At 69.6% G+C, this 53,287-nt stretch carries 63 protein-coding genes and 1 pseudogene (2 of these 64 cut by a window edge); 36 read left to right on the top strand and 28 right to left on the bottom strand.

Features of this window, described 5'->3' with window-relative positions; translation table 11 throughout:
* Together VGR32_RS01840 and VGR32_RS01835 are read left to right on the top strand one after the other, a co-directional pair.
* Window positions 1–160, top strand: partial view of a hypothetical protein gene (locus tag VGR32_RS01840; RefSeq protein ID WP_327447449.1) — the 3' portion only. It extends 110 nt beyond the left edge of the window; the window shows 160 of its 270 coding nt (coding positions 111–270); its start codon lies off the left edge, out of view; its stop codon occupies window positions 158–160.
* 51 nt (window positions 161–211) lie between these two features.
* Window positions 212–634 carry a VOC family protein gene (locus VGR32_RS01835; protein WP_327447447.1) on the top strand — a complete coding sequence of 141 codons (423 nt, stop codon included), beginning with the start codon at window positions 212–214 and terminating at the stop codon, window positions 632–634.
* A 33-nt stretch (window positions 635–667) separates the two neighbouring features.
* Here the strand turns inward: VGR32_RS01835 and VGR32_RS01830 are convergent, their stop codons facing one another.
* The 5 genes and pseudogenes from VGR32_RS01830 to VGR32_RS01810 form a co-directional block, all read right to left on the bottom strand.
* Window positions 668–949, bottom strand: a complete 282-nt coding sequence (locus VGR32_RS01830) for a peptidase inhibitor I78 (protein ID WP_327447445.1) — start codon at window positions 947–949, stop codon at window positions 668–670.
* Entirely contained in the window at window positions 946–1,230 is a 285-nt protein-coding gene (locus tag VGR32_RS01825; RefSeq protein ID WP_327447443.1) for an I78 family peptidase inhibitor, read from the bottom strand. The genes VGR32_RS01830 and VGR32_RS01825 overlap by 4 nt, the downstream gene beginning before the upstream one ends.
* A 31-nt stretch (window positions 1,231–1,261) precedes the next feature.
* Window positions 1,262–1,522 carry a hypothetical protein gene (locus tag VGR32_RS01820; protein ID WP_327447441.1) on the bottom strand — a complete coding sequence of 87 codons (261 nt, stop codon included), beginning with the start codon at window positions 1,520–1,522 and terminating at the stop codon, window positions 1,262–1,264.
* 86 nt (window positions 1,523–1,608) lie between these two features.
* Complete coding sequence (locus VGR32_RS01815; protein ID WP_327447510.1) at window positions 1,609–2,067, bottom strand: DNA polymerase III subunit chi; 459 nt, start codon at window positions 2,065–2,067, stop codon at window positions 1,609–1,611.
* A gap of 93 nt (window positions 2,068–2,160) precedes the next feature.
* Window positions 2,161–2,478: pseudogene (locus tag VGR32_RS01810) on the bottom strand (endonuclease domain-containing protein); the annotation flags it as partial.
* A 132-nt stretch (window positions 2,479–2,610) separates the two neighbouring features.
* Here VGR32_RS01810 and VGR32_RS01805 point away from each other — a divergent pair.
* Together VGR32_RS01805 and VGR32_RS01800 are read left to right on the top strand one after the other, a co-directional pair.
* Window positions 2,611–3,852, top strand: coding sequence for a putative DNA modification/repair radical SAM protein (locus tag VGR32_RS01805; RefSeq protein WP_327447439.1), 1,242 nt, complete (start codon window positions 2,611–2,613; stop codon window positions 3,850–3,852).
* On the top strand, window positions 3,852–5,285 hold the full coding sequence (locus tag VGR32_RS01800; protein WP_327447437.1) for a UdgX family uracil-DNA binding protein: 1,434 nt from the start codon (window positions 3,852–3,854) through the stop codon (window positions 5,283–5,285). The genes VGR32_RS01805 and VGR32_RS01800 overlap by 1 nt, the downstream gene beginning before the upstream one ends.
* On the opposite strand, the gene VGR32_RS01795 is transcribed toward VGR32_RS01800, so the two are convergent.
* A complete protein-coding gene (locus VGR32_RS01795) occupies window positions 5,277–5,555 on the bottom strand; it encodes a hypothetical protein (RefSeq protein ID WP_327447435.1) in 279 nt (92 codons plus the stop codon). The genes VGR32_RS01800 and VGR32_RS01795 overlap by 9 nt on opposite strands.
* Window positions 5,556–5,689: 134 nt before the next feature.
* On the opposite strand from VGR32_RS01795, the gene ettA reads away from it, so the two are divergent.
* Window positions 5,690–7,357, top strand: a complete 1,668-nt coding sequence (ettA, locus tag VGR32_RS01790; protein ID WP_327447434.1) for an energy-dependent translational throttle protein EttA — start codon at window positions 5,690–5,692, stop codon at window positions 7,355–7,357.
* Window positions 7,358–7,410: 53 nt separating this feature from the next.
* Here ettA and VGR32_RS01785 read toward each other — a convergent pair whose 3' ends face one another.
* The gene (locus VGR32_RS01785) at window positions 7,411–9,207 is read right to left on the bottom strand and encodes a PHA/PHB synthase family protein (RefSeq protein WP_327447432.1); all 1,797 of its coding nucleotides are present in this window, start codon (window positions 9,205–9,207) and stop codon (window positions 7,411–7,413) included.
* A gap of 3 nt (window positions 9,208–9,210) precedes the next feature.
* Window positions 9,211–9,426, bottom strand: coding sequence for a hypothetical protein (locus VGR32_RS01780; RefSeq protein ID WP_327447430.1), 216 nt, complete (start codon window positions 9,424–9,426; stop codon window positions 9,211–9,213).
* Between the two features lie 65 nt (window positions 9,427–9,491).
* Between VGR32_RS01780 and VGR32_RS01775 the strand changes: the two genes are divergently transcribed.
* Window positions 9,492–10,403 (top strand): LysR family transcriptional regulator, encoded by a 912-nt coding sequence (locus VGR32_RS01775; RefSeq protein ID WP_327447428.1) that lies wholly within the window; start codon window positions 9,492–9,494, stop codon window positions 10,401–10,403.
* A 31-nt stretch (window positions 10,404–10,434) separates the two neighbouring features.
* Window positions 10,435–11,361, top strand: coding sequence for a 2-hydroxyacid dehydrogenase (locus tag VGR32_RS01770; RefSeq protein WP_327447426.1), 927 nt, complete (start codon window positions 10,435–10,437; stop codon window positions 11,359–11,361).
* On the opposite strand, the gene VGR32_RS01765 is transcribed toward VGR32_RS01770, so the two are convergent.
* A complete protein-coding gene (locus tag VGR32_RS01765) occupies window positions 11,358–11,705 on the bottom strand; it encodes a hypothetical protein (protein WP_327447424.1) in 348 nt (115 codons plus the stop codon). The genes VGR32_RS01770 and VGR32_RS01765 overlap by 4 nt on opposite strands.
* Before the next feature lie 109 nt (window positions 11,706–11,814).
* Between VGR32_RS01765 and VGR32_RS01760 the strand changes: the two genes are divergently transcribed.
* From VGR32_RS01760 to metH, 5 genes are read left to right on the top strand one after another with little or no spacing between them, the layout of a single operon-like run.
* Entirely contained in the window at window positions 11,815–12,777 is a 963-nt protein-coding gene (locus tag VGR32_RS01760) for a metalloregulator ArsR/SmtB family transcription factor (protein WP_327447422.1), read from the top strand.
* Complete coding sequence (gene metF, locus VGR32_RS01755; RefSeq protein WP_327447420.1) at window positions 12,774–13,727, top strand: methylenetetrahydrofolate reductase [NAD(P)H]; 954 nt, start codon at window positions 12,774–12,776, stop codon at window positions 13,725–13,727. The genes VGR32_RS01760 and metF overlap by 4 nt, the downstream gene beginning before the upstream one ends.
* A complete protein-coding gene (locus VGR32_RS01750) occupies window positions 13,724–14,788 on the top strand; it encodes a homocysteine S-methyltransferase family protein (protein ID WP_327447418.1) in 1,065 nt (354 codons plus the stop codon). Before metF ends, VGR32_RS01750 begins: the two co-directional genes overlap by 4 nt.
* A gap of 11 nt (window positions 14,789–14,799) precedes the next feature.
* Window positions 14,800–15,180 carry a DUF4259 domain-containing protein gene (locus tag VGR32_RS01745; RefSeq protein WP_327447417.1) on the top strand — a complete coding sequence of 127 codons (381 nt, stop codon included), beginning with the start codon at window positions 14,800–14,802 and terminating at the stop codon, window positions 15,178–15,180.
* Window positions 15,180–17,846, top strand: coding sequence for a methionine synthase (gene metH, locus VGR32_RS01740; protein ID WP_327447415.1), 2,667 nt, complete (start codon window positions 15,180–15,182; stop codon window positions 17,844–17,846). Before VGR32_RS01745 ends, metH begins: the two co-directional genes overlap by 1 nt.
* Window positions 17,847–17,849: 3 nt before the next feature.
* Here metH and VGR32_RS01735 read toward each other — a convergent pair whose 3' ends face one another.
* The 3 genes from VGR32_RS01735 to VGR32_RS01725 form a co-directional block, all read right to left on the bottom strand.
* Window positions 17,850–18,404, bottom strand: coding sequence for a hypothetical protein (locus VGR32_RS01735; RefSeq protein ID WP_327447413.1), 555 nt, complete (start codon window positions 18,402–18,404; stop codon window positions 17,850–17,852).
* Window positions 18,405–18,512: 108 nt separating this feature from the next.
* Window positions 18,513–21,797 carry a TonB-dependent receptor gene (locus VGR32_RS01730; RefSeq protein ID WP_327447411.1) on the bottom strand — a complete coding sequence of 1,095 codons (3,285 nt, stop codon included), beginning with the start codon at window positions 21,795–21,797 and terminating at the stop codon, window positions 18,513–18,515.
* A 321-nt stretch (window positions 21,798–22,118) separates the two neighbouring features.
* Complete coding sequence (locus VGR32_RS01725) at window positions 22,119–22,265, bottom strand: hypothetical protein (protein WP_327447409.1); 147 nt, start codon at window positions 22,263–22,265, stop codon at window positions 22,119–22,121.
* A gap of 60 nt (window positions 22,266–22,325) precedes the next feature.
* Between VGR32_RS01725 and VGR32_RS01720 the strand changes: the two genes are divergently transcribed.
* A complete protein-coding gene (locus VGR32_RS01720) occupies window positions 22,326–23,225 on the top strand; it encodes an MBL fold metallo-hydrolase (RefSeq protein WP_327447407.1) in 900 nt (299 codons plus the stop codon).
* Here the strand turns inward: VGR32_RS01720 and VGR32_RS01715 are convergent.
* Window positions 23,210–23,917: a DUF1499 domain-containing protein gene (locus tag VGR32_RS01715; RefSeq protein WP_327447405.1), complete on the bottom strand. Its 708-nt coding sequence runs from the start codon at window positions 23,915–23,917 to the stop codon at window positions 23,210–23,212. The two genes, VGR32_RS01720 and VGR32_RS01715, sit on opposite strands and share 16 nt — an antisense overlap.
* Before the next feature lie 4 nt (window positions 23,918–23,921).
* On the bottom strand, window positions 23,922–25,556 hold the full coding sequence (locus VGR32_RS01710; RefSeq protein ID WP_327447403.1) for a long-chain-fatty-acid--CoA ligase: 1,635 nt from the start codon (window positions 25,554–25,556) through the stop codon (window positions 23,922–23,924).
* Window positions 25,557–25,693: 137 nt separating this feature from the next.
* Between VGR32_RS01710 and VGR32_RS01705 the strand changes: the two genes are divergently transcribed.
* The 3 genes from VGR32_RS01705 (at window position 25,694) to VGR32_RS01695 (ending at window position 27,458) form a co-directional block, all read left to right on the top strand.
* A complete protein-coding gene (locus VGR32_RS01705) occupies window positions 25,694–26,083 on the top strand; it encodes a hypothetical protein (protein WP_327447401.1) in 390 nt (129 codons plus the stop codon).
* A gap of 31 nt (window positions 26,084–26,114) precedes the next feature.
* Window positions 26,115–26,774, top strand: coding sequence for a uridine kinase (gene udk / locus VGR32_RS01700; RefSeq protein WP_327447399.1), 660 nt, complete (start codon window positions 26,115–26,117; stop codon window positions 26,772–26,774).
* A 108-nt stretch (window positions 26,775–26,882) separates the two neighbouring features.
* On the top strand, window positions 26,883–27,458 hold the full coding sequence (locus tag VGR32_RS01695; RefSeq protein ID WP_327447397.1) for a TetR/AcrR family transcriptional regulator: 576 nt from the start codon (window positions 26,883–26,885) through the stop codon (window positions 27,456–27,458).
* Between the two features lie 4 nt (window positions 27,459–27,462).
* Here VGR32_RS01695 and pdxH read toward each other — a convergent pair whose 3' ends face one another.
* Window positions 27,463–28,137 carry a pyridoxamine 5'-phosphate oxidase gene (gene pdxH / locus VGR32_RS01690; RefSeq protein WP_327447395.1) on the bottom strand — a complete coding sequence of 225 codons (675 nt, stop codon included), beginning with the start codon at window positions 28,135–28,137 and terminating at the stop codon, window positions 27,463–27,465.
* 85 nt (window positions 28,138–28,222) lie between these two features.
* Here pdxH and VGR32_RS01685 point away from each other — a divergent pair, with 85 nt between their 5' ends.
* From VGR32_RS01685 to VGR32_RS01670, 4 genes are all read left to right on the top strand, one after another.
* Complete coding sequence (locus tag VGR32_RS01685) at window positions 28,223–28,942, top strand: DnaJ C-terminal domain-containing protein (RefSeq protein ID WP_327447393.1); 720 nt, start codon at window positions 28,223–28,225, stop codon at window positions 28,940–28,942.
* Window positions 28,943–28,955: 13 nt separating this feature from the next.
* Window positions 28,956–30,053, top strand: a complete 1,098-nt coding sequence (gene aroC / locus VGR32_RS01680) for a chorismate synthase (protein WP_327447391.1) — start codon at window positions 28,956–28,958, stop codon at window positions 30,051–30,053.
* Window positions 30,054–30,117: 64 nt separating this feature from the next.
* A complete protein-coding gene (locus tag VGR32_RS01675; protein ID WP_327447389.1) occupies window positions 30,118–30,813 on the top strand; it encodes a pirin family protein in 696 nt (231 codons plus the stop codon).
* A 75-nt stretch (window positions 30,814–30,888) separates the two neighbouring features.
* Window positions 30,889–31,158 carry a hypothetical protein gene (locus VGR32_RS01670; RefSeq protein ID WP_327447387.1) on the top strand — a complete coding sequence of 90 codons (270 nt, stop codon included), beginning with the start codon at window positions 30,889–30,891 and terminating at the stop codon, window positions 31,156–31,158.
* Here VGR32_RS01670 and VGR32_RS01665 read toward each other — a convergent pair.
* The 3 genes from VGR32_RS01665 to queC are packed head-to-tail and all read right to left on the bottom strand — an operon-like array spanning window position 31,155 to window position 32,874.
* Complete coding sequence (locus VGR32_RS01665; RefSeq protein WP_327447385.1) at window positions 31,155–31,523, bottom strand: 6-carboxytetrahydropterin synthase; 369 nt, start codon at window positions 31,521–31,523, stop codon at window positions 31,155–31,157. The genes VGR32_RS01670 and VGR32_RS01665 overlap by 4 nt on opposite strands.
* On the bottom strand, window positions 31,520–32,152 hold the full coding sequence (gene queE, locus VGR32_RS01660; protein ID WP_327447384.1) for a 7-carboxy-7-deazaguanine synthase: 633 nt from the start codon (window positions 32,150–32,152) through the stop codon (window positions 31,520–31,522). The genes VGR32_RS01665 and queE overlap by 4 nt, the downstream gene beginning before the upstream one ends.
* On the bottom strand, window positions 32,149–32,874 hold the full coding sequence (queC, locus tag VGR32_RS01655; RefSeq protein WP_327447382.1) for a 7-cyano-7-deazaguanine synthase QueC: 726 nt from the start codon (window positions 32,872–32,874) through the stop codon (window positions 32,149–32,151). The genes queE and queC overlap by 4 nt, the downstream gene beginning before the upstream one ends.
* A 178-nt stretch (window positions 32,875–33,052) precedes the next feature.
* Between queC and VGR32_RS01650 the strand changes: the two genes are divergently transcribed.
* The gene (locus tag VGR32_RS01650) at window positions 33,053–34,675 is read left to right on the top strand and encodes a response regulator (protein ID WP_327447380.1); all 1,623 of its coding nucleotides are present in this window, start codon (window positions 33,053–33,055) and stop codon (window positions 34,673–34,675) included.
* On the opposite strand, the gene VGR32_RS01645 is transcribed toward VGR32_RS01650, so the two are convergent.
* Complete coding sequence (locus VGR32_RS01645; protein WP_327447378.1) at window positions 34,672–35,700, bottom strand: ligase-associated DNA damage response exonuclease; 1,029 nt, start codon at window positions 35,698–35,700, stop codon at window positions 34,672–34,674. The genes VGR32_RS01650 and VGR32_RS01645 overlap by 4 nt on opposite strands.
* Window positions 35,701–35,745: 45 nt before the next feature.
* On the opposite strand from VGR32_RS01645, the gene VGR32_RS01640 reads away from it, so the two are divergent.
* The 6 genes from VGR32_RS01640 (at window position 35,746) to VGR32_RS01615 (ending at window position 38,617) form a co-directional block, all read left to right on the top strand.
* Window positions 35,746–36,216, top strand: coding sequence for a PaaI family thioesterase (locus tag VGR32_RS01640; protein ID WP_327447376.1), 471 nt, complete (start codon window positions 35,746–35,748; stop codon window positions 36,214–36,216).
* Window positions 36,213–36,599: a PaaI family thioesterase gene (locus tag VGR32_RS01635; RefSeq protein WP_327447374.1), complete on the top strand. Its 387-nt coding sequence runs from the start codon at window positions 36,213–36,215 to the stop codon at window positions 36,597–36,599. The genes VGR32_RS01640 and VGR32_RS01635 overlap by 4 nt, the downstream gene beginning before the upstream one ends.
* 72 nt (window positions 36,600–36,671) lie before the next feature.
* On the top strand, window positions 36,672–37,037 hold the full coding sequence (locus VGR32_RS01630) for a hypothetical protein (protein WP_327447373.1): 366 nt from the start codon (window positions 36,672–36,674) through the stop codon (window positions 37,035–37,037).
* Window positions 37,038–37,074: 37 nt separating this feature from the next.
* A complete protein-coding gene (locus VGR32_RS01625; protein ID WP_327447371.1) occupies window positions 37,075–37,434 on the top strand; it encodes a hypothetical protein in 360 nt (119 codons plus the stop codon).
* An 86-nt stretch (window positions 37,435–37,520) separates the two neighbouring features.
* Window positions 37,521–37,949 (top strand): hypothetical protein, encoded by a 429-nt coding sequence (locus VGR32_RS01620; protein WP_327447369.1) that lies wholly within the window; start codon window positions 37,521–37,523, stop codon window positions 37,947–37,949.
* A gap of 44 nt (window positions 37,950–37,993) precedes the next feature.
* Window positions 37,994–38,617 carry a helix-turn-helix transcriptional regulator gene (locus VGR32_RS01615; RefSeq protein ID WP_327447367.1) on the top strand — a complete coding sequence of 208 codons (624 nt, stop codon included), beginning with the start codon at window positions 37,994–37,996 and terminating at the stop codon, window positions 38,615–38,617.
* A gap of 58 nt (window positions 38,618–38,675) precedes the next feature.
* On the opposite strand, the gene VGR32_RS01610 is transcribed toward VGR32_RS01615, so the two are convergent.
* The 3 genes from VGR32_RS01610 to VGR32_RS01600 form a co-directional block, all read right to left on the bottom strand.
* The gene (locus VGR32_RS01610) at window positions 38,676–39,140 is read right to left on the bottom strand and encodes an SH3 domain-containing protein (protein ID WP_327447365.1); all 465 of its coding nucleotides are present in this window, start codon (window positions 39,138–39,140) and stop codon (window positions 38,676–38,678) included.
* Between the two features lie 92 nt (window positions 39,141–39,232).
* Window positions 39,233–40,903 (bottom strand): lysine--tRNA ligase, encoded by a 1,671-nt coding sequence (locus VGR32_RS01605; protein ID WP_327447363.1) that lies wholly within the window; start codon window positions 40,901–40,903, stop codon window positions 39,233–39,235.
* A 43-nt stretch (window positions 40,904–40,946) separates the two neighbouring features.
* A complete protein-coding gene (locus tag VGR32_RS01600) occupies window positions 40,947–41,399 on the bottom strand; it encodes a MaoC family dehydratase (RefSeq protein ID WP_327447361.1) in 453 nt (150 codons plus the stop codon).
* 99 nt (window positions 41,400–41,498) lie between these two features.
* Here VGR32_RS01600 and queA point away from each other — a divergent pair, with 99 nt between their 5' ends.
* The 3 genes from queA to VGR32_RS01585 all read left to right on the top strand — a co-directional run bounded on the left by queA (window position 41,499) and on the right by VGR32_RS01585 (window position 44,282).
* Window positions 41,499–42,596 (top strand): tRNA preQ1(34) S-adenosylmethionine ribosyltransferase-isomerase QueA, encoded by a 1,098-nt coding sequence (gene queA, locus VGR32_RS01595; protein ID WP_327447359.1) that lies wholly within the window; start codon window positions 41,499–41,501, stop codon window positions 42,594–42,596.
* Window positions 42,597–42,714: 118 nt separating this feature from the next.
* The gene (tgt, locus tag VGR32_RS01590; protein ID WP_327447357.1) at window positions 42,715–43,830 is read left to right on the top strand and encodes a tRNA guanosine(34) transglycosylase Tgt; all 1,116 of its coding nucleotides are present in this window, start codon (window positions 42,715–42,717) and stop codon (window positions 43,828–43,830) included.
* Window positions 43,831–43,910: 80 nt separating this feature from the next.
* Window positions 43,911–44,282 carry a hypothetical protein gene (locus VGR32_RS01585; protein ID WP_327447355.1) on the top strand — a complete coding sequence of 124 codons (372 nt, stop codon included), beginning with the start codon at window positions 43,911–43,913 and terminating at the stop codon, window positions 44,280–44,282.
* Between the two features lie 6 nt (window positions 44,283–44,288).
* On the opposite strand, the gene VGR32_RS01580 is transcribed toward VGR32_RS01585, so the two are convergent.
* The 4 genes from VGR32_RS01580 to thiE are packed head-to-tail and all read right to left on the bottom strand — an operon-like array spanning window position 44,289 to window position 47,400.
* A complete protein-coding gene (locus VGR32_RS01580) occupies window positions 44,289–44,969 on the bottom strand; it encodes a hypothetical protein (protein ID WP_327447353.1) in 681 nt (226 codons plus the stop codon).
* 42 nt (window positions 44,970–45,011) lie between these two features.
* Entirely contained in the window at window positions 45,012–46,484 is a 1,473-nt protein-coding gene (locus tag VGR32_RS01575) for a sensor histidine kinase (protein WP_327447508.1), read from the bottom strand.
* A complete protein-coding gene (locus VGR32_RS01570) occupies window positions 46,450–46,701 on the bottom strand; it encodes a hypothetical protein (protein WP_327447351.1) in 252 nt (83 codons plus the stop codon). Before VGR32_RS01570 ends, VGR32_RS01575 begins: the two co-directional genes overlap by 35 nt.
* A 48-nt stretch (window positions 46,702–46,749) precedes the next feature.
* A complete protein-coding gene (thiE, locus tag VGR32_RS01565) occupies window positions 46,750–47,400 on the bottom strand; it encodes a thiamine phosphate synthase (RefSeq protein ID WP_327447349.1) in 651 nt (216 codons plus the stop codon).
* A gap of 115 nt (window positions 47,401–47,515) precedes the next feature.
* On the opposite strand from thiE, the gene VGR32_RS01560 reads away from it, so the two are divergent.
* Together VGR32_RS01560 and bfr are read left to right on the top strand one after the other, a co-directional pair.
* Window positions 47,516–47,701 (top strand): (2Fe-2S)-binding protein, encoded by a 186-nt coding sequence (locus VGR32_RS01560; protein WP_327447347.1) that lies wholly within the window; start codon window positions 47,516–47,518, stop codon window positions 47,699–47,701.
* Between the two features lie 134 nt (window positions 47,702–47,835).
* Window positions 47,836–48,336: a bacterioferritin gene (gene bfr / locus VGR32_RS01555; protein ID WP_125257569.1), complete on the top strand. Its 501-nt coding sequence runs from the start codon at window positions 47,836–47,838 to the stop codon at window positions 48,334–48,336.
* A gap of 6 nt (window positions 48,337–48,342) precedes the next feature.
* Here bfr and VGR32_RS01550 read toward each other — a convergent pair whose 3' ends face one another.
* Window positions 48,343–49,068, bottom strand: a complete 726-nt coding sequence (locus VGR32_RS01550) for an ABC transporter permease (protein ID WP_327447343.1) — start codon at window positions 49,066–49,068, stop codon at window positions 48,343–48,345.
* Window positions 49,068–50,009 (bottom strand): ABC transporter ATP-binding protein, encoded by a 942-nt coding sequence (locus VGR32_RS01545; RefSeq protein WP_327447341.1) that lies wholly within the window; start codon window positions 50,007–50,009, stop codon window positions 49,068–49,070. The genes VGR32_RS01550 and VGR32_RS01545 overlap by 1 nt, the downstream gene beginning before the upstream one ends.
* 88 nt (window positions 50,010–50,097) lie before the next feature.
* Between VGR32_RS01545 and VGR32_RS01540 the strand changes: the two genes are divergently transcribed.
* The 4 genes from VGR32_RS01540 to cydB all read left to right on the top strand — a co-directional run.
* Window positions 50,098–50,598, top strand: a complete 501-nt coding sequence (locus VGR32_RS01540; protein WP_327447339.1) for a DUF2975 domain-containing protein — start codon at window positions 50,098–50,100, stop codon at window positions 50,596–50,598.
* A complete protein-coding gene (locus VGR32_RS01535; protein WP_327447337.1) occupies window positions 50,598–50,834 on the top strand; it encodes a helix-turn-helix transcriptional regulator in 237 nt (78 codons plus the stop codon). The genes VGR32_RS01540 and VGR32_RS01535 overlap by 1 nt, the downstream gene beginning before the upstream one ends.
* A 101-nt stretch (window positions 50,835–50,935) precedes the next feature.
* On the top strand, window positions 50,936–52,354 hold the full coding sequence (locus tag VGR32_RS01530; RefSeq protein WP_327447335.1) for a cytochrome ubiquinol oxidase subunit I: 1,419 nt from the start codon (window positions 50,936–50,938) through the stop codon (window positions 52,352–52,354).
* Window positions 52,351–53,287, top strand: the 5' portion of a protein-coding gene (gene cydB / locus VGR32_RS01525) for a cytochrome d ubiquinol oxidase subunit II (protein WP_327447333.1). The gene runs 95 nt beyond the window's last position; only the first 937 of its 1,032 coding nucleotides appear in the window; it begins with the start codon at window positions 52,351–52,353; the stop codon falls past the right edge of the window. Before VGR32_RS01530 ends, cydB begins: the two co-directional genes overlap by 4 nt.

Here is a 53,287-nt window from a genome sequence, read left to right as displayed (position 1 = left end):
CGGCGGCGCTCAAGCCGCCCCCACGGGACGGCAGACGGGCGACGCGCGGCGGGATTACGCCTGCAGAGGCGCACATGCGCCCAGAGAGGCCAACGTCACCCGCAGCGGAGCGGCCCGTTCGACGGCCATTGACCGCGCCCAGGCGGGCAGGATCAACTAGATCGCCCGTCACGAGGCTTTCGCGCCGCGCCCCGCCGGGCGATAAGACCGCATGACCGATCCGAACACGATCCAGCCGGGCGGCGTGACGCCGTATCTGACCATTCCCTCGCGCGGCGGACAGGCGGCGGTGGAGTTCTATCGGGCGGCGTTCGGGGCCGAGGAGCAGTTCCGGAATCTGGCCGAGGACGGCGAGCGTCTGATGCACAGCCGGCTGGTCATCAACGGCGGCGTGGTCATGCTGTCGGACGAGTTTCCGGAATATGGTCACGAGGGCGACGTGGAGCCGAAGGCCGTCACCCTGCACCTGCAGGTCGACGACGCCGATTTCTGGTGGGAACGGGCCATGAAGGCGGGCTGCGTGCCCGTCATGCCGCTGGCCGACCAGTTCTGGGGCGACCGCTACGGGCGGCTGACCGACCCGTTCGGCCACTGCTGGTCGATCGGGGCGCCGATCCTGCGCGGCGGCGGCTGAGGCGGAGCCCGCAGGCCCCGCCCCGCCGGCGGGTCAGCCGCAGTCGACCGACCGGATGATGCCCGTGGCCTCGTCGAAGCGGACGTTGAGGCGGTCAGGACGGAAGTCCTTGGTCGTCGGGCAGGTGGTGCAGACGATGCGCACCGGCTTGTCCGGCGCGAAGGTGACGGCGCCCACGTGGCTGCCGATCAGGGACTTCGCGTCCTCGGCGTCGCACTGATGCGGGCTGGGCGCGCCGGCGTCCGGCATCGGCGCGCAGGCGGCCGCGACCGCGCCGGTCAGGCCGGCCAGGGCGATGAGCGCGAGCGTCTTCATCCGCAGTTCACCGATTTCACGACGCCGGTGCGGGTGTCGAAGATCACGTTCACGCGGCCGGCATTGTAGTCCATGGTCACGGCGCAGGTGTCGCACACCACGCGGCGCACCTCGCCCGCCGAGGCCGCGGGCAGTTCGGACTGCTGACGACCGATGTAGGGACGATATTTGGCGGCCGGACACTGCTCGGCGCCGCCGGCGGGCGGCTCCATGCCGTCCATGGGCGCGCAGGCGGCGAGGGCGAGCAGCCCCAAGGGAGCGAGGAAGGCGAGACGGCTCATGGGCGGGTCCTTTGCTGCATGACGCCGCGGCTCAGCCGCAGCGGACGGTTTCGACCTTGTTGGAGTCCTGGTCGAAGAAGATGTTCAGGCGGGTCGGCGAATAGTCCTCGGTCACCGCGCAGGTCGTGCAGGTGACGCGGCGGGCGTAGGGGTTGACCGGCACGGGGATCTCGCTGCGATCCTTGCCGACGAGCCATTGCAGCTCGTGCGCGCCGCACTGATCCCGGCCGGCCCCGGGAATGCCGGCGGCGGAGGCGGACGTCAGATCGTCGACGGGAATGGCGGAGGTCACGACCGCGGGCTGGACCTCGCCGTCGCGGGCGTTGGACGCCGGTGCGTCGGAGGAGGCGCAAGCCGTCGCGCACAGAGCGAGCGCGATCAGGCCGCCTTTTGCCAGACGCCCTCCGGCGACTGCTTCCAGTAGGCCAGGTTGGCGCCCTGCCCCTTCAAGGCCTTCCAACGGTCGCGCTCGGCCTGAACCGCCACGTCGTCGCGTCCGTCGAACAGGATGAAGCATCGTTCGTACCCTTCCGTGCGGCCAAGCTCTGCGCCGTCCAGGATGAACAGCGCCTGAGCGCCGTTCAGGTTCTCCGCCGATTGCGACAGAAGGATGGGCTGGCGCTCCGCATGAGGCCGATCGGCGCGGCCGTGGGCCATGAAGGCGTCGTCGCGAAAAGTCCAGAGGTCCCGATCCACCGCGTCCAGCCGGTCGGGGGATCCGACCCTGACCAAGGCCTTCCACCCGCGCTCGCGCGTCTTTTCAAGCAGCCCGGGCAGCACCTGTTCCAGGCTGGACCGCTCAAGGTGGTAGAACCAGATTTCGGGAGACGACGTCATCGCCTTCCCCCCTTGCGGGGGAAGGTGGCTCGCGGAGCGAGACGGACGGGGGGTGATTCCACCGGTTCGAGCGGCATGGTCACTTATGGCCTGAAGGACGAGGTTCGGATTCTTCGAAAAGGCCGAGTTGCTGAATCGCAGAATGACGAAGCCGAGGCCGCGAAGCCAGTCGTCGCGCGCGGCGTCGTCAGCCTCGCGTAAACGGTGCACGCCGCCGTCGAGTTCGACGATCAGCTTGGCGCTCGGACAGCAGAAGTCCACGACGTAAGGGCCGATCGGGTGTTGGCGGCGGAATCGCAGGTTGGCGACCTGACGGTTGCGCAACAGGCTCCAGAGATTCTGCTCGGAGACGGTGGTCGACTTTCGAAGCCGCCGGAACGTCGCGTGAGCGCGCTCGAAGTGCAGCGTCATGCCTGAGCCTCCACTTCATTGGGCGGTGTTTCACCCCCCATCCGTCTCGCTCCGCGAGCCACCTTCCTCCGCAAGGGAGGAAGGAAAACCGTGACGCTTGCATAACATGAAACGCGAACATATCAAGAACGCATGGCGCGTCTGGATCTGCGTAAGAAGCTGGAAATATTGGCGGATGCGGCGAAGTACGACGCCAGCTGCGCCTCGTCGGGATCGAGCAAGCGGAACTCGGTCGGCGGCACGGGGGTGGGGTCAACCGAGGGCATGGGCATCTGTCACGCCTACACGCCCGATGGCCGGTGCGTGTCCCTGCTGAAGATCCTGCTGACCAACTTCTGCATCTTCGACTGCGCCTACTGCATCAACCGGACGAGTTCGAACGTGCCGCGCGCGCGGTTCAGCGTGCAGGAGGTCGTGGACCTGACGCTGAACTTCTATCGCCGGAACTACATCGAGGGACTGTTCCTCTCGTCCGGCATCGTGAAGTCGTCGAACCACACGATGGAGGAGATGGTGCGCGTGGCCCGGTCGCTGCGCGAGGACCACGACTTCCGCGGCTACATCCATCTGAAGCTGATCCCCGAGGCCGATCCGGCCCTGGTCGAGCAGGCCGGTCTCTATGCCGACCGCCTGTCGGCCAACGTCGAGCTGCCGCGCGACGAGGCGCTGGAGCGACTGGCCCCGCAGAAGGACGCGGGCGTGATCAAGCAGGCCATGGGGCGCGTGCGGCTGAAGGTGGAGGAGGCGAAGGGCGGCAAGAAGGATCGTGCCAGGCCGCCCCGGTTCGCGCCGGCGGGGCAGTCGACGCAGCTGATCATCGGCGCCGACGGCGCGCCCGACGCGGAAATTCTCGACCGCTCGGCATCGCTGTACGGCGGATACGGACTGCGTCGCGTCTACTACTCCGCCTTCAGCCCCATTCCGGATTCGTCGTCCGCCCTGCCGCCGTCGAAGCCGCCGCTGATGCGCGAGCATCGGCTGTACCAGGCGGACTGGCTGATGCGGTTCTACGGTTTCTCGGCGCCCGAGATCGCCTCGGCCTCCCCGGACGGGATGCTGGATCTGGCGGTCGATCCGAAGCTGGCCTGGGCGCTGGCCAACCGCGACCAGTTTCCCGTCGACGTGAATCTGGCTGAGCGCGACATGTTGCTGCGCGTGCCCGGGCTGGGCGTGAAGTCGGTCAACCGTATGATTTCGGTGCGACGTTACCGGACGCTGCGGCTGGAGGACGTGCAGCGGCTGACGCGCGGCATCGACAAGGTGCGGCCGTTCATCACCACGCTGGACTGGACGCCCGGCGGACTGACCGACGCGGTGGACCTGAAGACGCGGCTGGCGCCCGCCCGCGCGCCGGAGCAGCTGAGCCTGTTCTGATGCGGACGGTGAGCCTGACGTCGGAGACGGACCTGACCGGCTGGCGCGAGGCGGCGCGCGGGTTGCTCTCGGCGGGGGTGGAGCCGCAGGCGGTGCGGTTTCGGGTGGGCGGACAGGAGGGGCTGTTCGACCTCCCTTCCCCCACGCCGCCCGTGTCCGACAAGGCGCGGCCGATCACCGTTCCCCGCGCCTTCCTGGATCTGGCCGCGGAGGTGGCGCTGCACCGGTCCGACGACCGGTTCGACCTGCTGTACCGCATGCTGTGGCGGCTGCAGTCCGAGCGCGACCTGATGAAGGTGGCGTCGGACCGCGACGTCGCCGACGCGATGGAGCGGGCGAAGAACGTCAGCCGCGCCAGCCACAAGATGAAGGCCTTCGTCCGGTTCCGGCAGGTCGAAGACGACACGGGCGAACGCTGGATCGCATGGTTCGAACCGGCGCATCGCGTGCTGGAGAAGACCGCGCCCTTCTTCCAGCGGCGGTTCACGACCATGCGCTGGACCATCCTGACGCCCGACGGCACGGCCGACTGGGACGGCGCGGCGCTGTCTTTCGGCCCGCCCGCCACACGAGACATGGCCCCGCAGGACGACGAGATCGAGGAGTTCTGGAAGACCTACTATGCCTCGACCTTCAACCCCGCGCGGCTGAAGACGAAGACCATGCAGGGCGAGATGCCCAAGCGGTACTGGGCCAATCTTCCCGAGGCGTCGCTGATCCCGGAACTGGTGGCGCGGGCGGAGGTTCGGGAAAGGGAGATGGTCGCCGCCCCCGCTTCCTTGCCCAACCCCAAGCTGATCCACGCCGTCGCCCCCGTCGTGGAGCGCGCCGTGCAGGACGCCCAGCCGCCCGAGACGCTGGAGGCGCTGGATCGCGCGGTGCAGGGCTGTCGCCGCTGCCCCCTGTGGCGCGACGCGACGCAGGGGGTGTGCGGACGTGGGCCGACGCGCGCCGACCTGATGATCGTCGGGGAGCAGCCGGGCGATCAGGAGGATCTGGCGGGCGAGCCGTTCGTCGGGCCGGCGGGTCAGGTGCTGAACGCGGCCATGGCCGAGGCGGAGGTCGACCGAAGCCACGCCTTCGTCACCAATGCGGTGAAGCATTTCAAGCACGAGCCGCGCGGCAAGCGTCGCATCCACCAGACCCCGAACACGAGCGAGGTGCAGGCCTGCCGCTGGTGGCTGGACGCCGAGCGGGCGATCGTGAAGCCGAAACTGATCGTGACGCTCGGCGCCACCGCCGCCTATGGCGTGCTGGGCCGCAAGGTGGCGGTGACGAAGGAGCGCGGCCGTCCGGTCGCGCTGGAGGACGGGTCGACGGTCCTTCTGACCGTCCACCCCAGCTATCTGCTGCGCATCCCCGACAAGGCCGCCGCGGCGGCGGAACGGGCGCGGTTCGTGGAGGATTTGAACGCTGCGCGAGCCCTAATGTGAGGGATCGGACTGGTCCGATCCCAAGGCGACCTGTTCGCCGCGGGAAAACTTCGCAAGCCCCGCCACGTGACGCCAGATCAGGAGCGCGCCGCCTCCGATAGCCGCTGCTGTCGCAAAAGCGAACGCCGTCGCGAGGCGATCTTCCTGTTCTGGATGGAAGGCGGCCAGGAGGAAGCCAAGGCCGCCGATGATGAGCCAGCACCAGAGGACGAAGCGCGTCATCACGCGGAACATCTTCCAGTGAAATTGCTGGTGGCTCGCCCAGTTCATTAACTCACCATAGTGAGTAGAACGCCGCCTTCAAACCGCCGCGTCGGCCCCCTAGCGTTTGCCCATCCGGCCGCGGCCCGCTATGTCCCGCGCCGACCTCCCCATACTCCAGACGACAGGGCTGAACGCACCCCATGGCGCAGCAGTACATCTTCCAGATGCAGGGCCTGACCAAGGCCTATCCCGGCGGCAAGAAGGTCTTCGAGAACATCTGGCTGAGCTTCTACAACGACGCCAAGATCGGCGTCGTCGGCGTCAACGGCTCGGGCAAGTCGACGCTGCTGAAGATCATGGCCGGGCTGGACACCGAGTTCCAGGGCGAGGCCAAGGCGGCCGACGGCGTCAAGCGCGGATATCTGGAGCAGGAGCCGCAGCTGGATCCCGCCATGAACGTCCGCGAGAACGTCGAGGCCTGGTGCGAGGAGAAGCAGTGGGTCAACCGCTTCAACGCCATCGCCGCGGAGATGGCCGAGAACTACACCGACGAGCTGATGGAGGAGATGACCGCCCTCCAGGAGAAGATCGACGCGGGCGACGTCTGGGACATCGACAGCCGCATCGAGATGGCCATGGACGCCCTGCGCTGCCCGCCGGACGACTGGGAGGTGACCAACCTTTCGGGCGGCGAGAAGCGCCGCGTGGCGCTGGCGCGCCTGCTGCTGTCCAAGCCCGACATGCTGCTGATGGACGAACCGACCAACCACCTGGACGCCGAGTCGGTGGCGTGGCTGCAGCACCATCTGGAGAACTTCCCCGGCTGCGTCATCCTGGTCACCCACGACCGCTATTTCCTGGACCAGGTCACCAAGTGGACGCTGGAGCTGGACCGCGGCAAGGGCCACCCGCACGAGGGCAACTATTCCAGCTGGCTGGAAGCCAAGCAGAAGCGCGTGGTGCAGGAGCAGTCGGAGAGCGAGGCCCGCCAGCGGGCCCTGACCCGCGAACTGGAATGGGTGCGCTCCGGCGCCAAGGCCCGGCAGGCGAAGTCAAAGGCGCGTCTGGCCGCCTATGAACGCATGGTGGCCGAGCAGGAGAACGCGACCAAGGCCCAGACCCACGCGGTCATCCAGATCCCGCCCGGCCCGCGCCTGGGCAACGTGGTGCTGGAGGTCGAGGGGCTGGAGAAGTCCTACGGCGACAAGCTGCTGTTCAAGGACCTGACCTTCAAGCTGCCGCCCAACGGCATCGTCGGCGTGATCGGCCCGAACGGCGCCGGCAAGTCGACCCTGTTCCGCCTGATCACCGGTCAGGAGCAGCCCGATGCGGGCAAGATGCGCCTCGGCGAGACGGTCAAGCTGGCCTACGTCGACCAGTCGCGCGACGACCTGAACCCCAGCCACACGATCTGGGAGGCCATCTCGGGCGGCACCGACGTGATGATGGTCGGAAAGCGCGAGATCAACACGCGCGCCTACGTCGGCAGCTTCAACTTCAAGGGCGGCGACCAGCAGAAGAAGGTCGGCCTGCTGTCGGGCGGCGAGCGCAATCGCGTGCACCTGGCCAAGACGCTGGCGACGGGCGGCAATCTGATCCTGCTGGACGAACCGACCAACGACCTGGACATCGAGACGCTGCAGAACCTCGAGGAGGCGCTGGAGGAGTTCGCCGGCTGCGCCGTGGTGATCAGCCACGACCGCTGGTTCCTGGACCGTCTGGCGACGCACATTCTGGCCTTCGAGGGCGACAGCCACGTCGAATGGTTCGAGGGCAACTTCGAGGCCTACGAGGAAGACAAGAAGCGGCGTCTCGGCGCCGACAGCCTGATCCCGCACCGGATCAAGTTTCAGAAGTTCGGGCGGTAAGAGACCGGGCCGAAAAGAGAAAGGGCGGCAGGATCACCTGCCGCCCTTTTTCGTCAGTGCCGGACCCGGACGTAGTCGCCGGGGGCGGCGGTCAGGGCCTTGAGCTTGCCCGAGCCCGGCTTGCGCGCCTTGACCTTTTCGTCGGCGGCCATCTCGCCCAGCCAGCCCTGCCATTCGGGCCACCATGAGCCGTCCTTCTTCTGCGCCCCGGCCAGCCAGGCCTCGGGATCGGCGGGCGCCTCGGCGTTGACCCAGTAGCCGTGCTTGTTGGCCGCCGGCGGATTGATCATGCCGGCGTTGTGGCCCGAACCGCCCATGAGGAAGCGCGTCGGCCCGCCGAAGAGCGTGCGCTGGGCGTAGGTCGACTTCCACGCCGAGACGTGGTCGTCCTTCAGCGCGATCAGCATGACGGGCGTGCCGATCTTCGACAGGTCCAGCGCCACGCCGTCGATGGTGACGCCGCCCGCGTCCTTCAGCCGGTTGCCGGCCAGGACGTCGCGGCCATACTCCTTGAGAAAGCGGGCCGGGATGCGCGCACCGTCGTCGAACCACCACAGAAGGTCTGAGGCGCGCGCCTCGTCGCCCAGCAGATAGTGGGTCACGACGGAGGACCAGATCAGGTCGTTGGCGCGGACGGTGGCGAACAGCTTGGTCAGGTCGTGGGCCTCGACGAAGCCTTTGCGGTCCAGATACCGGTCGAAGGCGTCCAGATCGCCCTTGCCGGTGAAAACGGACCACTCGCCCATGTCGCCGAAGTCGACCAGGGCCGCGATCAGGGTGGCGGAGGCGACGCGGTCGCCCTGCCCCGTCTGCGCCAGATAAGCCAAAGCCATGGCCGTCAGCGTGCCGCCGAGGCAGTAGGACACAAGATCGACGTCCGCCTCGCCGGTCGCGGCGGCGACGGCGTCCATGGCGGCGATGACGCCGTCCTTCACGTAGGCCTCGAGCCCCTTGTCGGACATCGCCGCGTCGGGGTTCGCCCACGAGACGACGAAGACGGTGTGGCCCTGGTCGACCAGCCACTTCAGGTAGCTGGCCTTGGGCGTCAGGTCGAAGAGATAGTACTTGTTGACCAGCGGCGGCACGAAAAGCAGCGGCCGGCGGAAGACCCTGTCGGTCGTGGGCGCGTACTGGATCAGCTCCAGCAGGTCGTTGCGGAAGACGACGGCGCCCGGCGTGGCGGCGACGTTGCGGCCCAGTTCGAAATCGTTGGGCGCGCGGCGCGAGATCAGGCCGTCGCCGCGGGCGACGTCGTCCAGCAGGTTGGTCAGACCGGTCAGCAGGCTGAGCCCCCCGCTCGCGATCGTCCGGCGAGCCACCTGCGGGTTGGTGTGGGCCCAGTTCGAGGGCGACAGGGCGTTCATCAGCTGACGGCCGGCGAAGTCGACCTGGGCGCGGGTCGCGTCGTCGACCGGGGCGGCGGCGACGAAGTCCTGCATGCGCCTGGCCGAAAGCAGATAGGCCTGCTTCAGCCAGTCATACACGGGCTCCTCGGTCCAGGCCGGGTCGGAGAAACGACGGTCGCCGCGTTCAGGCGTCGCCACCGGCTCGGGATTGCCGCCCATCATCCGCTCGCCGAAGCCGCGCCACAGGGCCGACCAGTCCTGCCAGCCCTGCATCTGGGCCTGCATCAGGGCCGCCGGGCTGGTCATGACCGCGGTGTTGAAATCCAGCCACGCGCGCGCGACGGTCGTCGGGTCGTAGGGCAGCGGGTCTGGCGACATGGCCTTCTGCGCCGTGGCGCGCACGGCGGCGGCGGCGCTGGTCATCAGGCCCGTCAGGGCTTCTGCGACGACCTCCGGGTCAGGCGGGATCGTCAGCGGCGGGTCGCGGCGCGTCGTGTCGGTCACGGATCAGGCCTCCAGCGCGGTGAGCACGTCGACGGCGTCGCAGTCCTGCGGCGACACGAACAGCAACGCCAGGGCGCGGTCAGGGTTCTCGGCGGTCCAGACGGGGCACGGAGCCGGCGCCGTCGGAACGGGAGCGGCGACGGGGCGGAAGTCGGCGGCGTCGAAGGCCATGGCGGGCGATCCGGGTTGGGTGAACTCTGGTCGGGCGGCGTATGCCATGGTCTTTTCGCTCTGACGATGCCACTATCTGCTCATTCATTGTGCATTTTTGCACAGGAGTGACGTTGGGCGACGATTTCAACTGGAACGACCTGCGCGCGTTTCTGGCGGTGGCGCGCACCGGACGGCTGACGGCCGCCGCGGGCCGCATGGGCGCGGATCACACGACCGTGGCCCGCCGCATCGCCGCCCTGGAAGGCGCGCTGGGCGCCCGTCTGTTCGACCGCAGTCCGCAGGGCTACGCGCTGACGGCCCACGGTGAAGCGCTTCTGCCGCACGCCGAGCGGATCGAAAGCCTGTCGCTGCGGGCGGCGGCACAGCTGGCGGAGGCGGATCAGGCCCTGACCGGCGCAGTGCGGATCGGCGCGCCGGAGGGCTTCGGCAGCTATTTCCTCGCTCCCCTGATGGTCAGACTGGCCGAGCGGCATCCGCAGCTGGAGATCCAGCTGGTCGCCATCCCGGGCGTGGTCAGCCTGTCGAAGCGCGAGGCCGACATCGCGGTCACGCTGAGCCCGCCGCGCGAGGGGCGGCTGGTGTCGCGCAAGCTGACGGACTACGGCCTGGGCCTCTATGCCGCGCCGTCCTACCTCGACGCGCGGCCGCCGATCGTGACCCGCGCCGACATGGCAGGTCACCGTTTCGTCGGCTACATCGGCGACCTGCTGTATGCGCCGGAGCTGGACTACATGCAGGCTCCGGACGTGGACATTCACGTGGCCCTTCAGAGCTCGAACCTGATCGCCCAGCTGCAGGCGGCGCTGGCCGGGGCGGGCCTTTGCGTCCTGCCAGACTTCATCGCGCGGAAGGAGGCGGGGCTGCGGCGCGTGCTTCCGAACGACGTCGGGCTGGAGCGCAGCCTGTGGCTGGTGGTCCATGCGGACCTGAAGACGCTGGCGCGGATCCGGGCCGTCATGTCGATCATCGTCGAGGCGGTGCGGGCCGAACGCGCCAGCTTCATGCGCCCGACGGAGGGCTGACGGCGCGGATCGCGCGGCCTAGTCTCGGGCAATGAGCGACCGACCCGCCGTCCTGATCGTGCAGCCCCACCTGGGGCCCATCGCGCCCTTCATGGAGAGCGCCTACGACGTTCACCGCCTGTGGGAAGGGCCGCCCGTCGAGGCCGAGGCACTGATCGAGGCGGTGGTGGTGGCGGGCGAGTTTCCGCTGGATGCCGCCCTGATCGAACGTCTGCCGAAACTGAGGCACGTCGCATGCTTCACCGCAGGCTACGACGGCATCGATCCAGCCTGGTGCCGCGCGCGGGGACTGGAGGTCACGCATGCGCCCGGCGTGAACCACGAGGACGTGGCGGATCACGCGATCGGTCTGATCCTGGCGGCGCACCGACGCATCGCGTCCGGTGACGCCGACGTGCGGGCCGGACGGTGGACCCCGCAGTCGAAGACGATCACGCGCTCGCTGGGCGGGCTGAAGCTGGGCGTCGTCGGCCTGGGCGCGATCGGCGAAGCCGTGGCGCGGCGGGCGGAAGCCATGCGGATGTCGCCGGCATGGTGGGGGCCAAGGCCGAAGGACGCCGCCTGGCCGCGCGCGGAAAGCCTGATGGAGCTGGCGAGGCGCAGCGACGTGCTGGTCGTGGCCTGCCGCGCCGACGACGCCAGCCGCGGTCTGATTTCCGGGGACGTCCTGCAGGCGCTGGGGCCGGACGGTCTGCTGGTCAACGTCTCGCGCGGGCAGGTGGTGGACGAGGACGCCCTGATCGCCGCGCTGAAGTCGGGCCGACTGGGCGGCGCGGCGCTGGACGTGTTCGAGACCGAGCCCACCGACGCCGCGCGGTGGGCCGACGTGCCCAACACGGTCCTGACGCCGCACACGGGCGGCGCCACGACGCAGGCGGTTCAGGCCATGCTGGGGCTGCTGCTGCAGAATCTCGACGCCGTCCTGAACGGGCGTCCGGCGGTGACGCCCGCGCCCTAATAGTGGGGCCGCTCGTCCTCGGTGATGCGGCCGTCGCCGTTCAGATCCTTTCCGGGACCCACGGCCGGTCCGACGGGCCGGTCGGGGTCGGCGGGCGCGCCCTGCGGAGCGGGGTCCGGAAGATCGGACGGCGACGGGGGCGCGGCGCCGTCGGCGCCGTCGGTCGGCGCAGGCCGTCGCCGGGGCGCCGGGGCCTGCGGGTCGGCCGGGTCGGCGGGCGCCGTCGGGGATGCGGCCGCGGGAGCCGAGCCGGCCGGGTCCAGGACCTCGGGGGCAGCCGGGGTCTCGCCCGGCGAACAGGCCAGCAACGGCAGGGCGACGACAGGCGTGAGAAAGCGGATCATGACGGGCTCCGGGTGTGCCTCGAAGCTTCGCGCGCCAGCCGGCGAGCTTCAACCCGGACAGGCCGGATTCTGCTTGCATAACCATATAAGGATATCCTTATATGACCTCATGACGTACCGGGCGGAACATCTCGTGGAGGCGCTGCGGGGCGCGGGTGAGCCCACGCGCCTGCGCATCCTCGCCCTGCTGGCGACCGAAGAGCTGTCGGTCATGGAGCTGTCGCGGGTGCTGGAACAGAGCCAGCCCCGGGTCAGCCGGCACCTCAAGCTGATGAACGACGCGGGCCTGATCGAGCGCTTTCCCGACGGCGCGCGAGTCTTCTACCGCCTGTCGTCCGAGACGTCGTCCCGGCGGTTGGTCGACGCCGTGCTGGACCTGCTGGACGACTGCGACGGGGACGGCGACCGGCGGCGGCTGGACGCCGTGCGGCGCGAGCGGGCGGCCGAGGCCGAGGCGTGGTTCGATCAGATCGCGCCGAGCTGGGACCGCATCCGGTCGCATCATGTGCGGGAGAGCGCGGTGGAAGAGGCCATTCTGGCCGCCGCGGGCGAAGGACCGTTCGACCGGGTCGTCGATCTGGGCACCGGCTCGGGCCGCATGCTGACCCTGCTGGGGCGCAAGGCGAAGACGTCGATCGGACTGGATCTGAGCCAGAACATGCTGAACGTCGCCCGCGCCAATGTGGCGAAGGCGGGCCTGGAAAAGGTCGAGCTGCATCACGGCGACGTCTTCGCCACGCGCCTGCCGGACAGGACCGCGGACCTCGTCGTGGTTCATCAGGTTCTGCACTACCTGGGCGATCCGGCGGCGGCCGTGACCGAGGCGGCGCGACTGGTGCGGCCCGGCGGCCGCCTGCTGATCGTGGACTTCGCCCCCCACGCCCTCGAACAGATGCGCGACGAACACCAGCATCGCCGCCTCGGCTTCGACGATGCCGAGATGCGCCGCTGGCTGGCCTCGGGCGGGCTGGAGGCCGCGCCTGCGACCGTCCTGCCGCCCGACCGCGAGGGGCTGACCGTCTGCATCTGGACCGGCCGCCGCGCCGCCCTGAAGGAAGCGAAGGCCGCATGAGCGCCGAACCCCTCAGCCTGTCGCAGGCCCGCGCCCTGCTGCTGTCGCCGCTGGGGCCTGTGGCGCGCGCCGGCCGTGACGCCAGCCGCCCGCGCGTGTCGTTCGAATTCTTTCCACCCAAGACCGACGAGGCCGAGGCCAACCTGTGGAAGGCCATTTCGCGCCTGGCCCCGCTGAAGCCCGAGTTCGTCTCGGTGACCTACGGCGCCGGCGGCTCGACGCGTGAGCGCACGCACCGGACTGTGTCGCGCATCCTGTCCGAAACCAACCTGAAGCCCGCGGCGCACCTGACCTGCGTCGAGGCGAGCCGGGGCGAGATCGACGCGGTGATCCAGGACTACAAGGCCGCCGGCGTGCGCCACATCGTGGCCCTGCGCGGAGATCCGCCGGGCGCGGCCGGCATCGGCGGCGCCTACGCCCCGCGCGCCGACGGCTACGCCAACGCCACCGAGCTGACGGCCGCGATCAGCCGCGTGGGCGGGTTCGAGATCACCGTCGGCGCCTATCCGGAGAAGCATCCGGAAAGCCCGTCGATCGCGCACGACGTCGAAGTGCTGAAGGCCAAGGTCGACGCCGGTGCGACGCGCGCGGTCAGCCAGTTCTTCTTCGACATGGACGCCTTCCTGCGCTTCCGCGACCGGGTGCGCGCCGCCGGCGTGGAAATCCCGCTGATCCCGGGGGTCATGCCGGTGTCGAACTTCACCGGCCTGAAGCGCATGAGCGCGGCGTGCGGCGCGTCCGTGCCCGACTGGCTGGCGGCGCATTTCGACGGGCTGGACGACGATCCGGAGACCCGCAAGCTGCTGGCCGCCTCGGTCGCCGCCGAAACCTGCGCGCGACTGCAGGAGGAAGGCTTTCAGGACTTCCACTTCTACACGCTGAACCGGGCGGACCTGGTCTACGCCATCTGCCGGGTGCTGGGCGTGCGCGAAGACAAGGCCGCCGCATGACCCGCGCCGAGCGCATCGACGCCCTGAAGGCGGCCGCCGGCGAGCGCATCCTTGTGCTTGACGGCAGCTGGGGCGTGATGATCCAGCGCCAGAACCTGTCGGAGCCGGACTTCCGCGGCGAACGGTTCCGGGATCACGGCCACCCGCAGCAGGGCAACAACGACCTGCTGATCCTGACGCGACCCGACGTCGTCGCCGACCTGCACGACCGGTACTACGCCGCCGGCGCGGACATTTCGGAGACCAACACCTTCTCCTCCACCCGCATCGGCCAGGCCGACTACGGCATGGAAGACGCCGTCCACGACCTGAACTTCGAAGGGGCCCGCATCGCGCGCGAGGTGGCCGATCGCTGGACCGAAAAGGAGCCGCACAAGCCGCGCTTCGTCGCCGGGTCGATCGGCCCGACCAACCGGACGCTGTCGATCAGCCCGGACGTCAACGATCCCGGCTTCCGCGCCGTGACGTTCGACGAGGTCCACGCAGGCTACAAGCAACAGGCGCGTGCCCTGCACGAGGGCGGAGTCGATCTGTTTCTGGTCGAGACCATCTTCGACACGCTGAACGCCAAGGCGGCGATCAAGGCGATCCTGGACCTTGAGGACGAGGGGTATGAGCCCCTGCCCCTGTGGATCTCGGGCACCATCACCGACCGGTCGGGGCGCACGTTGTCGGGCCAGACGGCGGAGGCGTTCTGGAACTCGATCCGGCACGCGAAGCCCTTCGCCGTGGGCTTCAACTGCGCGCTGGGGGCCGATCTGATGCGGCCCTACGTCGCCGAACTGGCGCGGCTCGCCGACACCCTGGTGGCCGCCTTCCCCAACGCCGGCCTGCCCAACGCCATGGGCCAGTACGACGAGCGGCCCCACGAGACGGCGCACGCCATCGAGGAGTGGGCCAAGTCGGGCCTGGTCAACATAGTCGGCGGCTGCTGCGGCACGACGCCGGATCACATCGCCTGCGTGGCCCGGCAGGTCGCCGACGTGCCGCCGCGCGAGATTCCGGAGCGGCCCGTCGCCATGCGCCTGAGCGGGCTGGAACCGTTCGAGATGGCCAGCTGAAGGGGGATGCCGTGGGAGCCTGGGGACCTGGACCCTTCGAAAACGACGACGCGCTCGACCTCGTGGGGGATGTGTCGGATAACCCGACGTGGGAGCGCATGACCACATTTCTCGGGCGAGTGGCCTCGCACGCGGAATACCTTGAGGCACCCGACGGCTCGCGAGCCGTAGCGGTGGCGGCGCTTGTCTGCGGCCAGGCGCCTGAGGGTTCGGAGGACTTGTTGGCGCGCCTGGGGCCGCCGCCGGCCAAAGCCGGCCTGCATGTGGTCGCCGCGCTGAACCGCGTATTGGCCGAACACTCCGAACTCGACGAGCTTTGGCGGGAGACCGACGAGCATGAGGCGTGGCGAGCCACCGTCGCCCAATTGCAGGCGAAGCTCGGCACCGACTGATGCGTCCCACCTTCATCAACGTCGGCGAGCGGACCAACGTCACCGGCTCGGCGAAATTCCGGAAGCTGGTCGTCGAGGGCGACTATGCCGCGGCGCTGGACGTGGCGCGGCAGCAGGTCGAGGCCGGAGCCCAGATCATCGACGTCAACATGGACGAGGGTCTGCTGGACGGCGTGGCCGCCATGCGGACCTTCCTGAACCTGATCGCAGCCGAGCCCGACATCGCGCGCGTGCCGGTGATGATCGACAGCTCGAAATGGGAGGTGATCGAGGCGGGGCTGAAGTGCGTCCAGGGCAAGCCGATCGTGAACTCGATCAGCATGAAGGAGGGCGAGGCCGCCTTTCGCGAACAGGCGGTCAAATGCCTGCGCTACGGCGCCGCCGTGGTGGTCATGGCCTTCGACGAGCAGGGCCAGGCCGACACCGCCGCGCGCAAGATCGAGATCTGCACCCGCGCCTATCGAATCCTGGTCGACGAGGTCGGGTTTCCGCCTGAGGACGTCATCTTCGATCCCAACATCTTCGCCGTGGCGACCGGGATCGAGGAGCACGACAACTACGCCGTCGACTTCATCGAGGCGACGCGCGTCATAAAAGCCACCCTGCCCCACGCCCACGTCTCGGGCGGGGTGTCGAACGTGTCGTTCAGCTTCCGCGGCAACGAGCCGGTGCGCCGGGCCATCCACAGCGTCTTCCTGTATCACGCCATCGCCGCGGGCATGGACATGGGCATCGTCAACGCGGGCGACCTGCCCGTCTATGACGACATCGATCCGGAGCTGAGGGAGGCCGTCGAGGACGTCATCCTGAACCGGCCGCAGCGCACGAACGTGTCGAACACCGAGCGGCTGGTCGACATGGCGCCGCGGTGGAAGGGCGAGAAGGGCGCCGCCCGCTTCGTCGACCTGAGCTGGCGCGAACAGCCGGTCGGCAAGCGCATCGAGCACGCCCTGGTCCACGGCATCACCGAGTACATCACCGAAGACACCGAGGAGGCGCGGCTGGGGGCCGAGCGTCCGCTGCACGTCATCGAGGGTCCGTTGATGGACGGGATGAACGTGGTCGGCGACCTGTTCGGCGCAGGCAAGATGTTCCTGCCGCAGGTGGTGAAGTCGGCCCGCGTGATGAAACAGGCCGTGGCCTGGCTGGAGCCCTTCATGGAGGCCGAGAAAGCCGGCCGGCCGCGTCAGCAGGCGGGCAAGATCCTGATGGCGACGGTCAAGGGCGACGTCCATGACATCGGCAAGAACATCGTCGGCGTCGTGCTTCAGTGCAACAACTACGAGGTCATCGACCTGGGCGTCATGGTCCCGGCCGACCGCATCCTGGACGAGGCGGAGAAGCACGGCGTGGACGTCGTCGGCCTGTCGGGCCTGATCACGCCGTCGCTGGACGAGATGGTCTTCGTCGCGCGCGAGATGGAGCGGCGCGGCTTTTCCATTCCCCTGCTGATAGGCGGGGCGACGACCAGCCGGACGCATACGGCGGTGAAGATCGAGCCGGCCTATCGCCGCGGTTCGACCACCTACGTCGTCGACGCCAGTCGCGCGGTCGGCGTGGTCTCCGGCCTGCTGTCGCCGACCGAGAAGGCGAAGAACGAACAGGCGACGCGCGACGAATATGTGCGCATCCGCGAGCAGTACGCGCGCGGGCAGGAGGTGAAGGCCCGCGCGACACTGCAGCAGGCCCGCGCGAACCGCTGGCGGCCCGATCCGGCCCAGCCCCCGCCCCCGGCCCCGTCGTTCACCGGGGTGCGGGCCTTCGACGCCTGGGACCTGCAGGACCTGGCCGACCACATCGACTGGACGCCCTTCTTCGCCAGCTGGGAGCTGATCGGTCGGTACCCCCAGATCCTGGAGGACGAGATCGTCGGCGAGGCCGCGCGCGACCTGTTCCGTGACGCCCGGGCCATGCTGAAGCGGATCATTGACGAGCGCTGGTTCACGGCGAAGGGCGTGGTCGGCTTCTGGCCCGCCAACGCGCGCGGCGACGACGTGGTGGTCTGGGCCGACGAGGCGCGCACGACCGAGCTGGCGCGTTTCCACGGCCTGCGCCAGCAGATCGCCAAGTCGAACGGCAAGCCGAACCTGTGCCTCTCCGACTTCGTGGCCGAGGACGGCGACGACTGGCTGGGCGCCTTCGCCGTCACCGCCGGGCACGGCGAGCTGGAAAAGGCGGCGGAGTTCAAGGCGGCGGGGGACGACTACTCCGCCATCCTGGCGACGGCCTTGGCCGACCGGCTGGCCGAAGCCTTTGCCGAGCGCCTCCACAAGGAGGTGCGGACCACCCTGTGGGGCCATGCGCCGGCCGAGGACCTCTCGGTGCAGGAGCTGATCGAGGAGAAGTATCAGGGCATCCGCCCGGCGCCGGGCTATCCGGCTCAGCCCGACCACACGGAAAAGGCGACGCTGTTCCGCCTGCTGAACGCGGGCGAGACCGCCGGCATGGCGCTCACCGAGAGCTATGCCATGACGCCACCGGCGTCGGTCAGCGGCCTCTACTTCGGCCATCCCGGCAGCCACTATTTCGGCGTCGGCAAGATCGATCGCGATCAAGTCGAGGACTATGCGGCGCGCAAGGGGATGACGGTCGAGGAGACCGAGCGCTGGCTGGCGCCGATCCTGAACTACGATCCGGCGTCCGCCGGACGCGCCGACGCGGCCTGAGGCCTATTCCAGCCCGACGTCCTTGAGGCTGGGCGGCGCGTCGGTGATGTTCAGGGAGATCCGCCGCGCGGCGTGCTCGCAACGTCCCGGCAGGCCGAAGAACAGGCCGAAGGTCTCGTTGCGCAGCGCCTGATCGCCCGTCAGAACGGGCGCCCACATGCGGCGTGCGCCGTCGGCGGCGGCTTCGGCTTCCGCCAGGGCTTCGGTCGACTGGAAGGCGCGGCCGGCGTCGAGCGCGGCGCGGAACTTGACCTGCTCCGCGCGGCCCAGGTCGATCAGGCGAAGGTCCAGTTCGTCCGTCGTCCCCAGGCTTTCGCCGGTCGCCACGTGGCCGGCGACCAGCGCCTCGCACCAGGCCACCAGCGAATAGTCGGCCGTGGGAGCCCCGGGCGGCAGGGGCGTCGCGTAGGCCAGGGCCTCCAGCGTGCGGCGCGAGCGCTCGGCGTCGGCCGCGGAGTACTGGGTGCCGCCGGTGCGGATCACCTCATCCTGCGCGAGGGCGGGCGAGGCGACGGTCAGCAGGGCGACCGAGGACAGGGCGAGAAGCAGCGGGCGCATGGAAACTCCGACGGGAACCCGCCGCATACGACGCGCGCCGGGCGCGGGGCAAGAAAAAGGCGGCGGGTCCGAAGACCCGCCGCCCCGTTCTTTCGGCGTTTCCGCTGATTAGAAGCGGTAGGCCAGGCTGAAGCGAACCGAGCGAGGCGCCTGATAGGCGGTCACCTTGCCATAGTTCGGATCACGCGGGTCGACGGTGGCGCTGTCGAGACCCAGATCGCCGAACTCGTTGAAGTCCAGTTCGGCGTCGGCATCGAAGACGTTGAACACGTCGGCGCGCAGCACCAAGGATTCGCCCGGAACCGTGAAGACCTGCGCCAGATCGTAGGAGAAGGTCAGGTCCAGGTTGGTTTCCCAGTCGCTCTCGAACGACTCGCCCCGCGGGGTGGCGACGCCGTCGACGAGGCCGTTGTCGGTGAAGTCACAGAAGAACGACGCCGCGGCGTAGGCCTGAGCGAACGCATCCGTCGGGTGGTAGCCGATGCAGCCGAACTGACGCGGCGAGGTGATGCGCAGGTTGGCACCAATGTTGAACGCCGGGGTCACCTGCCAGTTACCGAACGCCTTGAACTGGTGCGCGCGGTGGTTGGGCAGGAAGCCGTAGGCGTTGTCCAGCAGGCCGGGCTGGTCGAAGTCCTGCGACAGACCGGGGTCGGTCTGGCCGTTGTCGGACTTCAGGGCGCCTTCGTAGTTGCCCTTGTTCTCCGACCAGACGTAGCTGAAGCGAGCGCCCCACACGCCGTCGAAGGATTTCTCCATCGACAGTTCGACCGCCTTGTAGGTGCGGTCCGGCGTCGGATAGCCCAGATCCGCGGCCGTCAGGGTGATCTCGCGATCCGCCGTGACGCGTCCGCCCGTGGCGCGCGACAGGTCGTCGCCGTCCAGGGTGATGACCATGTCCTCACCGGGGTTGGTCAGGACGTACTGGTGGAAGCCATACCACACCGAATAGCACTCGGCGTAGGTCAGGTTGTCCGGATCGGCGCCAGCGCAGTAAGCCAGAACCGCGGCGTCGATGGCGACGTCGTCGATGGCCGTGCCCAGCTCGCGATAGGTGCCCTTGATGCCGAAGGTCCAGTCGCCGAACACTTCCTGCTCATAGCCGAGGATGAACTCGTCCACGTACATCGGATCGATGTCGCGATCGACCGAGGCCGCCGTCGACTTCACGTCGCCGCCGCCGAAGTTGCCGCCCGAAACGAACCCGGCGTTGGTCGTGCCGTAACCCAGCAGGATCGGCTCGTCGGTGTTGTCGTCGATGCCGTCGCGATTGGCGTCGGGGCGACCCGGAACGGCGCCCGAGAAGTCCAGATCCCACAGGTCTTCCGTGAACAGTTCGGCGCCGGCCAGACGCTGGTTCGTGTTCACGGCGACAGGCAGGAAGTAGCGGCCGTAGAAGCCGAACAGCTTCGAGGTCCGGTCACCGGTGACGTCGTAGGTGAAGCCCAGGCGCGGAGCCCACTGGTTGTCCAGGCTGAGGAATGTTTCGCCGTTGATGTTGGCGTTCTCGAAGCTCTCGTTCCGCACGCCCAGGTTCAGGGTCAGGCGGTCGGTGACCTCCCAGCTGTCCTGCAGGTAGAAGGCGTTCTGTTCCGAGGTCCAGCCGCCGTCGTTGTCGTACGACCGGATGCGAACCCGACGGGGAGCACCCACCAGGTCGGTGCGCCCCGCAAGGTACGGATAGGTGGCCAGGAACGTCGCGTTCGTCAGGTTCGCTGCGGTGATCAGCGTCTGATAGCGATACCAGAGACCGCCCGTGCGATCGCCGGTGCAGTTCACCACCGAGCTGATCGGCACGAAGGCCGGGTTGTTGCGGCCAGCCGGCCGGCAATAGTTGTAGCCGGCGCCCGAGTAATCGAGTTCCTGCGTGGAGGTCAGGGTTTCGTTATCCAGACCGAGGCGGAAGTGGTGGGCGCCGAAAAGGTCGACGTAAATGTCGACGTCCGCACGCAGAACTTCACGCTCGTCCTCATTCACGTACGGCTGACCCACGCCCCAGATGCCGCGGCGCGGGAAACCGGGCAGCTGATCGGTGATCAGGGCGCCGGCGTCGCCGGGCGAGAAGGCCGACTCGTTGTACTCGTTGACGCCGTAGGCGATCGAGGTCGTCAGCCAGTCGGTCCAGATGCCGGTATAGCGCGCGATCCAGTTTTCGCCGCCGAACTTGAAGGTCGAAGGCGTGAACTCGCCGACCGCCTCGCCATTGACGTTGTAGAACAGGTTGCGGGTCTGCTGCTCCTGCTCGTCCGAGAACCAGGTGAACTCCAGACGATGGTCGTCGGTGACGAGGTAGTCGAGCTTGGCGCCGTAGAACGGGTCGTCCGAGGTGACGACGGTGCCGTTCGCGCCGATCACTCCGAAGTCGGGATTGGCGGTCGCCCCGTTGATGCCGACGTTGGTCGATTCCCGGTCGCGCCAGTTATACAGGCCGAAGAAGAACAGGCGATCGCGGATGATCGGGCCGCCGATGTCCAGGACGATGTCGGAGGACTCGACCTCGTCGAAGTTGTTCTGGGCCAGATAGGTGTTCGGCGAGTCCGAACGCAGGCTGTCCGGCGACCAGTAGCCGGTGATGCCGAACTCCCACTCGTTGCCGCCCGACTTGGTCGTGCCGTTCAGCACGCCGCCGGTGCCGCGGCCGAACTCCGAGGAGTAGCCGCCGGTCTTGGTTTCCAGCGTCTGGTAGAACTCGAACGGAACGATAGACGAACCCGTGAAGTCACGGAATTTCGTGATGTTCAGGCCGTTGATGAAGTAGGTGTTCTCACCGGCCGACGAGCCGCCGATGGTCGGGATGTTGCCGAAGGCGCCGTCCGAGGACGTCACGCCCGGGGCCAGCAGGGCCACGGCGTTGGCGTCACGCGCGATCGGCACGTTGCGGGCGAGCTCTTCGACGTTGACGGTCAGACCCGTGGTCGTGGCGTCGAACTCGGAAACGGCCTGACGCACGCCGACGACGACGATGTCGTCGACCGAGGTGGCGCCCGAGGTGTCGATGCCGCCGACGGCGCCGACCGTGAAGGTCAGGGAGGTCGTGCCGCCCGCGCCGACCGAAACGGTGTCGGTCAGGGTCTCATTGCCCGAGGAGGTGACGGTGGCGACGTACTGGCCCTGCGGCAGGGCGACGGCGCGGAACGAACCGTCGGCGCCCGTGGTGTAGGTGCGGGTGAAGCCCTGCGCCACCGACTGCAGCGTCACGGTCGCGCCGGCGACCGGAGCGCCGGTCTGGGTTTCGACGGTGCCGGCGACGGCGCCCTGCACCAGGTTCTGGGCGGCGGCCTGCGTCGGCGCGAGCAGAACGGCGGCGGCCGGGACGGCGACGAGCGCCATCAGCGACGCGGAACCGATCATCGTCGAATGCAGCAGACGCTGCTTGATGGTCTGGGTCTTCAAGAGACATCCTCCTAGGGCCGACGCGAAGCTTCCCGTTCCCGGGCCCCTCGTCGCGCCGACGATGAGCATCCACGAGCCCCAATGCACGCAGATTGCCCTCAGGCTAGCCCAACTACTGCCGCGCCGACACCACAATTACGGTCCCGTAATCCAATCGTCGCGACAATGTCGCAATCGAGCCACACCGACGCAAGCTGCTGTTTCCGTTGGGCAATCTCCGTCCGGCGAAGCGAGTGCTGAGCGACCGGCGATCGCCGAGCAACAACCCTTCGCCGCGGTGAAGCCGCTTGGCGGAGCCTTCCGGTCGCCAGGGATTCGCCCTCAGCGGACGATCATCGTCCGCGCCGCGTAGGGCGCCGGTTCCGGCGTGCACGAAGCCGCCGCCAGCTGCGCCGCCATGATACACAGCAGGGCGGCGGCCGCGGTCAGGAGCCGATTTGAGACATGAAAGGCGGCGGCGACGGCCATGACGAGCATCCTGAAGGGCGTTTACCTCCCGTTAAGGCAAGGCCCGGGCCAGGTGCGGCCGTGATCCCCTTCGTCCGCGAGTTCGACGCCCGCCATGGCGAGGAAGTGCGGCTGACCCCGCTGGTCAGCCGGGTGACGGCGGCCAATCCCGGCCCCTTCACATTCACCGGAACCAACAGCTTCATCGTGGGGCGGGCGGAGGGCGGCTCAGGCGTGGCGGTGATCGACCCCGGGCCCGGCGACCCCCGGCACCTCGAAGCCCTGCTGAAGGCGCTGGCGGGCCGGCGCGTCTCGGCCGTCCTGCTGACGCACACGCATCGGGACCACGCCCCCCTCGCCCACCCGCTGGCGAACGCGGTGGGGGCGCCCGTGCTGGCTGCGCCGGCGCCGCACCGCGAAACACATGCCTCCACCCCGGACGAGGACGAGACGGCGGACGTCCGGCCGGACCGCCTGCTGTCCGACGGAGATCGTGTGGAAGGCGACGGCTGGACCCTGCGCGCGCTGGCCACGCCGGGGCACGCGTCGAACCATCTGTGCTTCGAGCTGGTCGAGGAGAACGCGCTGTTCAGCGGCGATCACGTGATGGGATGGTCGACGACCGTGGTCGCCCCCCCGGACGGCGACATGACCGACTACATGGGCAGTCTGGAGACGGTCATCGGCCGCGCCTTCGATCGCCTGTTGCCGGCGCACGGCGCGCAGATCGACGATCCGGCCCCGTTTCTGGCGGCCTATCGCGACCATCGCCTGAGCCGCGACGTCCAGATTCTGGAACGACTGGCGGCGGGCGACCGGACGATCGCCGGGATGGTGCCTGCGCTGTATGCCGCGGTCGACCCGCGACTGTGGCCGGCCGCGTCGCTGTCGGTGTGGGCCCACCTGATCGCGCTGGAGCGGGCCGGGCGGGTCGCGGCGACGCCGGGGCCGACGCTGGACGCCGTTTACGCCCCGGCCTGAACGGCGATGGCGCGCGCGAGCGCGGCGGCGAGGCGGCAGGTTTCGTCGCCCTGCGGCGCGCTGGAGCGCGCGGTGACGCGCACGTCGGTGCGCCCGGGACGGATGCGCACCACCGCGTCGTGGGCGAGGCCGAACCAGAAGCCCCGCCGCTCGCCCTCGGCCCGGAAGGCGGCCGAACCGATGACGGTGAAGCCCGCCGACTCGAGCGCCGCGGCCGCCGCCTCGGGCGCCAGCTGGCTGGGCGTGGACACGGCCCCCCGGCAGGCCTGGGGACCGGCGGGCGACACCGCGGGCGCGGCGCGCGCCGCGGCCCGGCGCTGGCCGAGAATGCGGGAAAAGCCGGGCGGATCGTCCGGATCGCTGGTCACGTCCCACGCCGACCGGTCGTGAAAGTCCTGCCAGCGCAGGGCGAGGCCTGCGGCGGCGCCCCCGGCGGCCAGCAGGGCGAAGGCGGCCGCCAAGCCCACGGCCCGCGGTCTCCGCATGGACCAGATGGCCAGCGTCAGGGCGCACAGCAGGCCGATGGCCGTGAGCGCGGGCGCGACGAGGAAGGTCAGGGTCTCGAGCGCGAAGGCGGCGTCCCACAGGCCCGCGCGCGTGCCCAGGGCGGCCACGAAGATGGTCGCGGCCCCGGCCAGCGACCCGGCGATCAGCCACGCCGCCCGGTTCAGGCTGGAGCCGCCGCGCGCCACCGGATCAGGCCTGCGCCGTCGGCAGGCGGTAGTCCTTCAGCCGCTCGCGCACGACCTTCTTGTCGATCTTGCCGGTCGCGCCCAGCGGGATGTCGTCCACGAAGACCACGTCGTCCGGCATCCACCATTTGGCGATCTTGCCCTGCAGGAAGTCGAGATGCTCCTGCTTGTCCTGGCTCTCGCCGGGCTTCAGCTTCAGCACGAGCACGGGCCGCTCGTCCCATTTGGGATGGGCCGCGCCGATGACGGCGGCCAGTTCGACCTTGGGATGGCCCACGGCGATGTTCTCGATCTCGATGGAACTGATCCACTCGCCACCGGACTTGATCACGTCCTTGGCGCGGTCGGTGATCTGCATGAAGCCGTGCTCGTCGACCGTGGCCACGTCGCCGGTGTCGAAGAAGCCTTCGTTGTCGAGAATCTCCCCGCCCTCGCCCTTGAAATAGGCGGCCGAGATCGTCGGACCGCGAACCATCAGGCGTCCGTAGGTGTGCCCGTCGTGCGGCATCTGCTGCCCGGCGTAGTTTTTCAGCTTCAGCTCGACGCCCAGCGGCGGCACGCCCTGCTTGATGCGCCACTTCATGCCCTCGTCGTACGGCAGGGCCGCCAGTTCCGGCGTCAGGTTGGACAGGGTCCCGATGGGCGACGTCTCGGTCATGCCCCACCCCTGCAGCACCTCGACCCCGAACTCGTCGTTGAAGGCGCGGATCAGACTTTCCGGCACGGCGGAGCCGCCGATCAGCACGCGCTTGACCGTCGACAGCTTCAGCCCCTTCTCGCGCATGTGCGCCAGCAGACCCTGCCAGACGGTCGGCACGGCGGCGGAGAAGGTGACGCCTTCGGTTTCCAGCAGTTCGTAGATGGCCTCGCCGTCCATGCGCGCGCCCGGCATGACCAGCTTCGCCCCCGACGCGGGCGCGGCGAAGGCGATGCCCCAGGCGTTGGCGTGGAACATCGGCACCACCGGCAGGATCGTCTCCTTCGGCGACGGCCCGAGCACGGTCGACTGCATGCCCAGCAGCGTGTGGATGAAGTTCGACCGGTGAGAGTACAGGACCCCCTTGGGATTTCCGGTCGTGCCCGAGGTGTAGCAGAGGCCGCAGGCCGTCTGTTCGTCGAAGCCGCCCCATTCGACGTCGCCCGAGGCCCCGGCCACGATCTGCTCGTAGCACTCGGCCTGCGGCAGCTTCGTCGCCGGCATGGTCCATTCGTCGGTCATGACCACGACCCGCTCGACCGACGGGCAGTGCGGCAGCACCGCCTCCAGCAGGGGGATGAAGGTCAGGTCGACGAAGATGATTTTGTCTTCGGCGTGATTGATGATGTAGCCGAGCTGCTCGGGGAACAGCCGCGGGTTCAGGGTGTGACAGACCGCGCCGATGCCCATGATGCCGTACCAGGCCTCGATGTGCCGGGCGGTGTTCCAGGCCAGGGTGGCGACCCGGTCGCCGGGCTTGATCCCCCAGTCCAGCAGCGCCTTCGACACCTTCTTCGCGCGACCGTGGATCTCGCCGTAGGTGGTGCGGACCACGGGTCCCTCGACCGACCGCGTCACCACCTCGCGATGGGGATGCCAGTTCTTCGCGTGGTCAAGGATCTTGTCGACCGTCAGAGGCCAGTCCTGCATCAATCCCAGCATCGTCGATCCCCATCGGTCGCCGTCTGATCGCGGCGTGAAGTCACGCTATCGGCGCGGCGGGGCCAGCGCAACGTGACGCAGGGTCATCCACCGGCTGGAAACGGAGCGGAAACCGTGCGCTGCGAAGCATGCCGGTCATGACCTCCGCCGCCCTGCGACATCCCGCCACCCGTGCCCTGATGCTCGTGCCGCTGCCCGGGCTGCTGATCGGCGCCGGGATCGTGTTCATCGCCGGCGTGATGCCGACGATCGTCACCTTCGGCATCGTCTGGACGGTCATCTTCTGCGCCGCGCCCCTGTCGCTGCTCGCCCAAGTCGCCGGCGCGGGAAGCGCGTCCGCCTATTTCGGCTTCGGCGCGCTGCTGCTGCTGCACCTCGTCGTCTTCCACGCGCCGCTGGTCGGCGGGCTGGTGGCGCGGAACCGCCTGCTGACGGCCACCGGCCTGAACACGGCGGTGGTGGGGTGGTCGCTGCTGCTCGGCGGCTGGGTCGCCGTGCAGTGTCTGGGCGACGCCTGGCCGGGCTAGTGCCGAAGACCCGCCCGACCTAGAACGCCGCATGACCCTGCTGATCGCGATCACCGGCGGCTCCGGCTCCGGCAAGACGACCCTGGCCGAGGCGCTGGTCGCGGCCATGCGGCCCGGCGCGGCCGTCCTGCTCAGCGAGGACGACTGGTACGTCGACGCCGCCGCCCTGTCCGGCTTCGACCCCGCGGCGTTCGACTTCGACCATCTGGACGCGCGCGACCACGCGCTGATGACGGCGCAGCTCGCCGAGTTGAAGGCCGGCCGGGCCGTCGACGCGCCGGTCTATTCGATGGAAACGCATGGCCGCGAGGACTTCACGCGCCGGATCGAGCCGGCCGAGGCGATCGTCGTGGAGGGCGTGCATGTGCTCAGCACGCCGGCTCTGGCGGCGCTGTACGACGTGAAGGTCTTCGTCGACACGCCCGCCGACATCCGCTTCATCCGCCGCCTGTTGCGGGACCAGATCGAGCGGAAGCGGACCGCGGACTCGGTGGTGAACCAGTATCTGACGACGGTACGCCCGGGGCACGAGCGCTTCACCGAGCCCGCGCGGGCGGTGGCCGACTTCGTCGTCGCCGACTCCACCGCGGCCGTGCGGCTGGCGGACCCCGAAGCGGTCCTCCGGCTGGCCGCGCCCTTGCTGGTGCATCCGCTCATCCGCCCCCTTCTCCGGGAACCGGCGGCGCCGTAACGTCGTTCGGCACGACTCGACCCGCTTCGGGATCGTAGTCGAAGGACGGCGAAAGACTGCATGCACGGCCCCAACTCCGGTCCCGAGCCGGATCCAAAACGACAAGCCGTGCTGCGGAACGCGCGCCGACGATTCACCGCGGAAGGCTTCGCCGGGACGCGAATGGAGGCGGTGGCGCGCGAGTCCGGCATCTCGACGGCCACTCTGTACGCCCAGTTTGCGGGCAAATCCGACCTGTTCGCCGCGGTCATCGACGACGCCGCGGTGGAGTTCACCACGCAGATGAAGCGCGTGTTCGAGCGCGACGGCAGCGCGCGCGACCGGCTGACGGAGTTCGCCGTGGGCTATGCGCGCTTCATGGCCGACCCCTTCGTGCGCTCCGTCTTCCGCCTGGTGATGGCCGAGCGTCCGCGTTTTCGCGACGTCGCGGTGAAGTTCTTCGAGAAAGGCAAGAGCGACTTCGGCGCCTACGTCATCAGGGTCATCCGCGACATGTGCGAACGCGGCGAGCTGGTGTGCGAGCATCCGTCATGGGCGGCCGGCCAGCTGTTCGGCATGATCGAGCACCCGGTTTTCTTCATGCCGCTGGTCACGGGGGACGAGGTCATGCCGGTGCGCGCGGCGAACCAGATCGCGGCGGACGCGGTCGAGACCTTCATGGCGCGGTACGGCGTCCGGAGCTGACGCCTCAGGGCTGCAGCCGCGTCCTCGTCCAGCCCTCGCCCTTCCGGTCGAAGCGCAGCCGGTCGTGCAGCCGGAACGGCCGGTCGCGCCAGAACTCCACGGCCTGCGGAACGACCCGCCAGCCCGTCCAGTGAGGCGGCCGGAGCACCTCGCCGTCGCCGAAGCGCGCGGTTTCGCGCGCCACCGCCGCCTCCAGATCGGCGCGCGCGGCGAGAGGTCGCGACTGATCGGACGCCCAGGCGCCGATCCGGCTCTCCCGGGCGCGGCTGGCGAAGTAGGCGTCGGCCTCGGCCGCCGTGACCGGCTCGACGTGGCCGCGCACCCGCACCTGCCGGCGCAGGGTCTTCCAGTGGAACAGCAGGGCCGCGCGCGGCTGGCCGGCCAGCTGCCCGCCCTTGGCGCTTTCTGCGTTGGAGTAGAAGGCGAAACCGCGGTCGTCGACGTCCTTCAGCAGCACCATCCGCGCATCGGGCATGCCCTCGGCGTCGACGGTGGACAGGCACATGGCATTGGCGTCGTTCGGCTCGTGCCTCAGGGCCTCGGCCAGCCAGTCGACGAACAGGCCGATCGGCTCCGGCCGGTCGAAGATCGTCTCGTCGCCGTTGGCCGCCAGGGCGGCGGCGTAGTCGCGGGAGTATTCCTCACGCGAGGGGCTGGGCGGGATGACGGGCGCGGCCATGCCCCTGCGATAGCGCGCGGCGGGCCGGTCCGGAAGTGCGGCACGGTTAACCCGGCATTGACCCTGATCGGCGCCTTTGTCGGGGATGCGTGGGGAAGCCGCACATCTGACCGTCGCCGAGGCCCGTGCCGCACTGGGCCTCGATGGTCCCGCGCAGGGCGCGGCGCTGACCGCCGCCTTCCGGCAGGCGGTGAAGGCCGCGCGGCCGGACCTGCCCGGCGGGGACGAGTGGACCTTCCGGCGCGTCATCGCCGCGCACGACCTGCTGAAGCGCCTGGACGCCCCACTGGCCCTGCCGGCGCCCGAGGTCCGGCGCCCCGCGCCGGCGACGCTGGCGATCACGCCGCTGCAGGCGCTGTCGGGCGGCACCGCCGTGATCCGCGCCGGCGGCAAGCGACTGCGCGCGACCTATGCGCCTGGGCTGCGGACGGGGGACCGTCTGCGCCTGAAGGGCGCGGGACGGGAGGGCGCCGACCTGTATCTGGCCGTGGTCGTACGCGGCTGCGGCGCCCTGTCGGTCGTGGGCGACGACCTGCACATGACGGCGCCGGTCCCGCAGCAGGTCCTGCGCGACGGCGGCCGCATCGAGATCGCCACCCACGCCGGGCCGCGCTCGGCATGGCTGGTGCCGAACCACCCGACGATGCGGCTGCGGCTGCGCGATCTGGGCCTGCCCGCGCGCGGGAGCCGCCGTCGCGGCCATCTGTTCGTGACGCTGGAGCCGGTCGAGGACGCGCCGTCCGCCTCCGTGGACCTGCGCGCCCGCTTCGCCCGCGACTGGACGCCGGAGCGCCGCGCGGCCTAAGCCTTGGGACGACATGTCCCACAACACCTTCGGCCATCTCTTCCGCGTGACCACCTGGGGCGAGAGCCACGGCCCGGCGATCGGCTGCGTCGTCGACGGCTGCCCGCCCGGCATTCCCCTGACCGAGGCGGACGTCCAGCCCTGGCTGGACCGCCGCAAGCCCGGCGGCAGCCGCTTCGTCACCCAGCGCAGGGAGAGCGACGCGGTCCGCATCCTGTCCGGCACCTTCGACGACGGCGCGGGGCCGGTGACGACGGGCACGCCGATCTCGCTGATGATCGAGAACGAGGACGCGCGGTCGAAGGACTATGGCGAGATCGCGCGTGCGTATCGCCCCGGCCATGCCGACTTCACCTATGACGCCAAGTACGGGGTGCGGGATCCGCGCGGCGGCGGGCGGTCGTCCGCGCGCGAGACGGCCATGCGCGTCGCCGCGGGTGCGGTGGCGCGGAAGGTGCTGGGCGGCGGCCTGACGATCCGCGCCGGCGTGACGCAGCTGGGGCCGCACCGCATCGCCGACGAGGCGGTCGATTTGGGCGCGACGTACGACAACCCCCTGTTCGCTGCGTCCGCCGCCGTGGTCGAGGCCTGGTCCGACCATCTGGACAGGGTCCGCAAGGCGGGGTCGTCGATCGGCGCGGTCGTCTCGCTGGAGATCACGGGCGTGCCCGCGGGATGGGGCGCTCCCCTCTACGGCAAGCTGGACGCCGAACTGGCCGCCGCGCTGATGTCGATCAACGCGGTCAAGGGCGTGGAAATCGGCGCCGGCTTCGCCTCGGCCGAACTGTCCGGAGAGGACAACGCCGACGAGATGCGAATGGGGCCGGACGGACGGCCGGTCTTCCTGTCGAACAAGGCCGGCGGGGTTCTCGGCGGCATCTCGACGGGCCAGCCGATCACCGCGCGCGTGGCGTTCAAGCCCACCTCCTCCATCCTGACGCCGCGGCGCAGCGTGACGCGAGACGGTGAGGAGACCGACCTCCGCACCGTCGGCCGCCACGACCCCTGCATCGCCCTGCGCGGCGTGCCGGTGGTGGAGGCGATGGCGGCGTGCGTGCTGGCCGACGCTTTCCTGAGGCACCGGGGGCAGATCGGCGCCCCCTTTTCGTAACTGACACTGTTTCCTATATGGGCTTCAGCGAGGTTGATAGCCCTCGGATTCCGGGACCATCCCCATGATCGACGTTCGACCCTTCAACACCCTCGGCGGCGCGGACCACGGCTGGCTCAAGGCGCGCCATCATTTCTCGTTCGCCAACTATTACGACCCGTCCCGCATGGGCTGGGGCCGGCTGCGCGTGTGGAACGACGACGAGATCGCGGCCCAGTCGGGCTTTCCGCCCCATCCGCACGCGGACATGGAGATCATCACCTACGTCCGCACCGGCGCGATCACCCACCAGGACTCCATGGGAAACGAGGGTCGCACGGGCGCGGGCGACGTGCAGGTGATGAGCGCGGGCACCGGCGTGCGCCACGCCGAGTTCAATCTGGAGCCGGAGACCACGACCCTGTTCCAGATCTGGATCGAGACCGACAGGCGCGGCGCCCAGCCGAGCTGGGGCCAGCGCGAGTTTCCCAAGTCCGACCGCTCGGGGCGGTTCACCGTCGTGGCCTCCGGCGACCCGGGCGACGGCGCCCTGCACATCAATGCCGACGCCAGGGTGCTGGCCGCCACGCTGAAGGCCGGCGAGACGATCACCTATGACCTGGCCGAGGGTCGCCGCGCCTATCTGGTCCCCGCCGTCGGCGAGGTCGAGGTCAACGGCGTCACGCTGAACGCCCGCGACGGCGCCGGCATCAAGGACGAGCCGACGCTGACCGTGACGGCCAAGGCCGACGCCGAACTGGTGATGGTCGACAGTCTGTAGGGCCATCGAAAAGCCCGCGCGTCAGGTTTCATTCACCAAGCCGCGGCTAGATCGGCCGCAGTCGGGAGAATGATCATGAAAACCGTCGCGCGGGCCGCCGCCCTCGCCGCCGTGGTCGGCGGATCGCTGATGCTGCAGGGTTGCCTGGTCGGGGCCGTGGTCGGCACGGGCGCGGCCGTGGTCGGCGGCGCGGCCAAGGTGACCGGCGCGGTCGTCGGCGCGGGCGTCGATGCCGTCACCACCTCCGACGAGGAAACCCGGGCAAGACGCGAGCGCGAACAACGCGAATACGAACGCGAACAGCGCCGCTGCGAGCAGCGTCGGGCCTCCGGGCGCGACTGCTAGAGCGTCAGCTCGCAGCGCTCGCCGATCGTGGGGCGCAGGACCGTGATCCTCGACAGGCCCGGAAACTCCGGCGTCAGGCGATCCGCGAACCAGCCGCAGATCGCTTCCAGACTGGGCGTCTCCAGCCCCGGGTGCTCGTTCAGCAGGCCGTGATCCAGTTCGGCCGCCGCCGCCTTCAGCGACGCCTCCAGCTTCGTCAGGTCGACCACGAACCCCATCTCTCCGCCGGGCGTGCCGCGCACGCTGGCTTCCACCCGGAACGAGTGCCCATGCACGCGCCGATGCGGACTTCCCTCCGGCCCGTGGGGAAAATGGTGCGCCGCGTCGAAATGGGCGGCCTTGGTGACTTCGAAAACGCGGGTCATCTCACGCCGATGTACTTGTGCGTCTGGACGCTGAGGCGCCAGCGCGGATGCTGCAGGCAATATGCGACGGCCGCCGCCGTGTTGGCGGCCTGATCCGGCCCGTCCATGGGCTGGAGCCAGAACCGCTGGAAATCCAGGCCCTCGAACCTCTCAGGCATGGCCCTGGCCTGGGGAAAGACCAGCTTCAGCTCGTGGCCCCGCGTCTGCACCACCGGCGCGTCGGCCTTGGGACTGACGCATATCCAGTCGATGCCGTCCGGCGCCGCCACCGTGCCGTTCGTCTCCACCGCGACCGCGAAGCCGCGCGCATGCAGGGCGTCGATCAGCGCCGGGTCCAGCTGGAGCAGCGGCTCGCCCCCCGTGCAGACCACCAGCCGGTCGCCCTGCCCGCCGATCCAGCGGGCGGCGACATGGTCCGCCAGCGCGTCGGCCGTGGCGAACTTGCCCCCGCCGTCGCCGTTCACCCCCACGAAATCCGTGTCGCAGAAGTCGCAGATTGCGGTCGGTCGGTCCCGCTCCAGCCCGTTCCACAGGTTGCAGCCCGCGAAGCGCAGGAAGACGGCGGCGCGGCCCGCCTGCCCGCCCTCACCCTGCACCGTCAGGAAGCATTCCTTGACCGCATAGGTCATCGGCGCGCCTCCCATTCGGCCCAGCCGCGCGCGCGGAGTTCGCACGCCGGGCAATCGCCGCAGCCGTGGCCCCAGGCATGAAGCTCGCCGCGCTCGCCGCGGTAGCAGGTGTGGCTGTCCTCGACGATCATCAGGACCAGGGAGTCGCCGCCCAGGTCGTGCGCCAGCGCCCATGTTTCGGCCTTGGTCAGGCGCATCAGCGGCGTTTCGATCGTCACCGCCTTGTCCAGCCCCAGCGACAGCGCCAGCTCCATCGCGTCGAGGGTGTCGCGCCGGCAGTCGGGATAGCCGCTGAAGTCGGTCTCGCACATGCCGCCGACCAGCGCTTCCAGCCCCCGCCGGTCGGCCAGCGCCGCCGCGCAGGTCAGGAAGACCAGATTGCGCCCGGGCACGAAGGTGGACGGCAGCCCCCGCGCATCCATCTCGATCTCGCGCTCGGCCGTCAGGGCGCTCTCGGCGATGCGGCCGTAGCCGGTCAGATCGACGACGTGGTCCGGGCCCAGCCGCGCGGCCCAGCGGACGTCCAGCTCCGCCATCCGCTCGCGCACGGTCAGGCGCGCCCGCATCTCGACTGCATGACGCTGGCCGTAGTCGAAGCCCACGGTCTCGACCCGGTCGAACCGGTCCAGCGCCCAGGCCAGGCAGGTCGCGCTGTCCTGCCCGCCCGAGAACAGGACGAGGGCCGAGGAGGCGACGGACGGGGCGGGCTGGACTGCGGACATGACGACCCTGCGGTCGGCCCGAAGGCCGCGCGCATGCAAGTTTCGGTTCCGGCGATGTGCGGAAGGCGCGCCTCATACACCCGCGCGCGACGGGAGGCAAAACGCGCGGTTTCCCGCTTAACCGTTCTGCAAAGGGTTCTCGACTAGATCACGGGGACAGAACGGAGTTTCGGCCAGTATGCCGACCATCGAAACCCTGACGCAGCGGATCGACCCGGTCCCGCTCGAGGCCACCGGCGCGCAGATTTTCGCGCGGTTTGAAGCCGAACCCGACACGCTGTGCATTCCCGTCGTGGTCGACGATCGACCCGTCGGGCTGATCGAGCGCAACGATTTCCTGATGAAGCTGGCGGCGCCGCTGGGGCATGCCCTTTATCTGTCGCGCGACGTCGGTCACGTCATGAACCCGGAGCCTGCGGTCGTGCAGGCCGGGATGCGGCTGGCCACGGTGTGCGACGTCATGCTGCGCGCGGGCCCGGGCGAGCTGATGCGCGGCTTCATCGTCACCGACGCGGGCCGCTACCATTCCGTCGGCACCGCCGCCTCCCTGCTGCAGGCGGCCAACCAGATCCATCAGGAACGCGACGCCGCGATGGCCGAGCAGTCGCGCCTGCTGAACGACACCCAGACCCAGGCGCTGGCCGCCGCGCGGGCCAAGAGCCAGTTCCTCGGCATCATGAGCCACGAGCTGCGCACGCCGATGAACGGGGTCCTCGCCGTCGCCGAACTCCTGCGACGCCAGCCGCTGACCGCCCAGGCGCAGGCCCACGTCGCGACCATCGTGGAATCTTCAGAGACGCTGATCCGCATCCTGCAGGACGCGCTGGACCTGTCGCGCGCCGAGGCCGGAGAGCTGGAGCTGTCGGTCGCCCCGACGCCGCTGCGGGCCTTGATGGACGACGTGCAGGCGCTCTGGGAGCCCCGCGCCTCGCAGGACGACGTCAGCCTGATGATCGGTTACGAGGGCGACACCGATCTGGCCGCCCACGTCGACGGCGTGCGCCTGAAGCAGGTGTTCAACAACCTGATCGGCAACGCCCTGAAATTCGCGCGCAACGGCGTCGTCGAGGCCGGCCTCAAGGCCTGGGCCGACGGGGACCGCATCCGGGTGGAGGCGCGCGTGCGGGACGACGGACCGGGCGTGGAGCCGGACCGCGTCGACGCCATCTTCGAACCCTTCGTGCACGGATCCGGTCCGGACGGCGCCGGGCTGGGCCTGGCCATCTGCCGCCAGATCGTCGATCGCATGAACGGACGCATCTGGGCCGAGAACAATGCGGGCCGCGGCGCCACCTTCGCCTTCGACCTCGACCTGCCCCGTGCGGAAGCGGCCGTGGAGCGGACCGCCGAGGTGTCGGACCTGATCGAGCTCGGCGCGATCGAGAGCCCCCACGTCCTGATCGTGGACGACAACGCCACCAACCGCATCGTCGCCCAGGCGCTGTGCGAGATGTTCGGCTGCACCTCCGAAACCGCCGAGGACGGCGTGGAGGCGGTCGAGGCGGTGCGCGACCGCCGCTTCGACATGGTGCTGATGGACATCAAGATGCCGCGCATGGACGGGGTGCAGGCCACCCGGACCATCCGCGCGCTGGACGGCGAGGCCGGGCGCGTGCCGATCGTCGCCCTGACCGCCAATGCCGACCCCGACGACGCCCTGGGCTACATGGCCGAGGGCATGGTCGCGGTGGTCGAAAAGCCGATCAAGCCGGAGCGGCTGCGTCTGGCCATGCACGCGGCGCTGACGGCGGTCGACGCGGGCGTCGACGGGCAGGCCCTCGTGGACCGCGCCGTCGCCTAGTCGGCGGCGGACGCCGGATCGTCGTCGTCCTCCTCGTCATAGCCGACCAGACGCAGCGCGCGTGCGGCCATGCCGTTGATCTCGGCCCAGCGCAGCAACCCCTCCTCGCGTCCGTGGGTGATCCAGACCTCCTGCGGCGCCACCTCCGTCAGGGTGGCGGTCAACTCGTTCCAGTCGGCGTGGTCGGAGATGACCAGCGGCAGTTCCACGCCGCGCTGCTTCGCCCGCGCCCTGACGCCCATCCAGCCCGAGGCGAAGGCGGCGATCGGCTCGGCGAAGCGACGGGCCCAGCGATCCTGGATCGCCGACGGAGGCGCGATCGCGATCTCTCCCGCCAGCGCGTCCCTGGGGAGGCCGGCGGCCGAGGCGATGGGGCCGAGGTCGACGCCCTCCCGCTCGTAGAGGGCGTTCAATCGCGCCAGCGCGCCGTGAACGTAGATCGTGCGCTCCCACCCCCGCTCGCGCAGCAGACGGATCACCCGCTGCGCCTTGCCCAGCGCATAGGCGCCGACCAGATGGGCGCGGTGCGGGAACTGGCGCGTGGACAGGATCAGGCGATCGATCTCCTCCCCGTCCGGCGGATGCGAGAAGACCGGCAGGCCGAACGTCGCCTCGGTCACGAAGACGTGGCACCGCACCGGCTCGAACGGCAGGCAGGTGGGATCGCGCCGCCGTTTGTAGTCCCCCGAGACGGCGATGGTCAGGCCCTTGTGGCTGACCACAGCCTGCGCCGACCCGAGCACATGGCCGGCCGGGACCAGCGTCACCTCGACCCCGTCGCGCCGAAGGGTCTCGCCATAGGCCACCGGCTCGGCCCGACCGCAGAAGTCCGGGCCGTAGCGCTCCGCCATGATGGCGAGCGTCTGGGGCGTCGCAACGACCACGCCGTGACCGGGCCGGGCGTGGTCGGCATGGCCGTGCGTGATCACGGCCCTGTCGACCGGCACCACGGGATCGATGGCGAAGTCGCCCGGGGGGCACCACAGTCCCCTGGACGTAGGATGAAGCAGGGCCTCGGGGCGCATCGTCGGCATATGGTGGCGCACCGCCGCGCGCGATAGGGAGAGGGCATGTCGACGCCCTCCCTGACGGACCTCTTGCCCCAGCTCGCCTCCGGCGCCGCCCACACCCACGCGCTGGGTTTCGTCTTCGCCGGGGTGGAGGGCCGCAACGTGCGCCTTCGCGTGCCGTGGCGCGAGGATCTGGTCGGAGACGCCGGGACGGGCGTGATCGCCGGAGGCCTCGTCACGACCCTGCTGGATCATGTGGGCGGGCTGGCGGTGTGGACGGCGCTGGACGCCTTCCGGCCGCTGGCGACGCTGGACCTGCGCGTGGACTACATGCGCGCCGCCGCCCCGCGCCGCGACCTGTTCGCCGAGGCGGAATGCTTCCGGCTGACGCACTCCGTCGGCTTCGTCCGGGCCTGGGCGTTCGAAGACGACCCCTCGGATCCCGTCGCGGCCTCGCAGGCGGCCTACATGCTGGATTCCGACGGCGGCCGGCGCGCTGGCCACAACCGGCGCGAGGGAGACGGCGCATGACGGCGCTCGACCGCATCCCCTACGCCGCGTTTCTCGGCCTCAGCGCGCGGCAGGACGACGACCGCCTCGTCGTGACCCTGCCGTTCGCGGATCGTCTGATCGGGAATCCGATCCTGCCCGCGTTGCACGGAGGCGCAACCGCCGCCCTGCTGGAACTGACCGCCATCGCCCAGGTGGCCGAAACCTGGCCCGAAGAGCGACTGCCGAAGCCCATCAACGTCTCCGTCGCCTACCTGCGCTCGGGTCGCCCGCAGGACGTCCATGCGCGTGCGCGCATCGGCAAGGCCGGCCGCCGGGTGGTGCATGTTCTTGCCGAAGCCTGGCAGGACGATCCGGGCCAGCCCATCGCCACGCTGACGGCGCACTTCCTGCTCGCAATATGATTTTCGGTTGTGCTTAATATCGCGTTATGATTGTTTCTCCGCGTGACGCTTCTGTCGCCGGAGGGACTTGGAATGACGCGACGCACCGTGGGCGAGAGCCTCGCCCAGCGCCTTTACGCGGCGGAGACCGCCGTGGACGCCGCCCTGATCGCGGCGGCCGGACTGGCCGCCGAATTGCCGGCCGCGCGATCCGGCGCCCTGCTCTCGGCGGTCACGGGGCAGCGCGCCTTCGACGGGGCGGCCGGGGCCGTGTCCGCCCTCGTCCAGGCCCGCGCGCAGCTGGTTCAGACCCATGGGGTGCTGGCGGCCGTCGCCCGCAAGCTGAAGCTGGACGACCTCGCTGTCGGCCCCGTCGACAAGCCGGAGGACGATCCGCCCATCGGAACTGGCGGCGTTTCGGGACGGAAACCGGTGGAACTCCATCCTGATTCATGTTAACGCGGCGTTTACCGCAGTTAATGAGGGGTAAACGTTCATGGATAAGACCACGGTCATCACCGGCGTCGCCGCTGACCTTCACGCGACCGAGAAGGCCGTCGACGCGGCCATCACCCAGGCCACGACCCTGGTGCAGTCCATGATCGGCGCCCGCGCCGCCCTGTCGATCTCGCCGGTCGCCGGCACGGGCTCGCAGGCCAGGGCCATGGAAACGATCGCCGCGCTGGGCGTCGCCCGCGAAGCCATCGTGGCCTGCCACGCCGAGCTGCAGAAGGACCACCGCCGGATGGGCTGGGGCGTCTACGCCGTCGGTCCGGTGGACAAGCCCGACGATTGGGAGACCCCGATCGGCAGCCCGCCGCCGACCAAGGTCAACCACCTGCGCGTCGCGTCTTAATTCGACGTCATGTACGGAGCCGGGCATTCCGGTTCCGTCGGACTTGCGTCATCATCGCCCCCAAGCTTCGGCCTGGGGGCGTTTTGATGTTGGATACCCTTTACTCCCAGATCGGGGCCGTCATCACCGTGCTGGTGGTGGGCTTCGCCTTCTGGAAGGGCGAGGAGCCGGAGAAGATCGCCGCCGGGGCCTACGGCCTGGGCTGGTTCGCGTCCATGCTCGTGCAGGACGACGGCAATCTTTACGGCATCCAGTGGAGCATGCTGGCCGTCGACGTCGTCATGCTGGGCGTTCTGGGCGCCCTCGTCTGGAAATCGCGTCGTGGCTGGACCGTGTGGGCGACGGCGATGCAGCTGCTCGTGGTCATGAGTCACGTGATGACGCTGGTGGACGTACGCCCATCCGCGTCGTCCTTCTACTTCGTCATCAATCTGGCCGGCTACGGCGTGCTGGTGGCGATCGCGGTCGGCACCTTCTGGACCTGGCAGGAACGCCGCGCCGCGGGGCTGGAATAGGACTTCATTCCTGCTAATCTGCCGCCGAATCACCGGCGACGCCCATGCCCCTGTCACATCCCCGCCTCTGGCGCGCCGTCGACCGTCTGGCGGCGGCGCATGGGCTCAGTCCGTCGGGACTGGCTCGCCGTGCAGGACTGGACGCCACCTCGTTCAATCCGTCGAAACGGGAGACCGGCGGGCGACCCCGCTGGCCCTCGACGGAAAGCCTGAACCGCATTCTGGAGGTGACCGGCGTGTCGCTGGCCGAGTTCGCGGCCCTCGCCGACGACGCCGGTCCCGCCCCCGCCCTGCCCGTTCTGGGTTTGGCGCAGGCGGGTCAGGACGGGTTCTTCGACGAAGCCGGATTGCCCACGGGCGACGGCTGGGGCTGGACCGATCTGCCCCGCCCCGGCCGCAGCCTGTTCAGCCTCGAGATCGTCGGCGACTCCATGGCGCCGCTGTACCGGCCCGGCGACCGCGTCATCGTCGACCGCGACGGCCCGGAACCGAGACGGGGCGACCGCGTGGTGGTGCGCACCCGCACCGGCGAGACGATGGCGAAGGAGCTGGCCCGCACGACCGCGAAGGCACTGACGCTGCGGTCCATCAATCCGGAGCACGCGGACCGCGTCGTGGCGCGCGACGACCTGGACTGGATCAGCCGCATCCTGTGGGTGAGCCAGTAGGCGCGCAGCAAAAAGGCCGCCCCGAAGGGCGGCCTTTCCGTCATCCGCGCGGGGCGGATCAGTAGGTCAGGTAGTTGGCGTTGACCCAGCCGCCGTTCGAAATCTGCACCCACTGGCCCGAAGAGCTGATGGCCTGCAGGGCCTGACCGCGACTGACGCTGCCGATCTGGGCGTAGTTGGTGCCCGGACCCGAGCGGACGCGCACGTTGGTCGTGGGGCGGACGATCGAGGCGTTGGCCGAAGCCCCGGCCCGCGCGCGCTGCTGGTTGCAGCCGATGTAGCTGCCCGCCGCGGCGCCCGCGCCCGCGCCGACCACCGCGCCGAGGGTGCGCTCGTTGCGCGAGATCTGGCTGCCGGCGAGGCCGCCGACGACCGCGCCGATCAGGGCGCCGGCCTGCTGGCGACCGCCCGGAGCGTCGCAGCTGGTGATGCCGTTCGACTGCGCCGAGGCGACGCCGGGGATGGCCGCCGCGGCGGCCAGGGCGGCGCCCGCGATCAGGGTGTTCTTGATGCCGTTCGACATGGCTCATCTCTCCTTCGAGTTGGTCGATGGAGGAAGAATGCCCGGGCTTGCCGGAGTATCCCCTGAACCGCTTGTTGTTTTCGGTTCAGGTTTCAGCCCGCCAGGCGGCCGTCCGCGCCCCGCTCCAGCAACTCGACGGTCTGCGGCAGGCCGTAGATGGCGGCGAACGAGCCGAATCTGGGCCCCTGCTTCTCGCCCAGCAGGACCTCGTACAGCGCGCCGAACCAGGACCGCAGCGGCTCGAAGGCGTGCGCCTTGCCCACCGCATAGACCTCGTTCTGGATCAGTTCGCCGTCCGTCGTGTCCGCCGGCAGGGCGCGCAGACGGTCGGCCAGGTCGCGGAACGCCGCCGCCTCCTGCCCGGTCGGCGGCCGGAACGCCTTGGCCGGACGCACGAAGTCGTCGAAATAGTTCAGGGCATGGCCCATCAGCCGATCCAGCGTCGGCTCCGTCTGCGGCGTCGCCTCGGGCAGGTAGCGGCCCATGTAGGCCCACAGCTGATCCCTGGACGACGCATTGGCCACGCCGACCAGATTGAGCAGAAGGCTGAAGGACACCGGCGACGCGACCGCAGGCGGATCCCCGGCGTGGATCGACCAGACGGCGTTGTCGATCCGCTTCGCGGGCTCCTGCGCCTGATACTGGTCGATGAAGCTCAGATAGTCGTCGATCGCGCGCGGGATGACGTTGAAGTGCAGGCTCTTGGCCGACTTCGGCGACTGGAACATGTACCAGGCCAGGCTTTCGGGGGTGCCGTAGCGCAGCCACTCGTCCATCGTCAGACCGTTGCCCTTGGACTTGGAGATCTTCTTGCCCTCGACGTCGAGGAAGAGCTCGTAGTTGAAGCCTTCAGGGGGCACGCCGCCCATGACGCGGCACAGCTTCGACGACTCGCGCACGCTCTCGATCAGGTCCTTGCCCGACATCTCGTAGTCGACGTCCAGCGCCGTCCAGCGCATGGCCCAGTCGGGCTTCCACTGCAGCTTCACATGACCGCCCGTGACCGGCACGGTCGTGCGCCCGCCGGCGGGGTCGTCGAAGGTGATGGCCCCGGCGTCCACATCCCGCTCCAGCGTCGGGACCTGCAGGACGTGACCCGTCACCGGGCTGATCGGCAGAAACGGCGAATAGGTCGCGCGCCGCTCCTCGCCCAGCGTCGGCAGCATCACCGCCATGACGTCGTCGAAGCGTTCCAGCACGCGCAGCAGCACCGCGTCGAACCGGCCCGAGCGGTACTGTTCGGTCGAGCTCATGAACTCGTAGTCGAAGCCGAATCCGTCGAGGAACGCCCGCAGCCGCGCGTTGTTGTGCGCGCCGAAACTGTCGTGGGTGCCGAACGGGTCCCGCACCTTCGTCAGCGGCAGGTGCAGGTCCTCGCGCAGCATCTCCGCGTTGGGCACACCGTCCGGAACTTTCCGCAGGCCGTCCATGTCGTCGCTGAACGCCACCAGCCGCGTCGGCCAGTGGTCGCCGGTCAGGGCGCGGAAGGCGTTGCGGACCATGGTGGTGCGCGCGACCTCGCCGAAGGTGCCCATGTGCGGCAGGCCCGACGGCCCGTAGCCGGTTTCCAGCAGCACGGGCTTGCGCAAGGCCTCGAAGGTCGCCAGCGCCTCGTCGGCCTTGCCGGCGTCGATCAGAAGCCTGGCGGCCGTGCGGTCCGCGTCCGACAGCCGCTTCTTCAGGACGTGGTCCAGCAGGTTGCGGGCCTGTTCGAAAGGCCACGACCTGGCTTCGCGCGCGAGGGTTTCGAGGTTCTGCAACATGGCGCGGGGTTTGACGCCTGCGCCCCCCGCGGTCAACGGCGCGTCAGGCCGCCGGTCGCTTCGGCAGCTGCATCCAGTTCTCGAAGCTCATCACGATCTGACCGTTCTGGTTGCTGACCTCGGTAATCGTGCGCACCCGGCCGCGGTCGGGCTGCTTCTCCGAAGGCACGATCTCCAGCACCTCGCGCCGCACCGTCAGGCGGTCGCCGGGCCGCACCGGCACGCGCCAGCGCAGGTCGTTGACGCCCAGCCCCAGTAGCGGCACGTCGCCGTAGAGATCAGCTTCCACGAAGTCGCGCATCACACGGCTGGCCACATGCCAGCCGCTGGCGATCAGCCCACCGAAGCGCTTCGCCTGATCGCTGTCGGGATCGACGTGCATCGGCTGCGGGTCGAACTGCCGCGCGAAGTCGATGATCTCCGCTTCCGTGATCTCGAACGGCGCGCTGGTCCAGCTTTCGCCGACGGTCAGGTCGTCCAGGTATCGGTCGGTCATCGGCGTCTCCGGCAGCCTGGCCTCTAGATAGTCCGAGTCCCGCCCGCGTCATCCCCGCCCTTGACCCGCGCGCCGCGTCGTGGCCCTGACCGCCGCCTGATGAAGACCTCCGATTTCGACTTCGACCTGCCCGAGGACCGCATCGCGCTGCGCCCGGCCGAGCCGCGGGACTCCGCGCGCCTGCTGGTCGTGCGAGACGGCGATCTGGAGGACCGGGTCGTGCGGGACCTGCCGGATTTCCTGCGGGCCGGCGACGCCCTGGTGTTCAACGACACGCGCGTGATCCCGGCCCGCCTGTCGGGCGAGCGGACGCGGCCGGGCGAGGCGGGCCAAACCCTGACCGTCGACGTCGAGGCCACGCTGCATCATCGGGACGCGCCCGACGTCTGGTCCGCCTTCATGAAGCCGGGCAAGCGGCTGAAGGTCGGCGACCGCGTGCGGTTCGGGCGGTCGACCGACGGAGCCTGCGCGCTGGGCGCGCTGGACGCCACGGTGGAGGCGAAGGGCGAGGACGGGCTGGTCAGCCTGCGGTTCGACCTGTCAGGGCCGGCGCTGGACGAAGCGATCCGCGACGTGGGCGTCATGCCGCTGCCGCCCTACATCGCGGCGAAACGGCCAGAGGACGACCGCGACCGCTCGGACTATCAGACGGTCTATGCCGCCCATGACGGCTCGGTCGCCGCCCCGACGGCGGGTCTGCATTTCACCCCGGCGCTGCTGGAGGCCGTGCGGGCGAAGGGCGTCTCCACCCATGCGGTGACGCTGCATGTCGGCGCGGGGACGTTCCTGCCGGTCAAGGTCGACGACCTGTCCGAGCACCGCATGCATTCGGAATGGGGCACGGTGTCCGGTGAGACGGCGGCCGCCCTGAACGCGGTGCGCACCGCGGGCGGGCGCATCGTCTGCGTCGGCACCACCTCGTTGCGTCTGCTGGAGAGCGCGACGGGCGAGGACGGCGTGATCCGACCGTTTCACGGCGACACCGCCATATTCATCACGCCCGGCCATCGCTTCCGTGCCGTCGACGTGCTGATCACGAACTTCCATCTGCCGAAGTCGACGCTGTTCATGCTGGTCAGCGCCTTCGCCGGGGTGGAGGCGATGCGGGCCGCCTATGCCCACGCCGTGGCGTCGGACTATCGCTTCTATTCTTATGGCGACGGCAGCCTGTTGTTCCGAAACGAGGTTTCAGCCTGAACCTTGCACAGCCCGGGGGTCTGCTATGATCCCTGCCCTCCCTCGCCATCCTCGCCACCGTGATGGAAATGAGAGTCTTTTTTTCCGAGACTCTCACACTCAACCAGCCAGAGCCGCCTTGCCCTTCCCCTTCGACATCACCGCCACCGACGGCCGCGCCCGCACCGGCGTGCTGAAGACCCCACGCGGGGACGTGCGCACCCCGGCCTTCATGCCGGTGGGCACCGCCGCGACCGTCAAGGCCATGACGGTCGATCAGGTGAAGCAGACCGGGGCCGACATCATCCTGGGCAACACCTATCACCTGATGCTGCGCCCGGGGCCGGAGCGGATGGAGAAGCTGGGCGGGCTTCACAGGTTCATGCGCTGGGACAGGCCGATCCTGACCGACAGCGGTGGATTCCAGGTCATGTCCCTGTCCGGCATCTCGAAGCTGACGGAGGAGGCCGTCACCTTCTCCAGCCACGTCGACGGCTCGAAACACGTTCTGACGCCGGAGCGGTCGATCGAGATCCAGGCGGACCGGATCGGCGCGGACATCTCCATGCAGCTGGACGAGTGCGTCGCCTGGCCGGCCGAGGAGGCGCGCGCCCGCAAAGGCATGGAGCTGTCCGCGCGCTGGGCCAAGCGATCGAAGGACGCCTTCGGCACGCGCGAGACCCAGGCCCTGTTCGGCATCCAGCAGGGGTCGACATATGAACACCTCCGGCGCGAAAGCTCGGAGCGGCTGCGGGAGATCGGGTTCGACGGCTACGCCATCGGCGGCCTGGCGGTCGGCGAGGGCCATCAGGCGATGTGCGAGGTGCTGGACTACGCGCCCGACATGCTTCCCGCCGCCCGGCCCCGTTATCTGATGGGCGTCGGAAAGCCCGTCGATCTGGTCGAGGCGGTGTGGCGGGGCGTCGACATGTTCGACTGCGTCCTGCCGACGCGCGCCGGACGGCACGGTCAGGCCTGGACGTGGGACGGGCCGCTGAACCTCAAGAACGCGCGTTTCGCCGAGGACGAGGCTCCGCTGGACGCCTCGGTCCCCTGCCCGGCCTCGCAGGAGTATTCGCGGGCCTATCTGCACCACCTGATCCGCACCGACGAAATCCTCGGCAAGATCCTGCTGACCTGGCACAATCTGGCCTTCTATCAGGCGCTTAACGCCGCCATGCGGGAGGCGATTTCGGCCGGCGGCTTCGACGCGTTCCGCGCGGATTTCCACGCGCGACACGCCGCAGGGGGGTGACCCCACGCTCGCCCGTCAGGGTTCATCAGCTTGACAGAACGACGATTTATTGGAGAACGCAGATCCGGGAGGCGTTCACCATGACGTTGCAATCCATCTTCTGCCGCCACGCGTGGTACTGGTCCGAACGCCACCGCGCGGACCGCTGCCGCCACTGCGGCAAGATGGCCGACAGCGCCGGCGCTACGGCCACGGCCAGGGAAGCCTTCGCGCCGCCGCCGGTCGCCGCGGCGCCGGCCCGCCCCTTCGAACTGGCGTCGCAAAGGCGGGCCCGGTCGCTGTTCGAACGCCTGGACATGTTGGCGGACGGCGGCGACCTGACCCGGGATGAGGTGCTGCAGACGATCGTGGAGCTGATCGAGGACGGTCAGGCCGCGCGGCCGCGACTGACGTCCGACGTGGCCGCCCGCTACTTCGCGGCGCTGGACGGCGGCCGTCGCGCCCACGCCTGATCGGGCTCAGCGGGGGTTGACCCCGTGGCCGATGGCTTCCGCCCGATCCCGATCGGCGCCCTCCACGCTGGCGATCCAGACGTGGATGTGGTTCGGCGCGGTCGACTGGCGGAACAGATGCTCCAGCGCCCGCCGCCTGCCGTCCTCGACGACGACGACCGTGGTGCGTCCGCCCGCCTCGACCATTTCGCCGTCGTGGATCGGAAACTGGGCGCTGGGGCCGGCATAGATCATCAGCTGGGCCACGCCGCCCTTTCGCACCGTCCAGACCTGGAAGTCCGGGCCCGGTCGGCCGGCCGTCAGGGCATAGCCCTCAGGCAGGGTCACGGCGAACGGCAGGGCGTCGATCTCGGCCCGGGTCAGCGCGCGCGGCGCGGCGGGAGCCGTGGCCACCGGGGCCGGGATCGGCGTCGCCGCGGCCGGCAGTGACGCTGCGGGCGTCATGACCGGGCGCGGTGCGGGGGCGGACGCGGACGTCGGCGCCGGAACCGGCGCGTCGGCCGGTGCGACGGCGGCGGGCGCGGGACGGGTCTGCGGCGCCTCGACCGGGGCCGGAGCGGTCGATGCCGGACGCGCCGGCATGGCGTTGAGATCGCCGGTGTAATCCGGCGTGGACTGGGCGGCGGCCGCGCCTGCGAGCGTCAGCGTCGACAGGGCGGCGGCGAGGGCAATCGGGCTGCGGGTCATGAAGCCAGCTTCTCCCCTTCGTCGGCCGGGGGCAAGCGGAGTTCAGGCGGCCGGCAGCTCGATCCAGAAGGCGGCGCCGGCGCCGGGCGCGGAATCCACGCCGATCGTGCCGCCCTGAAGCTCCGTCAGGCGCTTCGCGAGCGCCAGACCGATGCCGTGCCCCTCGATGGCCGACCGTTCGAGGCCCAGCCGGTTGAACGGTTCGAACAGCTGGGCCTGCTTCTCGACCGTCAGGCCGGAGCCCCGGTCCACGACCTCGATGCGGACGCCGCGGGGAATGCGGCGCGCGACGAAGCGCACGACGCCGCCCCCGGCGCCGTACTTGACCGCATTGCTGGCCAGATTGCCGACCACCTGGGCCAGACGCTGGGAATCGGCCAGGGCGACCAGGCCATCGCCGGCGCAATCCATTTCGAAGCGAAGGCCCACGGCTTCGGGCCGCAGGGCCACCGTGCGGCGCACGTCCTCCAGCAGACCGGGCACGTCGGTGGGGCGCAGGTCGACCTTGACCGCGCCGGCTTCCGCCCGGGCCACGTCCAGCAGGTCGTGGGCCAGGGCCTCCACCTGACGGGCGGTGCGCACCATCATGTCGGCCATTTCGGCCTGCTGCTCGGTCACCGGGCCCAGCTGGCCGCCCCTCCACAGGTCGCCGATGCCGATGACGCCGCCGATCGGGCTCTTGATCTCGTGCGCCACGTTGGCCAGCAGGCGCGACTTGGACTCGGAGGCGGCCTCGGCGCGCAGGCGGCCCAGCCGGGCGCGCTCCGTCAGGGCGTCGCGCTCTTCCAGCAGGGCGGCGATCAGGAAGATCGGCAGGCAGCCCAGGAAGACCATGGTCTGGGCCAGCAGTGCCCGGTCGGCCAGAGCCACCTCCGGAGCGGAAAAGGGACCCACGCCCGCCATGGCGCCGCCGACGGCCGACAGGGTCACCAGCACCAGCGCCGCGGCGGTGCCGAGAACGCGCAGGCGGGCCGCGACCAGGATCATCACCGGAATGATCGCCAGCCCCATGGGCGACTGGATGACGACGAACACGGCCGTCGTCACCGCCGCGACCAGCGCCATCAGAAGCGTGGCCTCGACGGCCCGCCACGGACGCTTCAGGGCGGACAGGTGCGGACGCGTCAGGGACACGCCGAAGGCCCCGAACACGGCCAGGCCCAGCGCGTGGCCGAACCACCAGGTCTGGAACGAGGTCAGCGGATCGGCGCCCGCCGTGGCCGTCAGCCAGATCGCGGTGAAGGCAGCGGCGGGGATCGGGGCCAGCACGGCCCCCGCGAGAAGAAAGCGCAGGGCCCCGTCGACGGTCGACAGGTTCAGCGTCGGTGCGAACCGCCTGACCAAGACCACGGCCCCCACGATCTCGATCATGTTGGCGATCGTGAACATGACGGACAGGCCCGGCGGATTGCCCGCCAGAACCTCGCCGGCCATGATGCCGACCGCCAGCAGGCCGCCGAAGCACAGATCGTAGGCGCGATCACGCGAGGTGCGCAGCCAGACCGCGGCCGCCAGCCCCCCCCGCGCCCCAGAGGGCGGCGACCAGGCCGGCCGAACGCGCGAAATTGATCGCCGCGACGACCAGGATCAGCACGCCCATCGCGGTCAGGATCGGTACGAGAGGCTGGGCGAAGAAGGCGGAGGCGCCCTGTGCGACCGGTGTCGTCGGCGCGCGCGACGGCGTCGCGTCGGACACGGGTTCGGCCATATCGAGCGCGCGGCTCAGGGGCATGGGAGGTTCACTCGGGCGGCAGATGTCCCCGAATGAACCACAGGTTCCCTAACGATCCCCTGCGACCTCGCCCAGCGCATGGTTCAAGGCCCGGACCGCGGCGGCCGGGCCTTGGGGATGATCCCAGACCGCCGAGCTGACGGCGACGAAGTCCGCACCGGCGCGGGCCACGGCCCCGGCGTTCTCCGGCGTGATTCCGCCGATGGCGACGCAGGGAATCTCCATCGTTTCCTGCCATATGGTCAGGACGTCCGCGTCCGGCCGGTGCGTCGTCTCCTTGGTCGCGGTCGGGAAGAAGGCGCCGAAGGCGACGTAGTCGGCCCCGGCCTCGGCCGCCTCCATGGCCAGATGCCGGCTGTCGTGACAGGTCACGCCGATCATGGCGTCCCGGCCCATGAGACGCCGCGCCTCGGCCACCGAGGCGTCGCCCTGTCCCAGATGCACGCCGTCGCAGCCGAACCTCGCCGCCAGATCAGGTCGGTCGTTCAGGATCACGGCCACGCCGCGCGCGCGGGCGATCGGCGCAAGTCGGCCGACCGCCGCCTCGATCTGCGCGTCCGATGCCGGCTTGAGGCGGATCTGCAGCGCCGCCACATCGCCGGCGTCCAGCGCCTCCTCCAGCCGCGTGGCGAAGGCGTCGACGTCGGCGATCGCCGGCGGCGTGATCAGGTAGAGGCGGCAGGGCGGGCGGGCGGTCATGTCCCCTCCTCCCGCGCGCGGGGGCGGGCGTCAACCGCGGCCATGCGAACGACTTGCATTCGCCTCGTTCCGCCTGTTAAAGCGAACCAGTCGCATCTTCTTCGAGCGTGTTCGCGTGTACGTCTGCAACTGCAACGGCCTTCGTCAGCGGGACGTGCGCCAGGCCATCGAGGCCGGGGCACAGCGGCCGCGCGACGTCTTCGCCCGCCACCAGTGCCAGGCGCAGTGCGCCAAGTGCGTGTGCGACATGCGGAAAATGATCGACGAGACCCGCCAGGCGTTCGCCATGGCGGCGGAATAGGCGCTTCCGACTTTCACTCGCATTTTCAATGTGATGAGAAGTGTTCGCAGGTGAACACTTCGGGTGGCCGCGTGTTATCCTGATGGGAGTCGCGGCCCGATCGCGCGCCGCCCCCCGCTTCGAGGAAGACGATCATGAAGGCCGATCCCGCCATCATCCGCACGCTCAACGCCGTGCTGACCAACGAGCTGACGGCGGTGAACCAGTACTTCCTGCACGCCCGCATGTTCGAGAGCTGGGGTCTCAAGCACCTCGGCAAGGTCATCTACGACGAGAGCATCGGCGAGATGAAGCATGCCGACATGCTGATCAAACGCGTGCTGTTCCTCGACGGCCTGCCGAACCTGCAGGACCTGCACAAGCTGAAGATCGGCGAGACCGTCGTGGAGTGCCTGGGCGCCGACCTGCAGCTGGAGCGCGGCGGACGCGAGACGTTGATCGCCGGCATCGCCCAGTTCGAGGAGGCCCGCGACTACGTCAGCCGCGAGATCCTGCAGCACATCCTGTCGGACACCGAGGAGCACATCGACTTCCTCGAGAACCAGTTCAAGCTGATCGAGATGATGGGCGAGCCCAACTACATCCAGTCGTCTCTTGGCGAGATCGGTCCGGACGGGTCGGCGACGGGGAAGTGATCCCCGTCACCTGACCTCCCGCGCACTCAGGTGCGCCACCGCCAGGATCAGGACCAGAGCGCCGAGGCCGCCGCCCAGACCCAGGGCCGTGTTCACGCGCCACGCCTCGGTCGCCAGCATGTTCACCGGCATCTGCCACGGGAAGAAGACGCCCTGCTTCGCGGCTGTGGCGACCACCGAGAAAAAGGTGCCGCCGATGCCGATGGCGAGGGCGGGCACGAAGCTGGAAAATCGCATGGCCGTCCAGAACTGGATCGCGGTCAGCAGGATCGCGGCCAGCCACATGCGCCCGACGACGGTGAGATGCTGGATCACGGCCAGATCGCCGGTCGGTTCCAGCACCGGCTTGATCGCCACGGCGGCGCGGACGGCCCCATAGGTCACCGCCAGGTTCAGCAGGCTCATGGCCCCCACGACCGCCAGCACGCAGGCGGCCTTGGCGGCATAGAGCGTCCAGCGCGGCCGCGGCAGGGCGCGCAGATGGTCCCACGCCCTGGGGCCATGCTCCATGTGGGCGACCAGCGCCGTCAGGGCCGTGACGCTCATGGGCAGCATGAAGAAGGCCCAGATGCCGGCCGAACTGCCCAGCCACATCTCCCACGTCATGGGCGCCTTGCCGCGCAGCATGTTGAAAAAGATGAAGGTGCCGATCAGACACGGGGCCGCGACGGCCAGCAGCAGGGCCAGCGAGCGGTTCAGCTTGCGGGCCTCGACGATCAGGGCGGCGAGCATCAGGCGAACTCCTTCGTGCGTGCGGGCGTCGCGGCGGGCGCGGAGGCCTGGCGGTAGATGCCTTCCAGCGAGCGCGCCCGCGCGCCGATGGCGAACACGCCGACCCCGGCCCCCACGAGGGCGCGATTGAGCCCGGCGACGGCCGCGTCATGATCCTCGCCGGGGCGCAGGCGGGCGATCAGATCGCCGTCGTCCGCAACGACCGTGAGGTCGCGACCGCGCAGCACCTGGGTCGCCCTGACCGCGTCGTCGACCCGCAGGGCGATTTCGGGCGCCTGATCGGCCTTGAGCCGGGCCAGCTCGCCCTCGAGAACCAGTCTCCCCTCATGCACGATGCCGACGTGGGTGGCGGTCTGCTCGATCTCGCCGAGCAGGTGACTGGACAGGAGGACGGTCGCGCCGGTGCGGTCAGGCAGGGACTTCAGGAAGCGGCGCATGTCGGCGATGCCGTCGGGATCCAGCCCATTCGTCGGCTCGTCGAGGATCAGCACGGGCGGCGCGCCCAGCATGGCGCGGGCCAGACCCAGACGCTGCCGCATGCCCAGCGAATAGTCCGACACCCGGCGACGGCCGTTTTCGACCATCTCGACCACTTCCAGCACCCGGTCGACCTCGGTGGCCGAGAGACCCAGCAGGGCGCGGGTCAGGTCCAGGTTCTCGCGGCCCGAGAGATTGGCGTAGAATCCGTGCGCCTCCAGCAGGGCGCCGACCTTGCGGGCGGCGGCGATGCGGTCCGCGGCGACGTCCACGCCGCCGACGAAGGCGGACCCCGCCGTGGGCCTCAGCAGGCCCAGCAGCATCCTGAGCGTCGTGGTCTTGCCGGCGCCGTTGCGGCCCAGAAAGCCGTAGACGGCCCTGTCCGGCACGGTCATCGACACGCCGTCCACCGCCAGCTGCCGGCCGAACTTGCGCGTCAGCCCCCTCGTCTCGATCGCCGCCATGGCCGCCCCGTTCGTTTAAGTCCGAGCTAAAGTTGCAAAGCGGTGTCGTTTAAGTCAAGATTAAATATCAGACAGCTTGGAGCGCCCCGTGAGCCAGACCGACCTGACCCGTTTCCGCACCATGTGCGGCCAGTTCCGCTGGCTGGCGGTGTTCATGGTCGTGACCATCGGCGGGGGCGTGACCTTCGCCCTGCTGGTCGCACCGCTGTGGTTGTGGATGCGCGACGGGCGCGAGCCCTACTCGGCCCTGTCCGTCATGGGACTGATCTGGTTCACGCCGATCGTCTTCTACCTGTTCGGAGTCTGGAGCATCGGCTCGGCGCTGGGTCAGATCGCCAGAGGCAGGCTGATCCAGCCGGTGCTGGCATCGGCGTTGCGGAGGGTCGGCCTGGCGCTGGGCGTGGGCGGCCTGCTGAGCGTCTTCGTCGTGCCGAACGCCATGCGGTGGCTGGGGAACGTCCAGAGCAGCTATCTGAATTTCGACGTCGCGAGCATGACGCTGGGCATGATGGGCGGGGCCCTGTTCCTGCTGGGTCGCGTGATGGACCAGGCGGGGCGGATCCAGGCCGAACTGGACGAGATGATCTGATGCCGGTGCGCGTGACGCTGGACGCCCTGATCGTCCGCAAGGGGCTGAAGGCCAAGGATCTGGCCCAGACCGTGGGCTTGTCGGAGACGCAACTGTCGCTGTTCCGCTCCGGCAAAGTGAAGGGCATCCGCTTCCGGACGCTGGCACGGCTGTGCGCCGCGCTGGACTGCGCGCCGGGCGACCTGCTGGGCTACGATTTCGATCCCCGGGACCTCGAGTCCGTCGAGGACGAGTGATCCCCCGGGAGCGCGGCGCGTTGCCGCTGGGACCGGGCGCCGCATGCTGCTCCGGTCCGGTCAGGCGTATTCACCGACCGATGAATATTTGAGGCCGGCCGATGGACTTCGACGCCCTGCTGCTGTCGCGGATGCAGTTCGCCTTCACGATCGCCTTCCACATCCTGTTCCCGGCCTTCACCATCGGTCTGGCCAGCTTTCTGGCGGTGCTGGAAGGCCTGTGGCTGTGGACCAGGCGGGACGCCTTCAAGGTCCTGTACCTGTTCTGGATCAAGATCTTCGCCATCAGTTTCGGCATGGGCGTCGTGTCGGGGGTGGTGATGAGCTACCAGTTCGGCACCAACTGGTCGGAGTTCATCCGCCTGACGGGCGGCGTCATCGGCCCGTTGCTGGCCTATGAGGTGTTGACGGCCTTCTTTCTGGAGGCCTCGTTCCTCGGCGTCATGCTGTTCGGCTGGAGCCGGGTGGGCAATCGGCTGCATTTCCTGTCGACCGTGCTGGTCGCCGTGGGGACCACCATCTCCGCCTTCTGGATCCTGTCGGCCAACAGCTGGATGCAGACGCCCGCCGGGTTCGAAATCCTGGCCGACGGAACGTTCGTCGCCACCGACTTCCTGCAGGTCATCTTCAATCCCAGCTTCCCGTCGCGGCTGGCGCACATGCTGCTGGCGGCCTTCCTGACCACGGCGCTGGTGGTCGGCGCGGTGTCGGCCTGGCATCTGTTGAAGGCGCGTCGTGACCCGCAGCACCCCGGGGTCGTGGAGAGCCGGGTCGCACTGGTCATGGCCATCGGTCTGGTGGCCGTCGTCGCGCCCCTGCAACTGGTGGTCGGCCACTGGTCGGGCGAGGTGGCGCATCACCATCAGCCGTCCAAGCTGGCGGCGATCGAAGGCTATTGGGAGACGCGGCCGGATCAGCCGCTGATCGTGTTCGGCGTGCCCGACCGCCGCATCCAGGACAACCGTTTCGAGGTGGCGATCCCCGGTCTGGGCAACGTCGTCCAGAACGTGCCGCGCGACGAGGCGATCACCGGACTGGACGCCTTTCCGGTCGCCGATCAGCCGCCGCCCGTCATCCCGTTCTTCGGGTTCCGCATCATGGTGGGCCTGGGCCTGCTGATGATCGCCCTGGGGGCGTGGGGCGCATGGCTGACGCTGCGCCGCAAGGTGTTCGACAGCGGCGCCTTCCTGCGCTTCGCCGTCGCCATGGGCCCCGCGGGCTTCGTGGCGGTGCTGGCCGGCTGGATGGTGACGGAGGTGGGGCGCCAGCCTTGGGTCGTCTACGGCGTGCTGCGGACCGCCGACGCGGTGTCGCCGGTGCTGGCCAGTCAGGTGGCGACGTCGCTGACGGCCTATGTGCTGGTCTACGCCGTCGTCTTCACGGCGGGCGCGCTGTTCATACTGCGGCTCATGAAGGAAGGCCCGGTGGCGGCGATCGTCGCACCGGCCCCGCGGCAGGACCGCGCGCCGGGGACGCCGCTGGCCAAGGCGCCCGAAGATCCGCCGGGAGACCCGTCATGACGCTGGACCTTCCGTTGATCTGGGCGGGGCTGCTGGCGGCCGCGGTGCTGCTGTATGTGCTGCTGGACGGCTTCGACCTGGGCATAGGCATCCTGTTCCCCTTCGCCCGCTCGAAGGAGGACCGGGACGTCATGATGAACACCGTCGCGCCGGTGTGGGACGGCAACGAGACCTGGCTGGTCCTCGGCGGAGGCGGACTGCTGGCGGCCTTTCCCCTCGCCTACTCCGTGCTGATGCCGGCGCTGTACCTGCCGGTGCTGCTGATGCTGGGCGGGCTGATCCTGAGGGGCGTGGCGTTCGAGTTCCGGTTCAGGGCGCGGGCGCGCGGGCGGGCGTTCTGGACCCGGATGTTCTCCGGAGGGTCGATCCTGACCACCTTCGCGCAGGGGCTGATCCTGGGCGGCTTCATCCAGGGCGTGACGGTCGCCGACGACCGGTTCGGGGGCGGCCAGTTCGACTGGCTGACCCCCTATGCCCTGCTGGTCGCGTGCGGCCTGACGGCCGGCTATGCCCTGCTGGGCGCCAGCTGGCTGATGCTGAAGACGAAGGATGATCTGCACGGCGACGCCCGGACGTGGACGCGCTGGTCGGCCGTCGCCGTCGCGGTCCTGCTGGTCGCGGTCAGCGTGGCCACCCTGCTGGTCCATCATCGGGTGGGGATGCGCTGGGGCGTCGACATGTCGGAGTTCCAGATCCGGTGGGACATGCTGGCGCCGCGCCTGGCCATTCCCGCCTTGGGCCTCGCCGGCCTGGGGCTGGTGGCGGTCGGCCTGAGGCGGGGCTCGCACGTGCGGCCGTTCGTCGGGGCGCTGATGATCTTCCTGTCGGGCTATCTGGGCCTGGCGGTCGGCTTCGTGCCCTACGTCGTGCCGTATGCCATCGATTTTCGGCAGGGCGCGGCGCCGGACAACGCCCTGGGGCTGATGCTGGTCG

It is taken from the genome of Brevundimonas sp. (genome assembly GCF_035935935.1).
In the GTDB taxonomy this organism is placed as follows: domain Bacteria; phylum Pseudomonadota; class Alphaproteobacteria; order Caulobacterales; family Caulobacteraceae; genus Brevundimonas.
Note: the sequence above shows the minus strand (reverse complement) of the source record. Positions and strands in the feature narration are given on the sequence as shown.

Bases quoted from the DNA above. Each gene is read 5' to 3' on its own strand.
- VGR32_RS01685 (WP_327447393.1), top strand. From the start codon at position 28,223: ATGCGTGGGGAAGCCGCACATCTGACCGTCGCCGAGGCCCGTGCCGCA.
- VGR32_RS01765 (WP_327447424.1), bottom strand. From the start codon at position 11,705: ATGATCCGCTTTCTCACGCCTGTCGTCGCCCTGCCGTTGCTGGCCTGT.
- VGR32_RS01635 (WP_327447374.1), top strand. From the start codon at position 36,213: ATGACGGCGCTCGACCGCATCCCCTACGCCGCGTTTCTCGGCCTCAGC.
- queE (WP_327447384.1), bottom strand. From the start codon at position 32,152: ATGACCTATGCGGTCAAGGAATGCTTCCTGACGGTGCAGGGTGAGGGC.
- udk (WP_327447399.1), top strand. From the start codon at position 26,115: ATGACCCTGCTGATCGCGATCACCGGCGGCTCCGGCTCCGGCAAGACG.
- VGR32_RS01615 (WP_327447367.1), top strand. From the start codon at position 37,994: ATGCCCCTGTCACATCCCCGCCTCTGGCGCGCCGTCGACCGTCTGGCG.
- pdxH (WP_327447395.1), bottom strand. From the start codon at position 28,137: ATGGCCGCGCCCGTCATCCCGCCCAGCCCCTCGCGTGAGGAATACTCC.
- VGR32_RS01640 (WP_327447376.1), top strand. From the start codon at position 35,746: ATGTCGACGCCCTCCCTGACGGACCTCTTGCCCCAGCTCGCCTCCGGC.
- VGR32_RS01570 (WP_327447351.1), bottom strand. From the start codon at position 46,701: ATGCCCCTGAGCCGCGCGCTCGATATGGCCGAACCCGTGTCCGACGCG.
- metH (WP_327447415.1), top strand. From the start codon at position 15,180: ATGCGTCCCACCTTCATCAACGTCGGCGAGCGGACCAACGTCACCGGC.
- VGR32_RS01630 (WP_327447373.1), top strand. From the start codon at position 36,672: ATGACGCGACGCACCGTGGGCGAGAGCCTCGCCCAGCGCCTTTACGCG.
- VGR32_RS01645 (WP_327447378.1), bottom strand. From the start codon at position 35,700: ATGCGCCCCGAGGCCCTGCTTCATCCTACGTCCAGGGGACTGTGGTGC.
- VGR32_RS01750 (WP_327447418.1), top strand. From the start codon at position 13,724: ATGACCCGCGCCGAGCGCATCGACGCCCTGAAGGCGGCCGCCGGCGAG.
- VGR32_RS01550 (WP_327447343.1), bottom strand. From the start codon at position 49,068: ATGCTCGCCGCCCTGATCGTCGAGGCCCGCAAGCTGAACCGCTCGCTG.
- VGR32_RS01610 (WP_327447365.1), bottom strand. From the start codon at position 39,140: ATGTCGAACGGCATCAAGAACACCCTGATCGCGGGCGCCGCCCTGGCC.
- VGR32_RS01620 (WP_327447369.1), top strand. From the start codon at position 37,521: ATGTTGGATACCCTTTACTCCCAGATCGGGGCCGTCATCACCGTGCTG.
- aroC (WP_327447391.1), top strand. From the start codon at position 28,956: ATGTCCCACAACACCTTCGGCCATCTCTTCCGCGTGACCACCTGGGGC.
- VGR32_RS01830 (WP_327447445.1), bottom strand. From the start codon at position 949: ATGAAGACGCTCGCGCTCATCGCCCTGGCCGGCCTGACCGGCGCGGTC.
- VGR32_RS01835 (WP_327447447.1), top strand. From the start codon at position 212: ATGACCGATCCGAACACGATCCAGCCGGGCGGCGTGACGCCGTATCTG.
- VGR32_RS01760 (WP_327447422.1), top strand. From the start codon at position 11,815: ATGACGTACCGGGCGGAACATCTCGTGGAGGCGCTGCGGGGCGCGGGT.
- VGR32_RS01825 (WP_327447443.1), bottom strand. From the start codon at position 1,230: ATGAGCCGTCTCGCCTTCCTCGCTCCCTTGGGGCTGCTCGCCCTCGCC.
- VGR32_RS01670 (WP_327447387.1), top strand. From the start codon at position 30,889: ATGAAAACCGTCGCGCGGGCCGCCGCCCTCGCCGCCGTGGTCGGCGGA.
- VGR32_RS01780 (WP_327447430.1), bottom strand. From the start codon at position 9,426: ATGGCATACGCCGCCCGACCAGAGTTCACCCAACCCGGATCGCCCGCC.
- VGR32_RS01725 (WP_327447409.1), bottom strand. From the start codon at position 22,265: ATGGCCGTCGCCGCCGCCTTTCATGTCTCAAATCGGCTCCTGACCGCG.
- VGR32_RS01770 (WP_327447426.1), top strand. From the start codon at position 10,435: ATGAGCGACCGACCCGCCGTCCTGATCGTGCAGCCCCACCTGGGGCCC.
- queA (WP_327447359.1), top strand. From the start codon at position 41,499: ATGAAGACCTCCGATTTCGACTTCGACCTGCCCGAGGACCGCATCGCG.
- VGR32_RS01705 (WP_327447401.1), top strand. From the start codon at position 25,694: ATGACCTCCGCCGCCCTGCGACATCCCGCCACCCGTGCCCTGATGCTC.
- VGR32_RS01625 (WP_327447371.1), top strand. From the start codon at position 37,075: ATGGATAAGACCACGGTCATCACCGGCGTCGCCGCTGACCTTCACGCG.
- ettA (WP_327447434.1), top strand. From the start codon at position 5,690: ATGGCGCAGCAGTACATCTTCCAGATGCAGGGCCTGACCAAGGCCTAT.
- VGR32_RS01710 (WP_327447403.1), bottom strand. From the start codon at position 25,556: ATGCTGGGATTGATGCAGGACTGGCCTCTGACGGTCGACAAGATCCTT.
- VGR32_RS01800 (WP_327447437.1), top strand. From the start codon at position 3,852: ATGCGGACGGTGAGCCTGACGTCGGAGACGGACCTGACCGGCTGGCGC.
- VGR32_RS01805 (WP_327447439.1), top strand. From the start codon at position 2,611: ATGGCGCGTCTGGATCTGCGTAAGAAGCTGGAAATATTGGCGGATGCG.
- VGR32_RS01650 (WP_327447380.1), top strand. From the start codon at position 33,053: ATGCCGACCATCGAAACCCTGACGCAGCGGATCGACCCGGTCCCGCTC.
- VGR32_RS01545 (WP_327447341.1), bottom strand. From the start codon at position 50,009: ATGGCGGCGATCGAGACGAGGGGGCTGACGCGCAAGTTCGGCCGGCAG.
- VGR32_RS01585 (WP_327447355.1), top strand. From the start codon at position 43,911: ATGACGTTGCAATCCATCTTCTGCCGCCACGCGTGGTACTGGTCCGAA.
- queC (WP_327447382.1), bottom strand. From the start codon at position 32,874: ATGTCCGCAGTCCAGCCCGCCCCGTCCGTCGCCTCCTCGGCCCTCGTC.
- VGR32_RS01600 (WP_327447361.1), bottom strand. From the start codon at position 41,399: ATGACCGACCGATACCTGGACGACCTGACCGTCGGCGAAAGCTGGACC.
- VGR32_RS01815 (WP_327447510.1), bottom strand. From the start codon at position 2,067: ATGACGTCGTCTCCCGAAATCTGGTTCTACCACCTTGAGCGGTCCAGC.
- metF (WP_327447420.1), top strand. From the start codon at position 12,774: ATGAGCGCCGAACCCCTCAGCCTGTCGCAGGCCCGCGCCCTGCTGCTG.
- VGR32_RS01530 (WP_327447335.1), top strand. From the start codon at position 50,936: ATGGACTTCGACGCCCTGCTGCTGTCGCGGATGCAGTTCGCCTTCACG.
- VGR32_RS01735 (WP_327447413.1), bottom strand. From the start codon at position 18,404: ATGCGCCCGCTGCTTCTCGCCCTGTCCTCGGTCGCCCTGCTGACCGTC.
- VGR32_RS01535 (WP_327447337.1), top strand. From the start codon at position 50,598: ATGCCGGTGCGCGTGACGCTGGACGCCCTGATCGTCCGCAAGGGGCTG.
- thiE (WP_327447349.1), bottom strand. From the start codon at position 47,400: ATGACCGCCCGCCCGCCCTGCCGCCTCTACCTGATCACGCCGCCGGCG.
- VGR32_RS01605 (WP_327447363.1), bottom strand. From the start codon at position 40,903: ATGTTGCAGAACCTCGAAACCCTCGCGCGCGAAGCCAGGTCGTGGCCT.
- VGR32_RS01795 (WP_327447435.1), bottom strand. From the start codon at position 5,555: ATGAACTGGGCGAGCCACCAGCAATTTCACTGGAAGATGTTCCGCGTG.
- VGR32_RS01675 (WP_327447389.1), top strand. From the start codon at position 30,118: ATGATCGACGTTCGACCCTTCAACACCCTCGGCGGCGCGGACCACGGC.
- bfr (WP_125257569.1), top strand. From the start codon at position 47,836: ATGAAGGCCGATCCCGCCATCATCCGCACGCTCAACGCCGTGCTGACC.
- VGR32_RS01580 (WP_327447353.1), bottom strand. From the start codon at position 44,969: ATGACCCGCAGCCCGATTGCCCTCGCCGCCGCCCTGTCGACGCTGACG.
- VGR32_RS01665 (WP_327447385.1), bottom strand. From the start codon at position 31,523: ATGACCCGCGTTTTCGAAGTCACCAAGGCCGCCCATTTCGACGCGGCG.